This is a genomic window from Microlunatus sp. M237 (genome assembly GCF_056896895.1).
The window spans coordinates 169,117-225,629 of sequence record NZ_JBXHBL010000001.1; the positions used below are offsets into that span (position 1 = coordinate 169,117).

Consider the following 56,513-nt stretch of genomic DNA (forward strand, 5'->3'; position numbering starts at 1 on the left):
GCGTCAGCCTCGTCGGCCTGGTCGTCGCCGACCGGGTTCGCGACGGCGGCCGAACGGGCTTCTTCGATGACCGGCACCGAGAACGGGTCGGCCCACAGCCGGCGGGTACGCAGCGTGAGCTCGTCCTCCTCCTCGTCCTCGTCCTCGTCCTCGTCGATATCGGCGGCGGCGGCCGCAGCAGTGTCGACGGGCTGGTCTACGGCGCGGGTGTCGTCGGCGGCGGAGGTGTGCTCCGCGACGGCGGGCTGCTCGGGCTCCAACGCCTCGGGGGCGATCTGGGACAGCGGGTCGTCGTTCGGCTCGACCGCCACCGGCTCGGGAGCGGCAGTCTTCTTCGCCGCTCGCTTGCGCGGAGCGCGGGTACGAGTGGCCGGTGCGGCCGCTTCCGCCGTGGCCTCCGAAGCCGGCGCAACGGCCTCAGCCGGGGAGGTCACGGGTGCCTCGACCTCGACCGGGGCCGTGCTGGGCGTGATGTCGTCGGCTGCGGCCGGGGTCGCGGCGGCGCTCTTAGCGGTGCGCTTCGCGGGTGCCTTCTTGGCTGCGGTCTTGCGGGCGCTCACCTTGCGGGGCGCCCCGTCATTCCCGGCGCTCGCGGTGCCGGGCGCCCCGTCATTCTCGGCGCTCGCGGTGCCGGGGGCGGCGTCGTCCCCGGCGCTCGCGATGCTGCGGGCGGCGTTTCGAGCTGCGGTCGCCTTGCGCGGGCTGGACTTCCGGGCCGGCTTTGTGGTGTCGGCTGCCTGCTCTGCGGCGGGTGCGGCCGGCTCGACCACCGGGGCGACGGCAGGCTCGGTCACGGTGATGGGCGGCGCGGTCGAGGCCGAGGCCGGCGGACCGGCGGGACGGCTGGCAGCGCGGCGGCGGCGAGGCGCCGGGGTGGTGGGTTCTGTTGCGGTCGTGTCGGGCTCGTTGTCGAGCATCCAGACTCCTTTTCGGCGCACTGCGTGCGCCCTTTCTCGTTCGCGGCTCCAGGCGTACCTGGGCTGCGGAAGCTTCCGGTGGTCGACGGGCGACAGAAACGCTCCCGCGGTCATGGTCCTGACTCACACCATCAGGGCCTGATCGTCGCGGTGGAGAACTTCAGCTGTCACGATCCGCCGCGAACTGTCACTCCGCAGCGGACTCCGTCGAGTCGGAGCGCTGGCAGCGCCCCTGACCTCGCCAGTATCCCACACATCGCCAGCCCGGCCGCCATTCGGCTCCGGTGCGGCGCGGGCCGTTCCCGGAATCGACGTCGATCGACGAGGGGTCCGTCAGGCGGCGAACGGGTCGGCGATCGCGCCGGTCTCCCGGTCGAGGATCCCTTGGCTCAGCCGCGTCAGCACCGGGGCCTGGGACGGCACGAACGTCGGCGTCACCGCGGTCAGACCCTGCAGCACGTCATCGGGACGGACCAGCGGGGTCTGGTGCACGGTCACCAGGTCCAGTCCTGACTCGGTCGGTATGAGCTGTACGACGGCCTGCCGCGCGTCGAAGCCGCGGACGCCCCCCTTGGTCAGCCGCTCGACCAGCACCGACTCGGAGGCCAGAAACGCAGCGACCGCCTGCTCGAGCACAGCCGGCGCCACCCCGACGACATCGATCTGCCAGCGGGACCCGGTCAGCAGGTCGGCCAGCGCCCCGGCGGTCGCGGGCGCGACCTCGAGCACGTCCAGTCCCGGCGGGAGCGCGGCGTCGAGGGCGGCCCGCAGCCGCTCGGGGTCGCAGGTCGTGGTCAGCGCCACCTCCAGGTATTCCGCCTCACTGGCCGCCCCGGTCGGCGAGGCGTTCGCGTACGAGATCCGCGGGTGCGGCGAGTAGCCGGATGAGTAGGCCATCGGCACTGCCGCCCGCCGCAGGGCCCGCTCGAAGGCCCGACCGAAGTCACGGTGACTGGTGAAGCGGGCACGACCACGCTTGGCATAGCGGATCCGGAGCCGCTGGACGGGCGGCGCCTGCTGGGCCGGTTGGGCACGGTTGGACACGTCGAAAGATTACCGGCTGCCACCCCGACCCCCGCCGCCGCCGACCGATCAGGGCTCGCCGTAGATCTTCCGCGCGTACTGCTCGCCGTAGTACGCCTCCAGCGCCTCCAGTGACGCATCCGGCTGCTCCAGCGTCTTGGCGATCACCGGTCGCGGCGGCACGGCGGAAGCCCCGTCCCAGGTCTCCCGGTGCCACATCCTGGAGCGCAAGAAGGCCTTGGCGCAGTGGTGGAAGATCTCCTCGATCTCCACCACCAGGGCCAGGACCGGGCGGTGGCCCTTGACCACCATGTCGGCGAAGAAGTCGGCGTCGCGGACCAGCCGGCCGCGGCCGTTGATCCGTAACGTGTCGTCGCGGCCGGGGATCAGAAAGAGCAGTCCGACGTGCGGGTTGTGGAGCACGTTCTTGTAGCCATCGACCCGGCGGTTGCCGGGCCGCTCGGCGATGGCGATGGTGGTGTCGTCCAGAACATGCACGAGCTGCCCGGGGGGATCGCCCTTGGGCGAGGCGTCGCAGCTGCCGTCGGCGCCGGAGGTGGCGATCACGCAGAACGGCGAGGCGGCCAGCCAGTCGCGATCGAACTGGTGCAGCGCTGGGCGTGCCTTGTCGGCCACCCGCGGCAGCGGTGCGCCGACCAGATCGACGAGCTCATCGACGGTGGTGATCTCGACTGCGGTCATGGTTACATCCCTAGCGGGGGTCGACGGCGACGCCGGACGTGACGCCGGCGATCGGCAACAGGCTACGACCGGTGGGCCCGACCTGGATAGCAGTTTCCAGCTGTGGGCAGACCCCGCAGTCGAAGCAGGGCGTCCAGCGGCAGTCATCGACCTCGATCTCGTCCAGGGCGTCCTGCCAGTCCTCCCACAGCCACTCGCGGTCGAGGCCGGAGTCGAGGTGGTCCCAGGGCAGCACCTCGGCGTAGTCGCGCTCGCGGACCGTGTACCAGTCGACGTCCACCCCGGTGCCGGCCAGCCCGGTGACTGCTGCCTGCATCCAGCGCTGGTAGGAGAAGTGCTCGCTCCAGCCGTCGAACCGGCCGCCGTCGCGCCACGCCGCCTCGATCACCCGGCCCACCCGGCGATCCCCGCGGCTGAGCAGACCTTCGACCACGCCCGGCTTGCCGTCGTGGTAGCGGAAGCCGATCGACTTGCCGTAGCGACGATCGGAACGGATCGCGTCACGCAGCTTGGCCAGCCGGGCGTCGATCGTCGCGTGGTCGAGCTGGGCGGCCCACTGGAACGGGGTGTGCGGCTTGGGGATGAAGCCGCCGATGCTCACCGTGCACCGGATGTCGCGACGACCGCTCGCCTCGCGCCCGGTCGCGATCACCCGCTTGGCGAGGTCGGCGATGGCCAGCACGTCTTCGTCGGTCTCGGTCGGGAGGCCGCACATGAAATACAGCTTCACCTGGCGCCAGCCACTGCTGTACGCCGCAGCCACCGTCCGGATCAGGTCATCCTCGTCGACCATCTTGTTGATCACCTTGCGCATCCGGTCGGACCCGCCCTCGGGCGCGAAGGTCAGTCCCGAGCGGCGGCCGTTGCGGGACAGCTCGTTGGCGAGGTCGATGTTGAACGCGTCCACACGGGTGCTGGGCAGCGAGAGGGAGACATTGCTGCCCTCGTAGCGGTCGGCGAGCTGCTTGGTCACGTCGGCGATCTCGGAGTGGTCGGCGCTGGACAGGCTGAGCAGACCGACCTCCTCCAGCCCGGTCGCGTCGATGCCGCTTTGCACCATGGCCCCGATCGTGTCGATGCTCCGCTCGCGGACCGGCCGGGTGATCATGCCCGCCTGGCAGAAGCGGCAGCCGCGGGTGCAGCCGCGGAAGATCTCCACCGAATATCGCTCGTGCACCGTCTCGGCCAGCGGCACCAACGGCTTCTTCGGGTACGGCCAGGCGTCGAGATCCATCAGGGTGTGCTTGGCGATCCGGAACGGCACCCCACTGCGGTTGGGGGCCACCCGCTGGATCCGCCCGTCCGGGAGGTAGTCCACGTCGTAGAACTTCGGCACGTAGACGCCGCCACCTGCGGCCAGCCGCAGCAGCAGGCCGTCCCGACCGCCCGGCCGTCCCTCGCTCTTCCACTCCCGGATGACCTCGGAGATCTTCAGCGCGATCTCCTCCCCGTCGCCCAGCACCGCGGCGTCGATGAAGTCCGCGATCGGCTCGGGGTTGAAGGCCGCGTGACCGCCCGCCAGCACGATCGGGTCGTCCTCGCCCCGGTCGATCGCGTGCAGCGGCAGACCGGCCAGATCAAGCGCGTTCAGCATGTTGGTGTAGCCCAGCTCAGTGGCGAAGCTGAGCCCGAAGACGTCGAACGCCCCCACCGGCCGATGGCTGTCCAAGGTGAACTGTGAGACGGAGTGCTCGCGCATCAGCGCCTCCAGATCCGCCCACACCGCGTAGGTGCGTTCGGCGAGGATCCAGTCCCGCTCGTTGAGGACCTCATACAAGATGGCGACGCCCTGGTTCGGCAGCCCGATCTCGTAGGCGTCGGGATACATCAGGCACCACCGGACGTCGGTGCTGGACCATTCCTTGCTGACGCTGTTGAGCTCGCCGCCGACGTACTGGATGGGCTTGCCGACGCGCGCCAGCAGTGGTTCGAGCCGCGGGAACACCGACTCGGGGTCGCTGGGTCGTGTCTGGAGAATCGTCATAACATGCTCAGCGTATCCGTTGCGGCGACGACCGCTCAGGGCTGACGAGGCGGCTGGTCCTGCACCGGGGTTCCATCGTCGAGGTCGCCATCGTCGGTGGGAGCGTCGGGTCCGCCGTCGCCGACATCGGGCTCGACCGGTCCGTCGACCAACCGGAAACCTGCCTTCGCCAAGTCGTCGGCGAGCTCGTCCGCGACCAGGGTGTCGGTCTCCAGCTGGTGGGTCCGGTAAGCCGTGCGCCCGACCATGTGGGCCGAGACCGGAGCCGTCAGCAGCTGCAGGATCGCCACCAGCAGCAACAGTCCCAGCACCCGCACGTCACGCAAGGACAACGCCACCCCGCCCACCGCACACAGCAGCCCCAGCGTCTGCGGCTTGGTCGCGGCATGCATCCGGGTCAGGACGTCGGGGAACCGGACCAGCCCGGTGGCGGCGGCCAGGCACAAGAAGGCCCCGACCAGCAACAGCACAGCGCCGGCGAGGTCGGCGGCACCGGAGAGGGTCATGGCTTCTTCCGTCCGTGAAGGCGATGCGCGGCGACGTCCCACTTGCGGGCCTTGTCCCGGTCCGCCACGAACCGCGCCACACTGAGCGAGCCGGCGAAGCCGAGCAGCGACAGCACCAGCATGATCGGCATGGTGGTGGCGTGGGAGTTGAAGGCGGCCTCGATGGCGAGCCCTGAGATGACGATGGCGATCAGCACATCGGCGGCCACCACCCGATCCAAGGTGCTCGGGCCACGCGACATCCGGATCAGGGTGAGCACCGCGGCCGCCGCCAGCATGGCGACCGCGACCATCAGCAACGTCGACGTGATCACGATTCACCTTCCGCTACGGTGCCGGTGGGCATCGGCGTGCCCAGCCGGAGCGCCTCGACCTCCTCGGCCGACCCGAAGGCTCGGATCACCCGGGCCTCGGCGTCCAGCACGTTTTGTCGAGCCTGCTCGATGTCGTCGGGGCCGCGGACGTCCATCACATGCAGATACAGGGTCTGCTGGGCCCGGCGCGTCTCGAGCACGATGGAGCCGGGCACCAGCGACACGAGCTCCGCGGTCAGGGTGAGATAGAGGTCCGAACGGGTCCGCAGTCGTACCCGCACCACAGCATTCTTCGGGGTGAACCCGAACCGGAAGGCTTGGGCCGCGACGACGAAGCTGGACCGCACCAGGTCCAGCAGCAGCCGGAGCACCAGCAGCAGGTGCGCCCACGGTCGGAACCGGCCGTGGAACTCGATCGGCGGCAGCGGGAAGACGAGCCCGACCAGCAGGCCCAACAGACCACCGGCCAGCACGTTGGCCACCGACAGATCGCCCCACAGCAGCACCCACACGGCGGCCGCAAGCAGCACCATCTTGGGCTTGAACCAGCCGCGCGCGGACCGCGTCATCGATCCCCCTCCCCCAGTACGGCCACCTGATACGGCCGGCCCTGCAGCAGATCCGTGGCGGAGCGCTCGCTGTAGGCGTACAGCGGACCGGCGACCACGGTCAGGGCGATCCCGGCGACGACCAGCGCGCCGGCGGTGACCACCATCCCCCGGGGCAGGCTCCGGTCGAAGCTGTCGGCCGCCGTGGTGTCATCGGCGCCCTCCGGATCGGCCTCTCGGGTGCCCGACTCCGGCACGGGCTCCCCCGTGCCCGAGTCCGGCACCGAGCGCCAGAACGCCCGGTTCCACACCTTCGCCATGGCGTACAGGGTGAGCAGGCTGGTCAGCACGGCACCGATCACCAGCAGGTAGGACAGCCGGGTGCCGTAGGCCACACCGGCCTCGAGCAGACCGATCTTGCCGATGAACCCGGACAGCGGCGGGATGCCGGCCAGGTTCATCGCCGGCACGAAGAACAGCACCCCGAGCAGCGGTGACACGGCCGCCAGTCCGCCGAGCCGGTTCAGCGACGTGCTGCCGCCGCGGCGTTCGACCAGCCCGGTGACCAGGAACAAGGTGGTCTGGATGGTGATGTGGTGCGCGGTGTAGAAGATCGCGCCGGCGTAGCCAGCCACGCTGGCCAGCGCCACACCGAAGATCATGTAGCCGATATGGCTGACCAGGGTGAAGGACAGCATCCGCTTGATCTCCGACTGGGCGATCGCGCCGAGGATCCCGACGATCATGGTGGCCAGTGCCGCCCACATCAGCAGCCCGGACAACGGGCTGTCGGGGAACAGCACGGTCTGGGTCCGGATGATCGCGTACACGCCGACCTTGGTCAGCAGCCCGGCGAACACCGCGGTGACCGGAGCGGGGGCGGTCGGATAGGAATCCGGCAGCCAGGCGGACAACGGGAAGACGGCGGCCTTGATCGAGAACACGGTGAGCAGCAGCAGATGCAGCACCAGCTGTACGTCCGGCGGCAGCTCGCGCAGCCGGACCGACAGCTGCGCCAGGTTGACGGTTCCGGTGGCGGCGTAGACCGACGCCAGCGCAACCAGGAAGAGCATCGACGACAGCAGGCTCACCACGACGTAGGTGGTTCCGGCGCGGATCCGCTCCCCCGTCCCACCGAGGGTGAGCAATACATACGAGGCGAACAGCAAGATCTCGAAGCCGACGAAGAGGTTGAACAGGTCCCCCGCCAGGAACGCGTTGGAAACGCCGGCCGACAGCACCAAGAAGGTGGGGTGGAAGATCGACACCGGGGTCTCGCGCTTGCGCTCCTCCAGGTCCTGGCCCATCGAGAAGAAGAGCACCGTGACGGTGACCACGACCGAGACCAGCAGCATCAGCGCCGACAGCCGGTCGGCGACCAGCGCCACCCCCAGCGGCGCCGGCCAGGAGCCGACCCAGAGCACGATCGGACCGTGTTGGTCGGTGAGGTAGACCAGTGCGGCGGCGACCGCGGCCACCGCGAGCAGCACCGAGCCGGAGACGATCCGCTGGGCGCGGGGGTGGCGGCTCAGTGCGAGCGCGAGCCCGGCGCCGATCAGCGGCAGCAGCACGGGCAGTGGCAGCAGGTTGTTCACCGGCTCGCTCCAGTCGGGTCGGTGTCGCTGTCGCCGGCGATCTCGTCGTCGGCGCGCGGGTCGTCGTCCGTTGCCTCGTCGCCCTCGGGGCCGGGGTCATTCCCGTCCTCCGACGGCCGGGTACGGTCCGCCTCGTCGTAGGACTGCGAGGCGAGGTCGTCCTCGGCCAGCTGGCGGATCCGGCTGTCCTCCACGTCGTCGGCCACCTCGTCGTGCCCGTTCAGCTGGAAGCTGCGATAGGCCATGGTCAGCAGGAAGGCGGTCAGACCGAGCGTGATGACGATGGCCGTCAGCACCATCGCCTGCGGCAGCGGGTCGCTCATCTCATCCGCCTCGTTGACACCGATGATCGGGGCGCCGAGGGCGGGACCGGAGGCGACGAGGAACAACAAGTTGATGCCGTTGCTGGCCAGCAGCACGCCGACCAGGATTCGGGTCAGTGAGCGTTCGAGCAGCAGATACACACCGCACGCGATCAGCGCGCCTGCCACGACGACCAGGGTCAGGTTCGGGGTCATCGCGCACCCAGCCCCATCGCGTCCGCCTCGGCCCGCGGACCGGCGGGTCGGGGTGAGGGCACGCGGTCCTCCTCCTCGTGCAGGTCGATCCCGGCGCCGAGGCTGCGGGCCAGGTCGAGCATCACGCCGATCACCACCAGATAGACACCGATGTCGAAGAACAGTGACGTGACCAGATGGATCTCGCCGAGCAGTGGCAGCACCCCCCATGGGGTGGTCACGTCGACCAGGTACGGGATGTGAATATCGATGGCGTAGCTCTGCAGGATCCGCCCACCGAAGACCACCGGGGCCAGTGCACTGGTCGCGGACACCAACAGTCCGACGCCGAGGACCCGGCCGGCGTCCACCGGCGCGGCCTCGTCCAGCTCGTGCCGGCCGCCGGCGAGATAGCGGATGGTCAGGGCGAGGCCGGCGATCAGCCCGCCGGCGAACCCGCCACCCGGAGCGTTGTGCCCGGTGATGAGATAGAACACCGACGTCACGATCATCACCGGGAACAGCAGCCTGGTGATGACCTCGAAGATGATGGAGCGACGCAGGGGCGACAGGGTCTGACCGCCGCGCAGCCACACCATCCGGCCCGGCTCGTCATTCGAGTCGCGCGCGTCGGCGTCTGCGTCGGCGGCGGCGCGGCGGCGTACCCGGCTGGTCGGCGGCGCGATGGCTGTGTAGCGGCTCCGCAGGAAGATCAGGCTGGCGACGCCGGTGGCGGCCACCACCAGCACGGACAGCTCACCCATGGTGTCCCAGGCCCGGATGTCGACCAGCGTCACGTTGACGATGTTCTTGCCGTAGCCGAAGCCGTACGCCGCCTCGTAGTAGGCCCGCGACACCGGTTCGGCCGTCCGGGCGCCGGCCGCGACCAGGGTGATTCCGGAGACCACCAAGCCGACGGCGACCGCGATCACCAGTCGCCACCACCGGCTGGCATGCAACGGCCGGTTGGTGAAGTACTTGGGAAGCTTGCGCAGCACCAGGACGAAGACGACCAGGGTGACGGTCTCGACCAGGACCTGGGTCAGGGCCAGGTCGGGGGCGCCGTGCAGCAGGAACAACAGCGCCGCACCGTAACCGGTGACCCCGACCAGGATGACCGCCCGGAGACGCCCGCGCGACGTGGCCGCGACCAGGGCTGCGGCCACCATCAGCACCCCGACCAGGGCCTGGGCCGGGCTGTCCCACAGCCGGACCGACGTCGGCCAGCTGTGCACGACGAGCAGCACGCCGCCCGGCACGGTGATCAGCACCATCAGGATCGAGCCGAGGTAGATCGGCAGCGAGCCGCGCTGGGTGACGGCCGTGACCTCGACCGCGAGTCGGTCCAGCCCGCGCATCAGCCGCTCGTACAGCACCTCGGAGTCGGTCGTCTTCGGGAAGGTGCTCTGCACCCGGGCGATCCCGCTGCGGCCCCAGAAGAGCAGGCCGCCGGCGGCGACGGCAAGGGCGGACATCGCCAACGGTGCGGTGAAGCCGTGCCACAGCGCGATCCCGTGACTCTCCTCGCCCACCATCACCTGGTCCACCAGTGGATCCAGCAGCCGGGTCAGCGGTGCTCCGACGAAGCCGCCGACCACGGACGCCGCAGCCAGCAGGACCGGCACCGCGGCGAATCCCGCGGGCACCCGGTGGACGGCGGTGGCATCGTGGTCGCCCTTGACCGCGAAGGCGCCCCACAGGAACCGCAGCGTGTACGCCACCGTGAGTGCGGAGCCAGCGACCAGCGCCGCCCCCAGCAACACCGCCGGCAACGCGGGGATCGAGGTGCCGTCACCGGCGGAGACGAGGTAGGCCAGCGACTCGAAGCCGGCCTCCTTGGCGGTGAAGCCGATCAGCGGCGGCAACCCGGCCATCGACGCACCGGCCAGCGCAGCGGCCGTCGCGACCACCGGCATCTGCCGTCCCACACCGGACAGCCTGCGGATGTCACGGGTGCCGGTCGAGTGGTCGACGATGCCGACGACCAGGAACAGGGTCGCCTTGAACAGGGCGTGCGAGATGATCATCGCCACGCCGGCCAGCTCGGCCGACCGCGTGCCCAGGCCGCACAGGACCACCATGAACCCGAGCTGACTGACAGTGCCGTAGGCCAGCAGCAGCTTGATGTCGTGCTGACGTAGCGCCCGCCAGGCGCCGACCACCATGGTCGCGGCGCCCAGGGTGAGCACGATCGGGCGCCAGCCGGGCAGGCCGGCGAAGGTCGGCGACAGCAGCGCGATGACGTACACCCCAGCCTTGACCATGGCGGCGGCGTGCAGGTACGCACTGACCGGCGTCGGGGCAGCCATCGCGCCGGGCAGCCAGAAGTGGAAGGGCACCTGCGCGGACTTGGACAGCGCGCCCACCAGCACCAGCACCACCGCGGCCACGACCATCCCGCCACCGGCCCGCACCTCGGGGTTGGCCAGGACGCCGGACAGGCTGTAGGTGCCGGCCGTGACCCCGAGCATCACGATGCCGGTCAACATGGCCAGGCCACCGAAGGTGGTGACCATCAGCGCCGTCATGGCCGCCCGCCGGTTGGCGCTGCGGGTGGGGTTGTGACCCACCAGCAGGTAGGAGAAGACGGTGGTCAGCTCCCAGAAGATGTAGAGCAGGATCAGGTCGTCGGCGCTGACCAGGCCGAGCATGGCGCCGGCGAACGCGGTGAGGATGGCGGCTGTGCGGACCGGCGGCTGGGCATTGTCGAAATACCAGCGGCAGTAGAGCAGGACCAACGCACCGATCCCGGAGACCACGAGCGCCAGCACCCATTGCAGGGTGGCCACCCGGAAGGACAGATCGATTCCCAAGGTGGGGATCCAGGGTGCGGTTTCCGCATACGCCCCACCGCCGGCCACGGTCGGGGCCAGCGTCAGCAGCCAGGCGAAGGCCGCGGCCGGCGCTGCGGCCAGCACGAAGAAGGCGCGCGACCCGAACCACCGGCACAGCAACGGCGCGAGGACGGCAACGCCGAAGTGCACGGCGATGAGGAGCGTCACGGGGGCCTCTCGTCGTTTGCGTCATGGGCTGTCCCGCAGCCGAAGCCCACCCACGCGTTGACGAGGCGGCCCATTGGCGCCGGGACGGAAACTTTACCCGATGGGCTCAACGTCGCGACCGACTCGCCCCCGCGGGACGCGGCAGCTGCTGCCCCGCCACAACGGGTGGCACCGAGCTGTCCGCGCCAAGACGACACGAAGCCCCCGTCCCGACGGGACGAGGGCTTCGTGGAGGTCGGTCAGGCCGAGACGGCCTTCTTCAGCGCGCTGCCCGCGCTGAGCTTGACGCCGTAACCGGCGGCGATCTGCAGCTCCTCGCCGGTCCGCGGGTTGCGGCCGGTCCGGGCGGCGCGCTCGGTGCGCTCGGCGTTGAAGAAGCCGGGGATCTTCACGGCCTCGCCCTTGCCGAGCGCGTCGACCAGGACCGACTGCAGGGCGGCCAGGGCCGCATCGGCGTCGGACTTGGACAGGGACGCCTGAGCGGCGATCGCGTCGACGACATCTGAACGGTTGAGTGACACGGAGCTTGCCTTTCGGTTGACGAGGGCGCATGCGTCGGCGTGCACCCGCTGAGACATTACGGCGCTCCGCTGACCGCAGAGGAGCAGGGCGCGCCGATCTCAACCGCAGACGATAGTGGTTCTGGGTCGGGCATGCACGACGCGTACGGTCAACCGGCCGGACGGACCAGCCCCGTCTCGTAGGCCAGCACCACCAGCGCGACGCGGTCGCGCAGTCCGGTCTTGGCCAGAATCCGACCGACGTGGGTCTTCACCGTGGCCTCCGACAGCACGAACTTGGTTGCGATCTCGGTGTTGCTCAGCCCTCGGGCGATCTCGAGCAGCACCTCCCGCTCACGCTCGGTCAGGGCGGCCACCCGGGCCGGGCGCGGCGCGTCGTCGTCGGGGACAGCCTGAACGAACTTCTCGATCAGCCGGCGGGTGGTGGTGGGCGCCACCACGGCGTCGCCGGAGTGGACCGTCCGGATCGCGGCGAGCAGGTCCGCCGGCGGGGTGTCCTTGAGCAGGAAGCCGGACGCGCCGGCGCGCAGCGCCGAGAAGGCGTACTCGTCGAGGTCGAAGGTGGTCAGCACGATGACCTTGGGGGCTGGGCGCTCGACGGTGGCCCGTTCGTGCAGCAGCGCCGTGGCCCGCACCCCGTCCAGCCGCGGCATCCGGACATCCATCACCACCACGTCGCAGCCGGTCACCGCGAGCTTCTCCAGCGCCTCGCCGCCGTCGCCTGCCTCACCGACCACCTCGAGGTCCGGCTGGGACCCGATCAGCATCGCGAACCCGGCACGGACCAGCTCCTGGTCGTCGACCAGGAAGACACGGATGACGCTCATGACGCTGGGGTCCTCTCGCCGGCACGGTACCGGGCAGCGGCAGGTCTGGTAGTCATCCTGCCAACGGCGGGTCTGGTAATCATCGTGCCAGCCGCCGGCGCTTCTCGTCATCGGACCGCGGCGCGGTCTGGTCCGGTAGCCAGGCGTCCACCTCGAACCCGCCCCGGACCGGGCCCACGCTCAGCCGGCCGCCGACGGCTTGCACCCGCTCACGCATCCCGGTCACGCCGTGGCCGCTGGCCTGGGTCAGCCGTCCGGTCCCCCGCGGCCCGCCACGGTCGCGGATTCGGATCCGGATGCCGTCGCCGCGATAGTCCAGCTGGACCGTCACCTGCTGCCCACCGTGCTTGCGGGCATTTGTCAGGGCCTCCTGGACGATCCGATAGGCGGTCAGCGAGACCATGGCCGGCAGCGGACGGACGGCACCGCTTCGCTCCATCTCGACCACGGCACCGCTGTCCCGGGCGGCGCTCAGCAGCTCGGCCAGATCGTCCAGGTCCGGTGCGGGCGCGGCGGGTTCGGTTCCACCGCCGCCGTCGGTGCGCAGCAGCCCGAGCAGGTCCCGCATCTGGGCAAGGGACTCGCGGCCGGTACGCGAGATCTGCTCCAACGCCTTCTTCGCGGTCTCCGGGGAGTCGTCGACGACGTACGCCGCCCCGTCAGCCTGCACGATGACCACCGACAGGGCATGGGCGATCACGTCGTGCATCTCCCGGGCGATCCGGCTCCGCTCCGCCGCCGCGGCGAGCATCGCCTGCTGCTCCCGCTCGCGCTCCAGCTGCGCGGCCCGCTGGGTCAGCGCCAGCACTCCGTAGCGCGCCGACCGCAACCGCTCCCCCATGGCCCAGGCCGCCACCACCAGCGCGGCTGCCCCGAGGGCGGAGAGGAGCTGCAGCAGCGGAGTCGGGCTGCCGAGCTGCCGGTCGACGTAGCTCCACCATCCGGTTCCCGACCCGACGCCCACTGCGACGCCACCGATGGCCAGGCTCAGCAGTCCGAAGGCCCGGTTGGTGTAGCCGACGGCCGAGTAGATCGCGAACAGCAGGCCGGCGTCGTAGAGACCGATGGGGATGTCCAGCAGCATCTGGGCCAGACCGACCGCGAACGCGAGAACCAGCATGACCCGGGGCCACCGGCGGCGGATGGCCAGCGGCGCGTTGACCAGGATGACGAAACAGAAGTCGTCCAGGTCGGCCCGGGGTGAGAAGACCCGCAGCAGCACCGCGCCCAGCCCGATGAACAACAGCGCGACCAGCACGTCGAACGCCAGGCTGCGCGGCGGCAGCAGGCGACCGACATCGGATCCTGGGCTCGCCTCGAGCAGCTGATCGAGCCGGCTCCCCACGACGGGGTGCGGCGGCAGGTCGGACACGCTGCGAACCCTAGCGTGGACGGTTGGGTCGCAACGGTGCTCCGCTCAGCTGAGGCCGGGGAACCAGAGGGCGATCTCCCGCGCGGCGGACTCGGGCGAGTCGGAGCCGTGCACCAGGTTCTCGCGGTTCGACAGCGACAGGTCGCCGCGGATGGTGCCCGGAGCCGCCTTGCGGCCGTCGGTGGCGCCGTTCAGGGTGCGCACCACCTCGATGGCCTCGTCGCCTTCGAGGACCACAGCGATCGCCGGGCCGGAGGTGATGAAGGCGCGCAGTGGCGGGTAGAAGTCGCGCTCGACGTGCTCGGCGTAGTGGGCGTCGGCCAGTTCGCCATCCACCTGTCGCAGCTGCAGCGCGACGATCCGGAGGCCCTTGGCCTCGAACCTGCTGAGCACGGCACCGGCCAGCCCTCGACGAACGGCGTCGGGTTTGATCAGGACGAACGAACGCGAGGAGGCGGGCACAGGGATGCTGGCGTCGGAGCTCATGCCCTAAACCCTATCCGCCCGCCCCCTATCCGCCTGCCCCCTATCCGCGTGCCCCTATCCGCCCGCACAGGATCCGCCCGCACAGGATCCGGCCGCGCCGGTCCTCATTTGCGACCGGTTGGCGCTCCATCGGTCTCCCGCAGCGCGGCAGCGGCGTCTAGCCGCTTGCCGAGGATGAAGGTGACCAGCCACAGAACGGCGAACAACCCGCCGACCGCGAACATCGAGGGGGTCCAGAACCCGAGCGCGATGCCGACGAGCTGGGTCAGCCAGCCGAGGAGGTAGCCGATCGGGCGTCGCAACAGTCCCGCCGATGTCAGGGCCGCCAGCGCGGCCACAGCCCCGGCCGCCGTGGCGACGCCACCACTGCGGTCGGACACGTACATCATCACCGGGATGGCCAACAACGCCAGGATCGCCTCGAAGATCAGCACCGACAACAGGACCACCCGCATCGGGTTGGCCGGCGACAAGGTGATCACCAGTCGTCCTTGCGGTCTGCCTCGGGAACGCTCTCCTCGTCGGTTCCACGATCACCCAGCAGGAAGTCCCCGAGCTTGACCTCCTCGGTGTCGAAGTCCTCGCCGTAGTCCAGTGCACGTCCGAACTCGTCGCTGTCCTCGTCCTCGTCGTCGTCGTCGTCGTAGACGTAGTCCGCGTCGGGATCGCTCGCCGCCGCCTCGTCGGCATCGTCGTCGGACTCGGTCACCAGCAGCGTGCGGGCTTCGCCGACCGCCACCACGGACCCGGTGACCAGCACCCCGGGGGCGCCGACGCCCTCGCTATCGGCCATCCCGATCGCCACCTCGATGGCATCGTCGAGACGGGGCACGACCCGGACCCGGTCCGCGCCGAAGATGCCCTCGGCGATCTCGCCGAGATCCTCGGCCGGGAGCGCGCGGCCGGTGGAGGCCACCTGGGTGATCACCACCGAGTTCATCACGCCCTCGTAGACCCGCAGCAACCCTTCGGCGTCCTTGTCGCCCATCACCGCGACCACGCCGATCAGCGGCGAGAAGGCGAACGCCTCGGTGATCGCCTCGGCGGTGGCCCGGGCTCCGTGCGGGTTGTGGGCGACGTCCAGCACCACCGACGGTGACCGGCGGACGAGCTCGAGCCGGCCGGGGAACTTGACGGCGGCGAACCCGTCCCGCACCAGGTCGGGGTTCAGCGCCTTGAGGCCGAGGAACGCCTCCACCGCGGCGAGGGCCTGGGCGGCGTTGTGCGCCTGGTGGGCGCCGTGCAACGGCAGATAGACCTCGTCGACCGGACCCTCGGCACCGTTCAGCCGCAGCAGCTGGCCGCCGACGGCCACGGCGCGGTCGAGCAGACCGAAGTCGATGCCCTCCCGCTGCGGCAGGGCTCCCACCTCGGCACAACGGGCCAGCAGCACCTGCGCGGCCTCCAGGCTCTGGCCGGCGAGGATCGCATGGCCCCCCGGCTTGATGATGCCGGCCTTCTCCGCCGCGATGGCGGCGACGGTGTCGCCCAGCAGATGCGTGTGATCCAGGTCGATCGGGGTGATGACAGCGACGTCGGCCTCCGCCACGTTGGTGGCGTCCCAGCGACCGCCGAGACCGACCTCCACCACAGCCACATCGACCGGGGCGTCGGCGAACGCGGCGAAAGCCATCGCGGTGAGGATCTCGAAGAAGGTCATCGAGACGCCGTCGATCTGCTGCTCGTCCACCATGGCGACGTACGGCTCGATGTCGCGCCAGACCTCGTCGAAGCGTTCGTCGCTGATCGGCCGACCATCGATGGTGATGCGCTCGTTGACGGAGGTGACGTGCGGGCTGGTGAAACGGCCGGTCCGCAGCCCGCTGGCGCGCAGCAGCGACTCGATCATCGCCGTGGTGCTGCCCTTGCCGTTGGTACCGGCCACGTGGATCACCGGGTACGCCCGCTGCGGGTCACCCAGCAGCTCGGTCAGGGCGGCGATCCGGCCCAGGGAGGGGGCGACGCGGTGCTCGGGCCAGCGAGCCGTCAGGGCAGCGGTGATCTCATCGTGCGTGGGGGTGGCAGACATGGTGACTGCAGTCTAGGGCGTGGCGCAGCACGAGCCGGAGTCGTCATCCAGCCGGCAGCCTGCCCGAATGACCGGCGCGCGGTCACTCCTGCGGCAGACTGTTGGCATGCCGATCTTCGGGCCGCTGAGGCGGGCACAGGTCCGGCTGGTGGCGCGCTCGGTGACCGCAGCGCTCTGCCTGGCGACACTGGTCGCGGTGCCGGCGTGCAGTGGGGCGGATGCGTCGTCGATGCCGACGACCGCCCAGACCCTGACCGGCTGGTCGCGGGTGATCCTGCCCGCCGATCTGACCGTGGCCGCCCTGGGGGCGGACAGCGACCGGCTGCTGGTCGCCGGGCGCTACACCACCGGCAGGGCCACCACGCCGGCGCTGCTGCGGGTCGACCGGCGCGGGGCCACTACCCCACTCACGCTGGAACCGCGCAGTCCGTACGCGGCGGTGGCGGAGCTGAAGTCGGTGGACTCCGACGGCTCCCGGGTGGTGGCCGTCGGCGGGGCCCACGGCGGCGCCCACGCCAACCTTCGCTGGACCAGCTGGCGCGGCACCCTGGACACGGTCACCGACGTGCCGCAGACCTTCGAGACGTTCGGGGGCCAACAGGCCGGCGCCCTGGTCGACGTGGTGCAGACCAGCAGCGGAGCGGTGCTGGTGGGCAGCTGGGCCTCCCCGGTCGCCGGCACCGACCTCTCGGTCTGGCTGCCCCGCGGGGACGCCTGGCTCCGGTCGGACCCGGCCGGCACGCCGCTGGCCAGCACCGCGGAGCAGCAGCTGTCCGCCCGCAGCGCCGGCCGGGACGGCGACGCGGTCGTGGTGAGCGGCTCCACCCTGACGGTGACCGGCGGGATCCGTCAGCGCGCCACCCTGTGGCACTGGCCGCAGCGCTCGGCCGGCTGGTCCCGGACCGAGCTGGCGGAGGCCGGGACCCGCAGCGAGGCGCTGTCCAGCCGCTGCCGACAGCGCAGCTGCTGGACCGCGGGCTACGTGGATGAGCGGCTCGCCGTCTGGCAGACCACCCAGCCGCCCGCCCCGGCGAAGCCGTCGCCGTCGCCGTCGCCTTCTGTCGCCGGATCACCACCGGCGGCGGCCGCACCGCCGGCCACCAGCCGGCGGATCCCGGTGCCCGACGTCGGCGTCGCCACGGACGGTCCCGCGCCGCGGCTGGTGGACATCGCCGGCCAGCCGGTGGTTGCGGTCACCGATGGCGACCACGTCGTGCTGACCACGCCGGCGGGATCGGTGTGGTCGCTGTGGACCGGCCCGGACGGCACCCTGGTCGACGCCGAGGCGGTGGGGTCGGTGATCAGTCTGGCGGTCCGCGCGGCCGGCGGTTCGGTCCAGCTGTGGCAGCGCGACCTGTCCGACCTGGTCGGTCGCTGACTTCGGGGGCGACGCGCCCCGGTCCCGCCGGGGGAACGGATGTGCGCCCGGGTAGTCGCGTTGCCTAGGATTCACGGTATGACCACCACGCCACAGACCCCCCAGCCCGACGCGCCTCCCAGCGGTGCCCGGGTCGTACCGGACAAGCCGGTGCTCGAGGGGCTCGAGTCGAAGTGGCTGCAGCGCTGGCGGGACGAGAAGACATACCGGTTCACCCGACCCGAGCGCCGCGAGCAGGTCTTCAGCATCGACACCCCGCCGCCGACCGTGTCCGGCTCACTGCACGTGGGTCACGTGTTCTCCTACACCCACACCGACCTGATCGCCCGCTACCAGCGGATGACCGGCAAGCACGTCTTCTATCCGATCGGCTGGGACGACAACGGCCTGCCGACCGAGCGCCGGGTGCAGAACTACTACGGCGTGCGCTGCGACCCATCCATCCCCTACGACCCCGACTTCACCCCGCCGACCAAGCCGGACCCCAAGCGGCAGCTGCCGATCAGCCGGCGCAACTTCATCGAGCTGTGCCACGAGCTAACCCACGTGGACGAGAAGGCGTTCGAGGATCTCTGGCGCCAGGTGGGTCTCAGCGTTGACTGGTCGACGCTCTACACCACCATCTCCGACGACTCGCAATCGGTCGCGCAGCGGGCATTCCTGCGCAACGTGGCCCGCGGCGAGGCCTATCTGTCCGAGGCCCCGACGCTGTGGGACGTGACGTTCCAGACCGCCGTCGCCCAGGCCGAGGTGGAGGCCAGAGACTATCCGGGCGCCTACCACAAGGTCGCCTTCCAGGCCGCCACCGGCCCGGTGTTCATCGAGACCACCCGCCCCGAGCTGATCGCCGCGTGCGTGGCGCTGATCGCGCACCCGGACGACGAGCGGTATGCGGGGCTCTTCGGCACCACGGTGCGAAGCCCTGTGTTCGGGGTCGAGCTGCCGGTCCTGGCCCACGAGGCGGCCGAGCCGGACAAGGGCTCCGGGCTGGTCATGTGCTGCACCTTCGGCGACCTCACCGACGTGACCTGGTGGCGTGAGCTGCAGCTGCCCGCCCGGGTGATCATCGGCCGCGACGGCCGGATCCTGCGGGACCTGCCCGACTGGCTGTCCGACACCGCCGCCGAGGCGTACCAGCAGCTGGCCGGCAAGACCACCTTCAGCGCCCGCGAGGCCATGGTGGCTCTGCTCCGCGCGTCCGGGGACCTGGACGGCGAGCCGAAGCCCACGCAGCGGATGGCGAACTTCTTCGAGAAGGGCGACAAGCCGCTCGAGATCGTCTCGACCCGGCAGTGGTACATCCGCAACGGCGGTCGCGACGCGGAGCTCAAGCAGGTGATGCTGGAACGCGGCGAGGAGCTCGCCTGGGTGCCGCCGCACATGAAGCACCGCTACGACAACTGGGTATCCGGCCTGAACGGCGACTGGCTGATCTCTCGGCAGCGGTTCTTCGGGGTGCCGTTCCCGGTCTGGTATCCGGTCGGCACCGACGGAGAGCCGAACTACTCCCACCCGCTGTTGCCTGAGGAGAGCAGGCTCCCGGTGGACCCGACGTCGGACTGCCCGGCCGGCTATCAGGAGTCGCAGCGCGGCATCCCGGGCGGTTTCGTGGCCGACCCCGATGTGATGGACACCTGGGCGATCTCCTCGCTCACCCCGCAGATCGTCTGCGGCTGGGAGCGTGACCCCGAGCTGTTCCAGCTGACCTTCCCGATGGACCTGAACACCGAGGCCCACGACATCATCCGGACCTGGTTGTTCTCCCGGGTGGTTAGGGCGCACTTCGAGAACGGTTCGCTGCCGTGGACCCGCTCGATGATCAGCGGGTTCGTGATGGATCCCGACCGCAAGAAGATGAGCAAGTCCAAGGGCAACGTCGTGGTCCCCACCGAGATCCTGGACGCGTACGGCTCCGATGCGGTCCGCTGGCGGGCCGCCATGGCCCGCCCCGGGCTGGACTCGCCCTTCGACGAGAAGCAGATGAAGGTCGGGCGCCGGCTGGCGATGAAGATTTTGAACGCCAGCCGGTTCGTCCTCGGCTACGACGTGGCCGGGGACCTGACTGCGGTCACCGAGCCTGCCGACCGCGCCCTGCTGGCCGAGCTGGGCTCGGTGATCACCGCCGCGACGACGGCGTTCGACGCCTACGACTACACCGGGGCGCTGGAGGCGGCGGAGAAGTTCTTCTGGTCCTTCTGCGACGACTACCTCGAGCTGGTCAAGGAGCGGGCGTACGGCTCCCTCGGTGAGGCGCCGGCCAAATCCGCCCGCGCCACCTTGGCACTGGCCCTGGACGCGTCGCTCCGTCTGTTCGCACCGATCATGCCGTTCGTGACCGAGGAGGTGTGGTCCTGGTGGAAGGAGGGCTCGATCCACCACGCCGGCTGGCCCACCGCCGACGAGGTGGCCACTGACGGCGACCCGGCGTTGCTGGCCGACGTGGCCGCGGCCCTGATCGCGCTGCGGGGAGCCAAGTCCCAGGCCAAGGTGTCGATGAAGACCGAGGTGTCGCTGGCCAAGTTCTCCGGGCGCCAGACGTCGCTGGACCGGTTGCAGGCCGTCGAAGCCGACCTGCGCGCCGTCGGCCGCATCACCGGTGAGCTGACCTGGACCCGAACCGACTCCCCGGTCGAGGTCGACGTCACCCTCGCCGCGGGGTGACCACCGCCGTCGCGGGGCGACGGGGGCATCGTGGACCCGCTCTAACACGAGCGGCTGGGTGGGCCGTCACGGGGGTACCTCGCCAGTGACGGCATTTACGTCGTAAACTCCTCAGGTCGGCGCAGCGTCGACACTCGGCGGGGACGCCGGGCGTACCCGACAAGGAACGAACGCATGAGTGCATCGACCGAAACCCGTGCTCCGGGTGACAAGGCCAAGCGCCCCACCGAGATCCCGGCCAAGGGCTGGAAGCAGATCCTCAAGCGCGGCATGGCCGAGGCGAAGGTGGACCAGGTCCCGTTGCTAGCCGCCGGCGTCGCCTTCTTCGGCTTCTTGTCGCTGTTTCCGGCCATGGTCGCACTGGTGGGCATCTACGGCCTGGTGGCCGACCCAGCCACTGTCACCGAGCAGGTCAAAGGCCTGACCAAGAACATGCCGGCGGAGGCCCGCGACCTGATCACCAGCCAGCTGGAGTCACTGACCACCACGTCCCCCAGCTCGCTGGGAGTCGGCGTCGTCATCTCGCTGCTGCTGGCGCTGTGGAGCGCCTCCGGTGGCGTCGGCCAGCTGATCACTGCGGTGAACGCCTGCTACGACGAGGGCGAGAGCCGCGGCTTCGTCAAGCGCAAGGCGCTGGCCCTCGGGCTCACCCTGGCCGCCATCGTCTTCATGACCGTCGTCATCGTGCTGGTCGCGGTCGCTCCGGCCGCCCTGAACGCGGTCGTCGGCCCGGGGCCGGTGCGCTGGATCGCCGAGGCCATCCGCTGGATCCTGCTCGTGGGCCTGGTGATGGCCGCGCTGGCCGTGCTCTATCGGGTGGCACCGGACCGGGACGCGCCGCAGATGCGCTGGGTCTCCGTCGGCGCCATCACCGCCACGGTCATCTGGGTGATCGCCTCGATCGGCTTCACCGTCTATGTCAGCAGCTTCGGCAGCTATGCCAAGACCTACGGCGCCCTCGCCGGCGTGGTGGTGCTGCTGCTGTGGCTATGGATCACCTGCTACGCCATCCTGCTCGGCGCCGAGATCAACGCCGAGTCCGAGGAACAGACCGGCGCCGACACCACGGTCGGGCCCGAGCAGCCGAAGGGCCAGCGCGGCGCGGTGAAGGCCGACTCCGACCCGCCCTCGGTGGAGGAGAGCGAGTCCCGCAAGAAGGCCGCCAAGGCCAGCGCGAGCTGACCACACCAGATCGAGGTACATCATGACCGACGAGTCTCCCGCCACCACCCCCAGCGATACCTCCATCGCCGGCCTGATCAGGTCGGTGTCGGAGGAGTCTTCCCGGCTCATCCGCGACGAGATCCGGCTGGCCCAGGTCGAGATGAGCGAGAAGGCCAAACAGGCCGGTACCAGTGCCGGCATGCTCGGCGCGGCCGGGGTGATCGCGCTGTTCGGCGTCGGAGCCCTGCTGGCCACCATCATCATGGCGCTCGCCCTGGTGATGCCCGCGTGGCTCGCCGGTCTGATCGTCACCGTGGTGCTGTTCGCGATAGCCGGCGTGGCCGCCCTGCTGGGCCGCCGGCAACTCAAGCAGATGGGCTCACCGAAGCCCGAACGTAGCGTGTCGAGCGTTCAGCGCGACATCCGAGAGATCAAGGACGCAGCCCAGTCATGACCCAGCCGATGAATCCCGACCCCAGCGCGGAGCCGACCACGGCCGCGGAGTATGAAGCCGACATCGAGGCCACCCGCGAGCGCCTCGTCGGGTCGATCGAGGCCTTGGAGGCCAAGCTCGACGTCAAGAAGCAGGCGAAGGAGAAGGTCGAGGACGTGCGCGCCCAGGCCGGTGCCAAGGCCGAGGAGGTGGTGAGCGGCCTGCGCAACGACCCCCGTCCGCTGATCGCCGGCGCCGCAGCCGCGGCCCTCACCGCAGTCCTGCTCGTGGTCCGGGCTCGGCGAAGCTGATCCGGTCGTTCGCGGTCCCGACTGCGGACGACGTCAGACCGCGGTAGCAGCCGGGACGTCATACCTGGCGGCGCTCACGCGCGTGGGCCACGGCACCCCGCGACGCCGGCCGCTGCGGATCGGCGTGCTGTTGACGCTGAGTGCGGCACCGGCCGTCGCCGCACTCCCCTAGTGCACGAGTCAGCTAGTGCAGGAGGCGACCAGTGCCGTCGTCGATGCGTCAGGCTGACTTGTCCCGGCGCTCCCGCTTGGCCAGCTTCTCCCGCGGCACCAGGGTCGGCAGCGCGGCGTCCTTGACGACCTCCGCCGTGATGATCACCTGAGCCACGTCGTCGTTGCTGGGTACGTCGTACATCACGTTGAGCAGCACCTCTTCGAGGATGGCGCGGAGCCCGCGGGCACCCGTGCCCCGCAGCAGAGCCAGGTCGGCGATCGCCTCGATCGCGTCCTCGGCGAACTCCAGCTCGACACCGTCCAGCTCGAACAACTTCTTGAACTGCTTGATCAAGGCGTTGCGGGGTTCGACCAGGATCCGGATCAGCGCATCGCGGTCCAACGGGCTGACCGAGGAGATCATCGGCAGTCTGCCGATGAACTCCGGAATCAGGCCGAACTTGACCAGGTCTTCGGGCCGCACGTCGGCGAACGGATCCTCGGACTCGGGCTTGCGCGACTCAGTGTCGTTGTTGAAGCCGAGCGGCCGCTTGCCGACGCGGGAGGAGACGATGTGGTCCAGGCCGGCGAACGCGCCACCGACGATGAACAGCACGTTGGTGGTGTCGATCTGGATGAAGTCCTGATGCGGGTGCTTGCGCCCACCCTGCGGCGGCACCGAGGCCGTCGTCCCCTCGAGGATCTTCAGCAGGGCCTGCTGGACGCCCTCGCCGGAGACGTCGCGGGTGATCGAAGGGTTCTCGCTCTTGCGGGCGATCTTGTCGACCTCGTCGATGTAGATGATCCCGGTCTCGGCCTTCTTGACGTCGAAGTCGGCCGCCTGGATGAGCTTGAGGAGGATGTTCTCCACGTCCTCGCCGACGTAGCCGGCCTCGGTCAGCGCGGTGGCGTCCGCGATGGCGAACGGCACGTTCAACATCTTGGCCAGGGTCTGTGCGAGATAGGTCTTGCCGCAGCCGGTCGGGCCGATCAGCAAGATGTTGGACTTGCCCAGCTCGACGCCGTCGTCCTCAGTCCGCCGGGCCGGGTTGGCCGCCTGGGACTGCACCCGCTTGTAGTGGTTGTAGACCGCAACGGCGAGCGCCTTCTTGGCGTTGTTCTGCCCGATCACATAGCCGTCGAGGAACTGGCGGATCTGGTGAGGCTTCGGGAGCTCTTCCAGCAACCCGACGTCGGATGCCTCAGAGAACTCTTCCTCGATGATCTCGTTGCAGAGGTCGATGCACTCGTCGCAGATGTAGACACCCGGACCCGCGATCAGCTTCTTGACCTGCTTCTGGCTCTTGCCGCAGAACGAGCACTTCAACAGGTCGCCGCTCTCGCCGATTCTTGCCACGTCGCCTCCTTCCTCTGGTCCGACCGTTCGCGCGATGCCTCACACTAACCCGGCGGCTCCTCCCGAAGGAGGACATTTGCCGCCGGGTCAGTCGGGCGTCGGCTCAGGCCGGGATTGCCTTCAGCGAGGTCAGGACCCCGTCGATGATGCCGTACTCCACTGCCTGCTCGGCGGTGAGGTACTTGTCGCGCTCGATGTCCTTGCTGACTTCCTCGGCGGTCTTGCCGGTGTCGGAGGACAACATGCTCTCCATCAGCGAACGGATCCGCAGGATCTCGCGAGCCTGGATCTCGATGTCGGACGACTGTCCGTAGCCGCCCTCGGTGGCCGGCTGGTGGATCAGGATCCGGCTGTTCGGCAGGGCGAGTCGCTTGCCCTTGGTGCCGGCGGCCAGGATGACCGCAGCCGCCGAGGCTGCCTGACCGAGGCAGACGGTGCGGACGTCGGGCTTGATGTAGCGCATCGTGTCGTAGATCGCGGTCAGCGCGGTGAACGAGCCACCGGGTGAGTTGATGTAGATCTCGATGTCGCGGTCGGCGTCCATCTGCTGCAGGCAGAGCAGCTGCGCCATCACGGCGTTGGCGATCTCGTCGGAGATCGGTGTGCCGAGGAAGATGATCCGGTCCTCGAACAGCTTGGTGTACGGATCGATCCGGCGCATGCCGTACGAGGTGCGCTCTTCCCACTGGGGAATGTAGTAGTCCATGGTCGGCGCGAATGGCTGACCCTCAGCGCGGGGCGCGCTGAACTGTGCGTTGTTCATGGCACGCTCCTTCACGAGGTGGGTGATTCGGTGGGGATCTGGGCGGCTTTGGTGAACACGTGGTCGATGAACCCGTATTCGAGGGCCTGCTCAGCGGTGAACCAGCGGTCGCGGTCGGAGTCGGCCTCGATCTGGGCCAGGGTCTGACCGGTGTGCTGGGCGATCAGGTTCTGCATGACGCTCTTGATGTGCAGCGACTGCTCGGCCTGGATTCGGATGTCGGAGGCGGTGCCACCGAGACCGCCGGACGGCTGGTGCATCATGATCCGGCTGTGCGGCAGCGCGTAGCGCTTGCCGTGGGTGCCGGCGCAGAGCAGGAACTGCCCCATCGAGGCAGCCAGGCCCATGGACACGGTGGCCACGTCGTTGGAGATCCACTGCATGGTGTCGTAGATCGCCATGCCGGAGTCTACCGAGCCACCGGGTGAGTTGATGTAGAGCCAGATGTCGCGGTTGGGGTCCTCGGCGTTCAGCAGCAGCATCTGCGCGCAGATGGCGTTGGAGTTTTCGTCCTTGACCTCGGAGCCGAGGAAGATGATGCGGTTCTGCAGCAGCGACTGATAGACGTTGTCGTCCAGGCCGATGCCGCCGCCGCGGACAGCGGAGCGGACCTCGCGGGTCACGTCGCCCAGGCTGGGGCTTCCTTGATTTGCATTCACGGGCACGAACCTACCCTTCGGCACTGACGAAACGCAGGCAAAGCCTGCCGTGTTCGCTGTGGGCGCACGGCAGCCGCGCCCGAGGCGCCGAGCCGCCCGCCGCCGCCGGCACCCAGGGCTCCCCTACCCTGGGGACGTGCCTACACTCTCCGACTTCACCGCGACGGCCATCAACGGGACCGACACCACGCTGGCCGACTACGCCGGCAAGGTGGTGCTCGTGGTCAACACGGCCTCCCAGTGCGGCTTCACTCCTCAGTACGACGGACTGGAGGCGCTGTTCAAGGAGTACTCCAACCAGGGCTTCGTCGTGCTCGGCTTCCCCTGCGACCAGTTCGGCAACCAGGAGCCGGGCGACGACGCGGAGATCGACAGCTTCTGCCAGCTCAACTTCGGCGTCACCTTCCCGATGTTCTCCAAGATCGAGGTGAACGGGGACGCGGCCCACCCGCTCTATCGATGGCTGCGGACCGAGAAGTCGGGCCTGCTCGGCGACGCCATCAAGTGGAACTTCACCAAGTTCCTGATCGGGCGCGACGGCGCCGTGATCAAGCGGTACGCCCCGGCCACCGCGCCGGAGAAGATCGCCGACGACATCGAGAAGGCGCTCGCCGGCTGATCGGCGACTCAGCCGTGGGCTGAACCCCGGGTGACGGCGGCGTACATCGCGTAGTCCTCGCGGCCGTCGCCGGCCGGACCATACTGGGCCAGGATTCCCTCGAACGAGAAGCCGCAGTGCTCCAGCACCCGGCGCATCGCGACGTTGGTCACCGCGGTCGACGCCTGCACCCGGGACCAGCCGGAGCTGAGCAGATGCTCGGTGACCACGGTGATCGTCTCCCGGCCGACGCCCCGGCCTCGCGAGCCGGCGAACAGGTCGATGCCCAGCTCGCAGACGCCGGGCGGGAAGGCGAACCGCGGCGCACGGGTCTGCACGTCGCCGACGACCTGGCCGGCCACCTCCACCACCAGGGGCCAGTATCCGTCCTGCTCCAGGGTCGGTTGCTTCTCGACGGTGGACCGCAGCCCGGCCTCGCGTCGGGCGGGATCCGTGCCCGGGTCCGCGAAGGTGTCCGCGTCGCCCGAGTCCAGCAGGATCGGCACGTCGCTCAGCCGGAGATTACGCAGCACGACCGAGGGACCAGTCAACCGAGTTTCCACCGGCACAGCGTGCCAGGTCAGACGACGAACCCCCGCACCAGGGCCTGGTACGGGGGTTCGTCGGCGGTGCTGTGCAGCGATCAGGCCTTCGCCTCGTCGGTCTCCTCGGCGGTGCCCTCAAGCACGTCACCCTCAACCGTTTCGGGCTCGCCCTCGAGCGAGTCGTCCGCAGCAGCGGCGTCGTTCTCGTCGGCCAGCGTGCCGTCCGGCAGCAGCCGCGCCAGCTCGACGGTCGCACCGTTGGAGTCGGTCACCGTGGCCGCCTCGACGATGGAGGCCAGGGCCTTCCCGCGGCGGATCTCGGTCATGTACTCCTGGATGTGGTGCGGGTGCTCCTGCATGTGCTCGGCGATCTGCTGGGGGCTGGTGCCCTCCTGCTGCGCGCGGCGCATGATGTGCTGGCTCAGGTCGTTCTGGTCGACCCCGATCTCGGCGTCGTCGGCGACCTTGTCCAAGATGATCTGTGCCTTGAGCGCGTCGGCGGAGCGCTTCTCCACGTCGGCCCAGAAGGCGTCGACGTCCTCGGCCTCCTCGGTGTCGACGAGGTACTGCTCAAGCGTCAGACCCGCCTGGGCGAGCTGGGAGCTGATCTGCTGCTTGCGAGCGTCGATCTCGCCCTCGAGCACGCTCTGCGGCACGTCCAGGTCGAGCTGCTCCAGCAGCGCCTCGAGGACCGCGTCCCGTGCCTTGGCGGCCTGCTCGAGTCGACCGACCTGCACCAGCCGGCTGCCGAGGTCCTCGCGCATCTCCTCGACGGTGTCGAACTCGGAGGCGAGCTGGGCGAACTCGTCATCGACCTCGGGCAGGTTCTCCTGCTGGACCTTGGTCACCGTCACGCTCACCTCGACCTCTTCGCCCTTGAGCGGGCCCCCCACCAGGGTGGAGGTGAAGGTGGCGGACTCGCCGGCCGACAGGCCGATGACGGCCTCGTCCAGGCCGTCGAGCATCTGACCGGAGCCGACCTTGTAGTCCATGCCCTCGGCGGTCGCGTCCTCGAGGTCCTCGCCGTCCTTACGGGCCGTCAGGTCGAGGGTGACGACGTCCCCGTCACCGGCAGCACGCTCGACCGTCTCGCGCGAGCCGAAGCGGTTGCGGAGGATCTCGACCTGCTCGTCGATCTCGGTGTCCGGCGTCTCCAGCGCGTCGACAGTCACCGACAGGCTGTCGAAGGCCGGCAGGTCGAACTCGGGCCGGACGTCCACCTCTGCGGTGAACTCGATCAGGTCACCGTCCTCGAGCTTGGTGACCTCGACGTCGGGCTGGGCCAGCGGGTTGAGCTGGTTCTCGGTGATGGCCTGGCCGTAGAACTGCGGCAGCGCCTCGTTGAGGGCTTCCTGGATCACCACGCCGCGGCCGAACCGCTGGTCGATCACCATCGGAGGGACCTTGCCGGCACGGAACCCCGGGATGTTCACCGTCTTGGCGATCTCGCGGTAGGCCTTGTCCATGCTGGGCTGCAGGTCTGCGAACGGAACCTCGACGGTGATCTTGACCCGCGTAGGGCTCAACTGCTCGACAGTGCTTGGCACGCTGTAACTCCTGGGTGGTGGTGGTGGCGCAGGTCTTGCGGTTCCCGCGCATGCGAAGAACGACTCGCATGAGAGCCCCACCGATTCTAGTGTCGCCACCAGTGCCAGCCAAAATCGAAGCGTACGCCCGCCTGCTCTGACCCGACTCCCAGCCGCACCGACACCGGTGACAACTCGATTGGCCTTGCGTCGGGGCTACCCCTAGACTCGACCCGCACGAGCCATCAGTCGTACGGCTGCTGGGATCGGCGCGGGGCGTAGCGTAGTGGCTAGCGCGTCTGCTTTGGGAGCAGAAGACCGCAGGTTCGAGTCCTGTCGCCCCGACTCGCGAGCATGGCTATGATCGTCACGCTCCGAACACCCCGCGGGTGTAGCTCAATGGTAGAGCCCCAGTCTTCCAAACTGGCTACGCGAGTTCGATTCTCGTCACCCGCTCCACGCATCATCCCTAGTCAGATGTCAGTTTGGGCCGGGAGCTGGGTATCTGGCAGTCGGATACTGCCCAAGAAATCCGAAGGAAATCGAACAGTATCGGATGCTCATGGTGCCCCCGATGCGCCTTTTCTGACCGGATGCGCCCCTGAATGCGCCCCTCACGAACGTTCCTGCCGGAGCTTCCCGCTGCCCTGACGCGGTCGACCCGGCACCGGAGGCAGAACCAACGAGATCCGCAGAACCCTGGCGGCCGGCGGCCTGGAGTTGCCGCAGCACTTCGCTGCCGGGGGTGCCGGTTGCTCCGGTGACAAGAACCATGTGCTCACTCTGCTCGGAGGGAGCAGCTGCGGCTTGGAGAAATCGGCGCTGCCAGCCGGAGAGCCTCCTCCGCGAGGAGGTCCAGTGCCCGCCGACCTGGGCTTGAGGGAGCAGCGGAGCGGGCGGGTGGTCGTGGCGCTGGCGCTGCTCTACGGCGTCCTCCGCCCGCTGCTTCCCTGCATTCGCAGACCCAAGCGTGCGACGGCGCAAGATTCACTGTCTGGTCATGATTGCTCAGTCAGCCCAGCAAACAGGCGCGCGCCAGCAAGGAGCGGCTCTACGCCTACTTCGAGGACAAGGTCACGCTCTTCGAAGCGGCCCGCCCTCTACGCCGACGACCTGCGCCACGACGAACGCCGACGCGCGGCGACCGAGGCGGCGCGGCGGCTGGTCGCCGTCGCCCCGGAGCCGTCTCGGCCCTGAGCCTCAGCTCCAGGGCACCGCGACGCCGAACTCCGCCGCGACGCTCTCCAGCTTCTCCTGGTGCAACTCGCCGACCGGGATTCCCTCGGCCGCGTGGGCCCGGGCGCGCGAAGCCTCGACCCCGCCCGGCAGGAAGGTCTGCTGGCCGGCGGCGAACGGCTCCAACGTCGCCACCGTGCGGACGTAGGCGTCCATCTCCCGCTTGAACTGCTCAGCCTCGGCGAACAGGTCGATCCGGAAGGCCATCACCAGCGAGCCCTGGTTGGCGCCCGGCCACACCCGCTGGGCGCGGTCGCCGTCGAGCGGCACCCCGGCCAGGAACCCGCCCCAGGACTGGCACACCATTCCGAGCCCGATGGCGCGGTAGACGAGGCCCGGCGTTGCGGCAGCGATCTGGTCGCGGTGCGGCGAGCCCGGGTAGAGGTCGTGCATCGCACCGAAGTCCAACAGCAGCGGGTCCTCCTCCAGCGTCGGAGCGCTGAACGCCATCGGCGAGCCCCCGGCCGCACTGTAGAGCGGGTCGCCGGCCTTGAGCTCGAGCTGATGGCCCGAGGTCACGAAGCAGAGCAGGTCGTGCTCGAGGGTCCGACGCGCGTAGAGGCCGGCGGCGCCGAAGTGACCGTGGTTGCGGGTCGCCACCACCGCGACGCCGGCGGTGCTGGCCTTCTCGATCAGCAGCTCGGTGGCCTGCCAGGCCGGGAAATACCCCAGCCCGCCGTCCCCGTCGACCAGGGCGCTGGTCGGCGTCTCCCGAACCACCTCGAGCTGCGGAGTCGGGTTGAGACGGCCGTCGCGCAGCAGGCGGGCGTAGGTGGCCAGCTGCTCGGTGCCATGGCTCCACACCCCGCGCAGGTCATTGCCGGTCAGCAGCTCCGCCAGCAGCGCAGCGCGCTCTGACGGCAGCCCGGCGGCCTCCCCCAGCTCGGTGGTGAAGCGGCGCATCTCGTCCGCAGGGACGCGGACGAACGAGCTCGGTGGGATGTTCACGGGGTTTCTCCAGACGACATCGTGGCGGACCGACCAACCTAGCCCGTGAGCTCCGCCTCGCCGCCGCGGGTTCGCTTCTCCAGCATCACCGTGTCGTACCACCGTCCGTCTCGGCGCGCCACCCGCTCGCGCAGCCCGACGGTCCGGTAACCCGAAGCGTGGTGCAGCGCGAGACTGGGCCGGTTGACGGCGAAGATCGCCGTCTGCAGCGTCCACAGTCCGGCAGCCTCCGTGGCCTCGTTCAGCCAGCGAACCAAGGCGCCACCGACGCCGCGCCCGGCGGCTTCGGGGTGGACGTAGACGGACGTCTCCACCACGCCCGCATAGCAGGCCCGGGCCGAGGTCGGGGTGGCCGCGGTCCAGCCCACCACGGCCCCGTCCAGTTCCGCCACCCAGCGCTGGTCCGGCAGCCACTTCGCGGCCAAGACCTCCGCCGGCGGCACCTCGGTCTCGAAGGAGGCGATCCCGGTGGCCAGTCCCGCGGCGTAGATGGACCGAACCGCCGGCCAGTCCGCCGGCTCCAGCGCCCGGATCGCCACCCCCGGGCGGGTGGCGGCCGGCGATCGGCGTCGGGTCGATCCGGACAGGCCCAGGACCGCGTCCAGTGTCGCCGGCAACCCGGCCAGGTCCGCCGACCGGCAGACCGCTCCGTCGGGGCGCACCGTCAGCAGCGACGCGGCCGCCAGCCGGTCGACGCAGGCCTGCACGGCCCCCGGGTCGCGTTCCAGCGAGGCGGCCAGCGCCGAAACGGTCAGCGCCTCTTCGGTCGCCTCGGCGACGGCGCGGAGCAGCAGCAGCGCGGTGGGGTCGGCCAGGGCGGCGAATCGGGCGGCCACCGCCGCCGTCTCGGCCGAGGTGAGCGTCGAAGCAGCGGAGTCGAGAGCCATGTCGTGACCATAACGACCGAGATGAGCCTTGCGGAAACCGATTCCTACGCCCAAGACTGTGCCCGTGACCGCCGCGAAGATCTCCATCGTGCTGACTGAGCCGATCGCCACCATCTCCCCCGACCTGCATGGGCAGTTCGCCGAGCATCTCGGTGAGCTGGTGTATCCGGGAATCTGGGTCGATCCGGACGGTCCGGTGCCCAATTCCGACGGGCTGCGCGACGACGTCGTGGCCGCACTGCGACCGCTGGACATCTCCGTGCTGCGCTGGCCGGGCGGCTGCTTCGCCGACGACTACCACTGGCGTGACGGCATCGGCCCACGCGAGCACCGGCCGCAGCGGCTGAACACCCACTGGTCGATGGCGCCGGAGACGAACGCGTTCGGCACCCATGAGTTCATGCGGTTCGCCGCCCAGCTCGGCGCCACCCCGTACGTCGCCGGCAACCTCGGCTCCGGGACGGTGGCCGAGCTGCGGGACTGGATCGAGTACTGCAACCACCCCTCGGGCACCACGTTGTCGGATGAGCGGCGGGCCAACGGCGCCGAGGAGCCGTTCGGCATCACCTGGTGGGGCATCGGCAACGAGAACTGGGGCTGCGGCGGCAGCATGAGCCCGGAGCACTACGCCGAGGAGTACTGCCGCTACCGGACCTACGCCTTCGACTTCGGCGCGACGCCGATCTCCGGCGTCGCGTGCGGGCCGAACGGCAACGACTGGGACTGGACCCGGCGATTCTTCGACCAGCTCGGCCGCGGCAGCCTGGGCAACCGGGTCAACCGGGTGCAGAACGTCGGCACCCACTACTACTGTGGCACGGCCGGGACCGCGACCGACTACAGCACCAGCCAGTGGCTGGAGCTGCTCACCAAGGCGGTCGCCGTCGAGGGCATCATCACCGGCCACCGCCAGATCATGGACCACTACGACCCCCAGCGGCGGATCGGCCTGATCCTGGACGAGTGGGGCACCTGGCACCCGGTGGAGGCCGGCAAGCCGCCGGGCGGGCTCTACCAGCAGAACACCATCCGCGACGCCTGCGTCGCCGCGCTCAGCCTGGACATCTTCCACAACCACGCCGACAAGCTGGTGATGGCCAACATCGCGCAGCTGATCAACGTGCTCCAGTCGCTGCTGCTGGTGGACGAGACCCGGGTCATCACCACGCCGACGTACCACGTCTTCGCGCTGTACGCCGAGCACAAGGGCGGGCAGGCGGTCCGGCTGACGACCACGTCGGAGGTGATCAGCCACGGCGAGGACTCCGAGGAGCAGGTTCGCCGCGCCTACCTCGACGGGCAGCGCGGCGAGCTGCGGGCGGTGTCGGGATCGGCGTCGGTCAAGGACGGCAGACTCTGCCTGACGCTGGTCAACGCGCACCCCGACGAGGCGGCCGAAGTGGAGATCGACCTGTGGGGCGGGACCGCGGGCGACGCCAGCGCCGTCACCCTGGCCACCGATGACATCCACGACCACAACACCTTCGATGCCCCCGACGTGGTCCGCCCCACTGAGGCATACCCGGTGGAGCTGAACGGCACCTCCGGGCGGATCAGCCTGCCGGCGGGCAGCGTCACCCGGATCCTCGCCCGGCTCTGACGGCTCGCCCTAGAAGCCAGCAGGCCCTCCCCCGCACAGCGGAGAAGGGCCTGCTGGTCCGACCTCAGATCGCGCGACCGTCCTTGGCCGAGTTGCGCGCCAGGCCGGGTGCGGCCCGACTCGCCCGGGTGGCGGAGGCGATCTTCTCCTCCTCCGGCACGACCGACGTACGCAGCACCACGACCGAGTGGCTCTGCACCGGGTGGGTGGAGCCGGCCTTCCACGAGTCGTCGCTCCCGCCGAGGACGCCGCTGGCGGTGTCCAGCTCGACCGACCACTCAGTGCCGTACGTCTCCGGCGGCAGGGTGAAGTCGATCGGCTCGCTGTGGGCGTTGAACATCAGCAGGAAGTGGTCGTCACTGATCCGACGGCCCATCGCGTCGGGCTCGGGGATGGCGTCGCCGTTGAGGAACACCATCACGCTGCGGGCATAGCCCGCAGTCCAGTCGCCGTCGTCCATCAGCGACGCCTCCGGGGTGAACCACTCGATGTCACCGAGTTCGCTCGCCCCGCCGTGCGCCGCGTCACCGGCGAAGAACCGCCGGCGACGGAACACCGGGTGGCTCTTGCGCAGGTCGATCAGCCCGGCGACGAAGCGGAGCAGGTCACGCTGGTCCTCGGTGAGGTCCCAGTTGATCCAGGACAGCTCACTGTCCTGGGCGTACACGTTGTTGTTGCCGTGCTGGGTACGTCCCAGCTCGTCGCCGTGGGCGAGCATCGGCACGCCCTGGCTCAGCAGCAGCGTGGTCAAGAAGTTGCGCTGCTGGCGCAGCCGCAGCTCGTTGATCTGCGGGTCGTCGGTCTCGCCCTCCACGCCGCAGTTCCAGGAGCGGTTGTGACTCTCACCGTCGTTGCCGCCCTCGCCGTTGGCGTCGTTGTGCTTCTCGTTGTAGGACACGAGATCGCGCAGGGTGAAGCCATCGTGGGCGATGACGAAGTTGATCGACGCGGTGGGTCGGCGATCGGAGTGGTTGTAGAGGTCGCTCGAGCCGGTCAGCCGCGAGGCGAACTCCGCCAGCGTCGCCGGCTGGCCCCGCCAGTAGTCGCGGACGGTGTCGCGGTATTTGCCGTTCCACTCCGTCCACAGCGGCGGGAAGTTGCCGACCTGGTAGCCGCCGTCGCCGAGGTCCCAGGGCTCGGCGATCAGCTTCACCTGGGAGATCACCGGGTCCTGCTGGATGATGTCGAAGAACGCCGACAGCTTGTCAACCTCGTGGAACTGACGGGCCAAGGTGGCGGCCAGGTCGAAGCGGAAGCCGTCGACGTGCATCTCCTGCACCCAGTAACGCAGCGAGTCCATGATCAGCTGGAGCACGTGCGGGCTGCGCATCAGCAGGCTGTTGCCGGTGCCCGTGGTGTCGTAGTAGTGGCTCTTGTCGTCGTCGACCAGGCGGTAGTACGCCGCATTGTCGATACCGCGGAACGCGATGGTGGGGCCCATCTCGTTGCCCTCGGCCGTGTGGTTGTAGACCACGTCGAGGATCACCTCGATGTTCGCCTCGTGCAGCGACTTGACCATGGACTTGAACTCCGTGGTCTGCTGGCCACGGGTGCCCGTGCTGGCGTAGCCGTTGTGCGGGGCGAAGAAGCCGATGGTGTTGTAACCCCAGTAGTTCGACAGTCCCTTGTCCACCAGATGGGTGTCGTTGACGAACTGGTGCACCGGCATCAGCTCCACGGCGGTGACGCCGAGCGAGGTGAGGTGGTCGATGACGACTGGGTGGCCGAGCGCGGCGTAGGTGCCACGGACGTCGTCGGGTACGTCGGGGTGCGTCATGGTCAGGCCCTTGACGTGGGCCTCGTAGATGATGCTCTCGTGGTATTGGTGCAGCGGCGGTCGGTCGTGGCCCCAGTCGAAGAACGGGTTGGTGACGACCGACATCATCGTGTGACCCAGCGAGTCGGCGTCGTTGAACGTCTCCGGCGAGCCGAACTTGTAGGAGAAGAGCGACTCGTCGCCGTCCACCTGTCCGTCGATGGCCTTGGCGTAGGGGTCGAGGAGCAGCTTCGCCGGGTTGCATCGGTGGCCGTTGGCCGGGTCGTACGGTCCGTGCACGCGATAGCCGTACCGCTGGCCGGGCTGCAGATTCGCGACGTAGGCGTGCCAGACCGAACCGTCGACCTCGGTGATCTGATGGCGGGTCTCCACGCCGGCCTCGTCGACGAGACAGAGCTCAACCTTGTCGGCGATCTCGGAGAAGAGGGCGAAGTTGACCCCGCTGCCGTCGAAGGTGGCGCCCAAGGGGTAGGGCCTACCGGGCCAGATGTCCATGTGTTCCTTTGTGGATCGGGTGATGCGAGCCCATATTGTCTCCCGAGTCACGCGAGTGACCAAGGCGGGCCTTCGCGGGGCGCGACGGCGCCGACCTGTTACCCCCAGCGGTACAACCGGAACCAGAACCGGCACCGGGCCGGTGCGGGCCGGTCAGCTGTTCAGGTCGTTGGCCGCGCGGAGCCGGTCGATGTGCTGCGACGCCTCCGCCTTGTTGAGGTCGGCGGGCAGCTCCTCGCCGGCCTGCTTGGCCAGCGTGTCGAGATAGCTCCGCTGCGCCTCGGTCATCGGGTCGTCGCCGCTGACCCAGTCGCTGGGATCCTTCTCGAGGGTGTTGTCGGCGTCCCCGGTCGCGCCGATGGTGCCGGCGTTCGGGGTCGGGTCGGAGTCGGAGGATTGGGGCTGGTTGGTCGCATCGGTCATGGTCCCAACCCTAGGCGGGACCCCTGACACCCGTCTGGCGGTACCGACCGGAGCCGCCGACCGTCGCCGGCAGCAGGCAAGATGGTCGGGTGCGCTCCACCTCGTCAGTCCTCCATCTGGACCTGGACGCCTTCTTCGCCTCCGTGGAGCAACGAGACAAGCCGTCCCTGCGGGGACGGCCCGTGGTGGTCGGCGGGGTCGGAGCGCGTGGCGTGGTCGCCACCGCGTCGTACGAGGCCCGCGTCTTCGGGGTGCACTCCGCGATGCCAGGACATGAGGCGAAGCGCCGGTGCCCGCACGCGGCCTTCCTCTCCGGTCGGTTCCCGGCCTACCGCGAAGCCAGCCGGCAGGTGATGGGGGTGCTCCGGGACCTCTCCCCGCTGGTGGAGCCGTTGTCCCTGGATGAGGCCTTCGTCGACCTGGCCGCCTCGCCGACCCCCCTCGATCTCAGCCCCGACGGCGTCCGCGCCACGGTGGTCGCGTTGAAGGAGCGGGTCTCGGCCGTCACCGGCGGGCTGACCGCCTCGGTCGGGGTCGGCACCTCCAAGTTCATGGCCAAGGTGGCCAGCGAGATCAACAAGCCGGACGGGATGTTCCTGGTCGAGCCCGGGACCGAGGTGGCACTGCTGGCGCCGATGTCGGTGAAGGTCATCCCCGGGGTCGGGCCGGTGACCGTGGACAAGCTGCGCCGGATCGGGATCACTACGGTGCACGACCTCCAGCGGATCGGGTTGGAGGAGCTGGTGCAGGTGGTCGGCCGTGCCCACGGCCAGGGCCTGGTCGAGCTGGCGCACGCCCGCGACGACCGCCGGATCGAGCCGGAACGCGAGGCGAAGTCCATCTCGGTCGAGGACACCTTCGAGACCGACCTGGTCGAGCTCCGGATGCTGACCGAGATCCTCGACCGGCACGCCGCCCAGGTGGCCCGTCGGCTGCAGAACGCCGGGCTGTTCGCCCGGACGGTCACGATCAAGGTCCGCTCGCACGACTTCACCACCCACACCCGGTCGCGCACCCTGCTGGGTGCGACTGACCGGACGGAGCTGATCAGCCAGGTGGCCCGGACCCTGCTGGCCGGGGTGGACACCACCGGCGGCGTACGGCTGCTGGGCGTCGGGGTGGCCGGCCTGACCGAGCTGCTGCAGGAGGAGCTGTTCGAGCCGGAGCAGCCGCCCGAGGACGACCGGGTGGAGGTGGCGGCCGCTCCGGGGCCGGTGCCCGACCGGCCGGTGAGCCGGCACTTCTCCCCCGGCCAGGACGTGGTCCACGCCGAGCACGGTCAGGGCTGGGTGTGGGGCTCCGGGCTGGGTCGGGTGACTGTGCGGTTCGAGACCCGGGAGACCCCGCCGGGTCCGGTTCGGACCTTCGCGGTCGACGACCCTGCGCTGCAGCCGCTGGAGTGGCCGGTACAAGACGACTGACCGGCTACCCGCCGGCCGCCGCCACCAGGCCACGGAACAGGCCCCGGTCGGCCCGGGTCTCGGGGTGCCACTGGACCCCGAGCCAGAACCGTCGAGTGGGCCGCTCGAGCGCCTCCACGGTGCCGTCGACGGCCCGCGCCGCCACTGCGTAGCTCCCGTGGCTGCTGACCGACTGGTGGTGGTGGCACCGGACCTCGCTCCGGTCGCCGATCAGCTGGGCCAGTCGGGTGCCGGGCACCACCTCGACGGTGGTGTCGCCGTAGTCCGCGCCGCCCGGGGAGTGATGGTCGTGACCGACCACCTCGGGGGTGTGCTGGTCCAGCGTCCCGCCGGCGTGCACAGCCATCAGCTGCAGTCCGCGGCAGATGCCCAGACAGGGCCGGTCGAGCGACTCGGCAGCGTCCAGCAGGGCCAGCTCCCAGGCGTCTCGCGCCGGCCGGGTCGGGCCGGTGCGCGGATGCCGGACGGCGGCATAGCGGGCCGGGTCGATGTCCGCGCCGCCGGAGATGATCAGCGCGTCGAGCCGCTCCAGCACCGCGCGCGCCGCCGACGTGTCGACCACCGGCGGCAGCAGCACCGGAACCCCGCCGGCGGTCTCGACGGCCCGGGCGTACGTCGACGGCGCCAGGTCGACCTCCTCGTCCCACACCCCCCACCGCGCCTGCTCCCGATAGAGGCTGATCCCGATCAGCGGTCCCGGGCCGGTGCGGAGGTCGCGGGTGCTCATGTCCGGCTCACAGCGGGGTGACGTACGCGCCGGAGATGCCGCCGTCGACCAGGAAGGTGTTGGCGGTGATGAAGCTCGACTCGTCGCTGGCCAGGAACAGCACAGCGTTGGCGATCTCCTCCGGCTCGGCGAACCGGCCCATCGGCACGTGGACCAGCCGCCGCGCCGCTCGCTCGGGGTCGGAGGCGAACAGCTCTCGCAGCAGCGGGGTGTTGACCGGCCCCGGGCACAGCGCGTTGACCCGGATCCCGGAGCGGGCGAACTGCACCCCTAGCTCGCGGCTCATCGACAGCACACCGCCCTTGGAGGCGGAGTAGGAGATCTGCGAGGTGGCCGCGCCCATCACGGCCACGAACGAGGCGGTGTTGATGATGGACCCCCGGCCCTGCTCGAGCATGTACGGCAGTGCCGCCTTGCAGCACAGGTAGACACTGGTCAGGTTGACCTCCTGGACCCGCCGCCAGGCGTCCAGGTCGGTGTCGAGGATGGAGTCATCCTCGGGCGGGGAGATGCCGGCGTTGTTGAAGGCGATGTCGACCGCGCCGTAGGTGTCGTGGGCTGCGGCGAAGAGCGCGTCGACCTGCTCCTTGCTGGTCACGTCGGTGCGGACATAGGTCCCGGCCACCTCGGCGGCCACCTGCGGTCCGCGGGCGTCGTCCACATCGCCGACCACCACGTGCGCCCCCTCCGCCGCCAGCCGGCGCACTGACGCCAGTCCGATGCCCGAGCATCCTCCGGTGACCACGGCCACCCGGCCGTCGATCCTGCCTGTCATGTTTCCTCGATTTCTGCTGGATGAGCGAGCGGACGACGTCAGTCCGAGGCCAGGAAAACGTTCTTCTCCTCGGTGAACGCGTTCGGTGCGTCCGGGCCGAGCTCTCGACCCAGGCCCGACTGCTTGAAGCCGCCGAACGGGGTCCAGTAGCGCACCGACGCGTGGGAGTTCACGCTGAGGTTGCCGGCCTGGACCGCGCGCGACATCCGCAGGGCGCGGCCGAGGTCACGGGTGAAGATCGACCCGGACAGCCCGTAGTCAGTGGCATTCGCCATCGCCACCGCCTCCTCCTCATCGTCGAACGGCAGCACCGCCGCGACCGGGCCGAAGATCTCTCGCTGCCAGACCGGCTCCGCCGTCGAGCCCGGCAGCACCACCGTCGGGGCCATCCAGAATCCATCGCCGGCAGGGGCCGAGCCGGTGAAGGCGACGGTGGAGCCGGCCAGCAGGTCGCTCACCCGGCGGTGCTGCTCGGCAGACACCAGCGGACCCATCTCGGCGTCCTCGCGGGTCGGGGCGACGACCCGCAGCGCCTTCACCGCGGACTCGAACCGGCCCAGGAACTCCTCGTACGCGCTGCGCTGAACCAGGATCCGCGACCGGGCGCAGCAGTCCTGACCCGCATTGTCGAAGACCGCATACGGAGCGCTGGCCGCCGCCGCGGCCAGGTCGGCGTCGGCGAAGATCACGTTGGCGCTCTTGCCACCCAGCTCCAGGGTGCACCGCTTCACCTGCTCCGCACAGCCGGCCATGATCTTCTTGCCGACCGCCGTGGAGCCGGTGAAGCAGACCTTGCGGACGGCCGGGTGGGTGACGAAGCGCTCGCCGACCACGGGTCCGCGGCCGGGCAGGACGGTGAACACGCCGGCCGGCAGGCCCGCCTCGCGACCGAGCTCGGCCAGCCGGACCGCGGTCAGCGGGGTCAGCTCGGCCGGCTTGAGCACCACCGTGTTGCCCGCGGCCAGGGCCGGGGCGAACCCCCAGGCGGCGATCGGCATCGGGAAGTTCCAGGGCACGATCACACCGACCACGCCGAGCGGTTCGAAGAAGGTGAGATCCACCCCGCCGGCCACCGGGATCTGCCGACCGGTCAGTCGCTCCGGAGCACCCGCGTAGTAGTTCAGCACGTCGCGGACGTTGCCGGCCTCCCAGCGGGCGTTGCCGATCGGATGGCCGGCATTGCGGACCTCGAGCTGGGCCAGCTCCTCCAGGTGGTCCTCCACCAGCGCGGCGAACCGGCGCAGCAGCCGGGCCCGCTCGCCCGGCGCGATATCCCGCCAGCCGGGGAACGCCGCGGCCGCCGCCTCGATGGCCTCGTCGGTCTCGGCCAGGTCCGCCATCGCCAGCTGGTGGAACGCAGCGCCGGTGGCGGGGTCGACCAGGGTCAGCGTGCTCATCGGCTGCTCACATCCTCTCGAAGCCGCGCCGCAGCTCCCAGTCGGTGACGGCCGCGTCGAAGGCGTCGAGCTCGACGTCGGCCATGGTGGTGTAGTGCTCGACGACCTCCTCCCCGAGCGCCGCGCGGGCGATCGGCGAGTTCGCGAAGGCGGTGCGGGCCTGGAGCAGCGTACGGGGCAGGGCCGCTCGGTCGGCGGTGTAGGCGTTGCCCACCGTCTCCGGTTCCAGCGCCAGCTCCGCCTCGACCCCGTGGAGTCCGCCGGCGATCATCGCCGCCAGTGCCAGGTACGGGTTGACGTCCCCGCCCGGCACCCGGTTCTCCATCCGGGCCCCGGCACCGCGGCCCACCAGCCTGACCGCGCAGCTGCGGTTGTCCTGGCCCCAGCCGATCGTGGTCGGCGCGAACGAGCCTGCGGCGAAGCGCTTGTAGGAGTTGATGTTGGGCGCGTACAGCAGGGTGAAGTCAGCCATGGTGGCCAGGACGCCCGCCACGAACGAGTCGTAGAGCGGCGTCCGGTGGCCGTCGTCGTCGACGAACACGAGTGACCCGTCAGCGCCGCGCAGCGACAGGTGGATGTGGCAGGAGTTGCCTTCCCTGGCGTCGTACTTGGCCATAAAGGTCAGCGACGTGCCGTGCTGGGCGGCGACCTCCTTGGCCACCGTCTTGTAGACGCTGTGGTTGTCCGCGGTGATGAGCGCGTCGGCGTAGTGGAAACCGATCTCGTGCTGACCCCGGTTGCACTCCCCCTTGGCCGACTCCACCTCCATTCCCGCGGCGTACATGGTGTTGCGGAGGTCGCGCAGCAACGGCTCGACCCGGCTGGTGCCGAGCACCGAATAGTCGACGTTGTACTGGTTGACCGGGGTCAGGCCGCGGTAGTCGGCGTTCCAGGCCTGCTCATAGGTGTCGGCGAAGACCAGGAACTCCAGCTCGGTGCCGGCCAGCGCCGCGTAGCCGAGGTCGTGGACCCGCTCGAGCTGGCGGCTGAGCACCGTCCGCGGGGACGGCAGCACCGGATCCCCGGCGAGGGTGACCAGGTCGCACTGCACCATCGCGGTCGCCGGCAGGTGCGGCAGCAGCCGGAGCGTTGACAGGTCCGGGGCGAACTCCAGGTCGCCGTAGCCGGTCTCCCACGAGGCGATGGCGTAGCCCGCCACCGTGTTCATGTCCACGTCGACAGCGAGCAGATAGCCGCAGCCCTCGGTGCCAGAACCCAGCACGTGCTCGACGAAGTACGCCGCATGGACCCGCTTGCCCTGGAGCCGACCCTGCATGTCGGTGAACGCGACGACGACGGTGTCGATCTCCCCCTCGCTGATCCGCCGCTTCAGGTCGTGCTCGCTGAGGTGCCGGTCGTTGCGCAGGCTGGTGGTCATGGTGTCTCTTCCTCACCCCGGCGTCCCCATCGTGGGGCCGCTGGTCGGCCGACCCGATGGTCACCGCCCGGGCCGGCCTCGACCCTCGCCATCGCGACCGCCAGTCTGACCAGCGGGCGTAGCGAAGTCAATGGTCGGGTCGGGACCGTGTGCGGGCTCCTAGACTGCGCAGGATGTGGACCGGGACCGTGGAGTTCGACCTGTTGCTCGGCGACGTGCGCTCGCTGAAGGAGAAGCGCTCGCGAGTGCGCCCCGTCGTCGCCGAGCTGCGCCGCGCGCTCGCGGTCAGTGCCGCCGAGGTGGACCACCTCGAGCTGCACCGGCGCAGCGGCATCGGCGTGGCCGTGGTCGCCGCCGACCGCGGGCACGTGGTCGAGATCCTCGACGCAGCCGAGCGGCTGGTCGCTGGCCGGGTCGAGCTGCAGCTGCTGTCGGCGCACCGCACGCTGCGCCATGGTGACGACGACTGAGGAGCTGCCTGGTCCGCAGCGAGCGGCAGCCCGTGCTCAGACCGGCGAAGGCCCCGCCGGTGCGGAACCTGGCCGGTCCCGCTCCCCGGCCGCATGCAACTCGCCCAGGTCCACGTCGAGCACCATCCGGGCCGGGGCCACCAGCGCGTCCTCGTGCTGGCAGACATAGCGCTCGTCCCCGCGCAGGCCGGAGATGGTGTGCCCGTCGTCGATCACGTCGCCGGAGGTGAAGAGATAGACGGCGGTGTTGAACAGCATCGTCGCCACCTCGCCGGGCGAGACGTCTTTGAAGTGGCACTGGACGTCGGGCAGCTCGAAGACGTGCAGCCCGAGGGTGTCCATCACCATCGCCCCCGGGTCCTTGGCCACCGTGAACAACCGAACGTTGACCACGCCGTCCAGGCCGTCCGGGCTGAACGCCGCCGGGTCACTGACCTTCTGGCTGTTGGGCCAGCTCAGAGCCGCCGGCCCGGTGGCGGCGATGAGCGCCGCGAGCACCGCGTGGAACGCGGCCACCCGCTCCTGCGGGCTGAACAGGCTGGCCAGCATCTCGCTCACCAGAATGCTGCCGGTGCAGCCGGCGAGTGCCTGCTCGGCCCCTTCCCAGTCCCAGGTCTGGGACACGTCGGGCAGGGTCTTCTCGCCGCCGAGCGGTGACCCGGCGAACACGGTGGTGAGCAACGGCAGCGGGCCCTCCTCCAGCTCGACCTGCACGTCGGGGTGCGGCACCACCAGGGAATCCGCCTGCAGCTCCGCCTCGGCCGAGACCGTCCGCACGGCGTCCAGTAACGCCGGGTCGGCCAGGTCGGGCACCGAGGTGTACCAGAGCTCGGCCATCAGCAGCGCACCCGCCAGCGGCGCGGCGGTCGGCTCAAAGGTGCGGGTCATCACGTGCTCCTGCTCCAGAGCGACCGGATCGCGTCGGCGACGAGATCGGGCCGGTCCATCATGATCAGATGGCGGGAGTCTTCCACGACCACCTGCCAACCACCCAGCAGCGCGGCGAGTCGTCGCTGTCGGTGGACCCAGCTCCCGTCCCCGTCGCCGACCGCGGTCAGCACGACCACCGGCAGGGGCGGCAGGGGCAGGCGATCCCGGAGCCGGGCGAGATCCGCCAGCTGACGCGCGTACGCGGCCTGCTCGGCGACCACCGCGGCGCTCGCCTCCGGGTCACGGAAGACAGTGCGCGTCACCTCCGACCTGGGGTGCCACCACTGCCGTCGCTCGCTCTGGGCGGCCACCAGAAGCCGGTCGACGAGCGATGCGGCAGGGCGCAGCAGCGGTCGCCGCATGGCGGCGTACACCGCCTGGGCGACGGCCAGCCAGGCGGCCTCCTGGGCCGGCGACGCGACCGGCGCGTCCTCCACCGAGGCGTCGACCAGCAGCAGCCCGGCGACCAGCTCGGGGTGCCGGCGGGCGAGGGCCTCGGCGTGCGGCCCGGCCATCGAGTGCGCCACCAGCAGGACCGGTGACGCGAGCCGTCGGGCCAGCGCGGCCAGGGTGTCCACCTCCGCATCCAGCCGAGGGAGCACCCCCGGCCAGACCGTCCCGGCGAGCCCTGGTCGGTCGAGTCGCACGACAGCCAGGTCGGGCAGCAGCTGGACCACCCGCTCCCAGGCGTAGTACGGCACTCCACACCCGCCCAGCAGCACCACCGGCGGCGAGGCGCCGTCCTGCTCCACCACGTGCACCAACCGCCCGCCGAGCTCGACCACGCTGCCCGGGACCGACCCATCAGCTGTCATCGCCCGCTCCCTCCAACAATCCGAAGCCGACAACGGCGAACCACAGTGACGCCACCACGACCATCACCGCCTGCGGATAGCCGAGTCCCGGCAGCCCGGCGGCGAGCATGATCAGCATGGTGGTCAAGGCTGTCACCTCGACGACGCAGCCGAACAGCAGCCACCAGCGGATCCGCCCGCCAGAGCCCGACCTGACCAGGGCCACGTAGCCGGCGACCATGGAGCCCACGATGCCGAGCTGCGCACCGACGCTGGTGAACGTGTGGGCGTAATGCACACCGGAGAGCGTGCCGGCCTCCTCCGCCCGCCGGCAGGCCGCGCTCAGCGTCGGCGAGCAGTCCATCGCGAAGAACGCGTCGAAGAAGGTGGACAGCCCGAACAAGATCAGCGCCGCGGCGGTCACGATCCACCATCGGGGACGCTGCGCGTGTCGGCGCGGCCACCGGCGCAGCGCGCGGACGCCCAGCGCCGAGATGATCACCGCAGTGATCAGGTCCCCGGCACGGAAGAAGAGGCTGTAGGGCTGGTCGGAGGCGGACAGCTCGGACAGATAGCCGTTGAAGATCAGGTCGTTGCCGTTCATCGGCTGCTGCAGCAACCAGGTGTTGTAGGTCAGCAGCACCACCACGCTGAGCACCGCCCAGATCCGACCCGTCCGCGGCCGCGACCGGGTGGCCGGCCGCGGCGTGGTCACCGCCGGCCCCGCGGGCGCACCAGCGGGAAGGCGATCGTCTCGCGGATCGAGGTGTTGGTCAGCATCATCACCAGCCGGTCCATCCCCATTCCCAGCCCGCCGGTGGGAGGCATGGCGTGTTCCAGGGCGACCAGGAAGTCCTCGTCCAGCTCCATCGCCTCCGGGTCGCCGCCCGCCGCCTGCAGCGACTGCGCCGTCAGTCGGGCTCGCTGCACCACCGGGTCGACCAGCTCGGAGTACGCGGTCCCGATCTCCGCCCCGAAGGCGACCAGGTCCCAGCGCTCGGCGAGCCGTTCGTCGACACGGTGGGCCCGGGTCAGCGGCGACACCTCAGCCGGGAAGTCGGTGTAGAAGGTCGGACGTACGGTGACGTGCTCCACCAGGTGCTCGTAGAGCTCCAGCAGCACCGCGCCGCGGCCCCAGGTGCCGTCGACCGGCACCCGGACGCGGCCGGCCAGCGCGACCAGCTCGTCCCGGCTGGTGTCGGCGGTGACCGGCTCCCCCACCGCCGCGCTGATGGCGTCGTTGACCGTGATCACCGGCCACCGCTCGCCGAGATCCACGTCGTGCCAGCTGCCGGACGTGTCGGTGCCACGGACCAGCGTCGTCCCGGTGGCGGCACGGCAGGCCGACAGGATGAGGTCGTGGGCGACGCCGCGCATGGTGGTGTAGTCGCCGTACGCCTGGTAGGCCTCCAGCATGGTGAACTCGGGATTGTGGGTCGCGTCGGCGCCCTCGTTGCGGAAGTTGCGGCCGATCTCGAACACGCGGTCCACCCCGCCGACCATCAGCCGCTTGAGGAACAGCTCGGGGGCGATCCGCAGATAGAGCGGCAGATCGTAGGCGTTGATGTGGGTACGGAACGGGCGGGCGTTGGCACCGCCGTGCACGGTCTGCAGGATCGGTGTCTCGACCTCGAGGAAGCCGCGGGCTTCCAGCTCGGTGCGGACCGCCCGGATGATGGCCGAGCGGGTGGCGAGCTGGCGCCGAGCCGCCGGGTTGACAGCCAGGTCGAGGTATCGCTGCCGAACCCGGGTCTCGGGGTCGGTGATGCCCCGGTGCTTGTCGGGCAGCGGGCGCAGCGACTTGGCCGTCATCACCCACCGGGTGAGCTCCAGCGACAGCTCGCCGCGCCTAGACAGCACCATGGTGCCGGTTGCGCCGATGTGGTCGCCCAGGTCGACCAGCCTGCGGAAGGAGTCCATCGCCGCGGCACCGATCCTCGAGCGGGTCAGCATCAGCTGGACCCGTCCGCTCCAGTCGCCGATCTGGACGAAGATCACCCCGCCGTGGTCACGGATGGCCAGCACCCGGCCGGCGACCGTGGCCGCCATCCCGAGGCGCAGCTCGCTGCACCGGCGGGTGGGGCTGAACGACGCCGGGTACGGTTCGTCCCCGGCGTCCAGCATCGACTGGCGGATCGCCAGCCGCTGACTGATCTGCTCCGGCACCCGATGCTGTCGCCGTGGGGCCATGGGTTCCGCCGCCGGCAGCGCCGGCACGGCGGAGGTGCCGGCGGGGCCGGTGCTGACGGGCTGGGCGGCGGCGTCGCGGGTCCGCGGCCGCAAGAACCCGGGCAGGTCGATGAGGCCTTCGGCGATCCCGGACGCGGCGCCGACCAGGGCGATGTCGCGGGTCTCCTCGAAACAGAGGAAGCGCGGCTTCCAGTCAGGCCGGTATTTCACGTTGGAGCGGAACAGCGACTCCATCTGCCACCAACGCGACGCCACCAGCAGCAACCGCCGCCACAGCCGCAGCACCGGCCCGGCACCGATCCGGGCACCCTCCTCGAAGGCGGACCGGAACACGGCGAAGTTGAGCGAGACCCGGCGGATGCCGATCTCACGACCGGACGCCATCAGACCCGTGACCATCAGCTCGGTGACGCCGTTCTCGGCGCGAGGGTGGCGCCGCATCACGTCCAGGGAGAACCCGTCGTGACCCCACGGCACGAACGACAAGATCCCGGCCACCGCGCCGGCGGCGTCGGCGGAGTCGGCGGCGTCGGCGTGGCCGAGCGGGAAGATCGCCTCCACCATCAGACAGTCACCGTCGGCCGGGTCGCCAAGCCGTCCGAGCGCCATCGAGAACCCGCGCTCGGTCTCGGTGTCGCGCCAGTCATCGATTCGCTTGACCAGGGCAGCCATCTCCTCGGCACCGATGTCGCGGTGGCGGCGGACCCGGGTCCGATAGCCCATCCTCTCCAGCCGCTGCACCGCCTGCCTGACCGGCCGCATCTCCCGGCCGGTCAGCTGGAAGTCGCGGGTCTCGAGGATGGCCTCGTCGCCCAGCCGGATGACATGCATCCCAGCCCGGGCGTACGCCGTCGCACCCTCCTCGCTGGCGCCGAGCACCGCCGCGGTCCAGCCGTACGTCGCGACCACGTCCTGCCAGGCGGCGATGGCACCTGGCCAGTGGTCGGGTTCGCCGATCGGGTCGCTGCTGGCCAGGCAGACGCCGAGCTCCACCCGGTAGGTGATGGCGGACTGCCCGTTGGCGGCGAACACCACCGACTTGTCGCGCCGGGTGGCGAAGTAGGCGAGCGAGTCCTCCTCCGAGCGGGCGACCAACGCCCGGACCCGTGGCTCGTCCTCGGGGCTCATCAGCGCGGCGCGCCGTGACGATCGCATCACCGCCACCAGGGCGGCGACCAGGGTCAGCCCGGCCAGCACGCCGATGAAGGTGCTCACCCAGCTCGGCGGCGTGTCGGTCGACAGGCCGGCCACGAACTCCTGACCGGCCATCCGACGCAGCACCCAGACGACCCGCCCCCGCGGCCCGCCGAACGCCCCGGGCACCAGGGTCAGCAGCAGCGTGCCGATGGCGGTGGTGATCGCCCCACCCACCAGCAGGATCACCAGCGCCTTGCGCAACGAGCCGGGCTGGCGCAGCGCGGTGAACTCGGCGCGGTAGTGGATCAGACAGGCCAACACCGATCCGAGGCTGGCCAGGTTGATCGCGAACCGGGCGACGGTCGCGGCGAGCGCGAGGTCGACATTGCCATCGCGGACGACAGTGATCAGCAGCGCCCCGACCAGCAGCAGGTCCACCACCACGGAGATGCTCAGGATCACCACGGTCACCGCCCAGCCGACCCGTTTGCGGCGGGCCAGGGCGCCGCCGAGGATGGCCGCGAACACCGCGAAGGCGACGGTGCTGCTGTCGATCGGGATGAAGAGCGTGGAGTAGGCATCGATCAGCCAGCCGACGAGCGCCACGGAGGGGAACAGGGCCTGCAGCACCAGCAGCGCGGCAGCGGCGAAGAACAGCCGCGACACCAGGCTGGGCAGCTTGGGCCACCGTGGCCGGCTGCCGCGGTCCGGCGCCGTGGTTGATGAGCGCCCCGCGGGCTCGTCGATCACTGCGATACTCATCCGTCCACAATGGCAGATGACCTCGACTCGGGCCTATCAGCGCGGTTGCAGACCTGCCATCAGCCAGACGTGCCCGACCCCGGTCGGCTCGGGGTCCAGTCGGGCGACCACCTCCGGCACCGAGCGGGCGGCCAGGGCCTGCGCCGAGCAGCCCCAGCTGGGCGCCAACGCGCTCCCGGCCGCGTCCGGGACCAGGCGGAGCACGGTGGTCAGCCGGGCGGCCGTCGCCACCGGCAATGGGAAGACAGCCCCGCCCCGCAGCCCGGCACCGAGGTGACGACCGAGCAGCTCGACCCGATCCAGCAAGACCGCCCGGCTGCCCAGATGCGAGCCGCTGACCGCGAGCAGCTCCAACTCGTTGAGCTGGTCCTCCACCGCCGCTGGCGGCTGCTCGGCGAGGGCGGTGGTCAGGCCGACCAGCCGCTCGAGCACCGCGTCGGTGGGGCGACCGGCCAGCATCAGGGCCAGGCAGACCTGGGCCGCGGCCAGCCCGAGGCCGGCCACCGGTGTGCGAGCTGTGAGCACCACATCGGCCGCGGCGTCCAGCAGATCGGGGTCGCCGGTGCGGTTCGCCTCCCCGGCCAGGAAGATCGCGTGCAGCGGTGACAGGACCTGCGGGTGGTCGTCAGACAGCAGGGTGGAGCTGAACAGCTCGACTGCGTCGGCGGTGTCCTCGGGGTCGGCTGCACCCGACTGCACCAGCGCATGCTGCACCAGCAGCGCCTCGGCCACCCCGGTCAGCCGCACCACCCCGGCCGGGGTGCGCCGGTGCTGCAGCGCCTGCGCCGCCCGCCGCGCGAGAAGCTCCTCGACCGGCGAGACCCAGCTGAGGTCGACCTGCACGGTGCCGCGCGCGGAGCGCCGCTCGAGGAGGTAGCGGCCGGGCCGGGCGCTGGTGAGCTCCAGCTGGCCGGCGGTCTGGGTCACCTCGACCGCGCTCGGCACCACCACAGCGGCATCGTCGTCGCGTCGGATCTCGGCCACCTCACCGACGGCGAGGAACAGCGTCTCGGGCAGCGCCAGGTGCCTGGTCCGGCTGAACTCGTACGGGGTGGCGTACCAGTCCCAGTGCCACTGCAGCACGTACCGGCCCGAGCCGGGCAGCTCCACCGGGGCGAGCTCGAGCCCGGCTCCCGACACCGACGTCACCGCTCCCAACTGCAGCGACCCCGCCAGCATCGGCGCATGCCCGGTCGCCGGGTGCAGGGCGTACGCCGCCTCGGCGCCGGCGGCGAGCGACCAGGCCACGGTGTCCGGTCCCGGCCGGACGCAGATCTGAAGACTGTCCAGGCGGATCGGCTCGTCCGTCAGGTTGGACACCGCCAGACGCATCCCCCAGCCCGCCGCGAAGGTGTGCCGCAGGGTCAGCGACAGCCGCGATCCGACGGTGTGGACGACCTCGACCTCGTCCTCGTCGACGACCAGCCGCGCGGCGCTCAGGTCGACCGCGGTGCCGCCGATCACCACCCGGCCCAGACCCACGTCGGTCAGCCGGTTGGCCGTGGGCCGCGCCCGGTGGCTGACGGCGACGACCCGCCCCGCCGCGTCGAGCTCGACGGTGCCCGGACCGGCACCGAAGCTCAGCCCCGGCGTTGGCATTTTCCACACCAGAACAGGTTGCGCCCGGCCAGCACCTCGGTCCGGATCCGGGAGCCGCACACCAGGCAGGCCTGGCCGTGGCGGCGGTAGACGTACACCTCTCCCCCGTGGTCGTCGACCCGAGGGGGGCGGCCCATCGCCTCCGGGGTGTGCTCCGGACGGACCGTGTCGATGCGGTTGTCCAGCACCCCCTGTGGCATCAGCGCGATCAGGTCGGCCCAGATGGCGTCCCAGCTGCGCCGCTGCAGCCGGTTGCCGGAGCGGTGCGGGTCGATCCGGTTCCGGAAGAGCACCTCGGCGCGGTAGACGTTGCCGACGCCGCTGAGCACCGTCTGGTCCATCAGCAGCGCGCCGATCGGGCGCCCGGAGCGACGGATCCGCAACCAGCCGAGCTCGGGGTCGGCGTCGGCCCGCAACGGGTCGGGGCCGAGCTTGGCCAGCTGTGCGGCGACCTCGTCGGCGGTACGGATCACGCACAGCTGCGGGCCGCGGAGATCCGCCGCGACCGGTGGGGCGCCGGCCGGGTCCGCGATCCGCAACCGGACCTCGCCCCGGGTTGGTTCCAGCGGCCCGAGGCTGAACTTGCCGATCAACCCGAGATGGATGTGCAGCCAGCGGTCGTCGGCGAAGGTGAGGAACAGGTGCTTGCCGTGCGCGCTGGTGGCGAGCAGCCCGGTGCCGTCGAGCGAGGCCGCGGACTCGGCGAACCGTCCCTGTGGACTGCTCACCCGCACCGTGCGTCCGGCGAAGGCCTGGCCCAGGTCGAGGGCCAGTCGGTGGAGGGTGTGTCCCTCAGGCATGGCAGCAGCGGTCGTTCGGCATAGGCTGTCCACTATGACAGGTGCAGCACCCGAGTCACGCGACCTCTGGCCTCGTGACTTCGGTCGCGATGGCGTCTCCGGGCTGGTGACCCACGACCGGGCGCTCCGGGCCCGCGACGTGTCCAGGCCTGGGCCCCGGGAGGAAGCCCTGGCCGAGAGCGTCTTGGCGTCATTGCTCGCGCGCGTCGACGGCCGGCGCCCCGGGCGCTGACCATCACAGAGCCCTACGAGGTGGCGCGCCCCGACTCGTAGTCGGCCAGCAGCGCGATCCTGCGCGCGTGCCGCGGCTCGCCACTGAACGGGGTGCTCAGGAACAGCCGGATCAGGGCCATCGCTTCGTCGTCGGTGTGCATCCGCGCCCCGATCGAGATCACATTGGCGTCGTTGTGCTGCCGGGCCAAGGTGGCGGTGCTGTCGTCATAGGCGAGCGCGGCCCGCACCCCGACGACCTTGTTCGCCGCGATCTGCTCGCCGTTGCCGGAGCCACCGATGACGATGCCGAGCGATCCGGGGTCGGCGACGACAGCCTCGGCCGCCGGGATGCAGAACACCGGATAGTCGTCCTCGGCGTCGAACAGCTCGGGGCCGTGGTCGACGACCTCGTGGCCATCGGCGCCCAGGGCACCGACGATGTGGTTCTTCAGCTCGAAGCCGGCGTGGTCGCTCCCGATGTGTACGCGCATAGCAGCACTATCCCAGCCGCCGCCCGGGAACGCGACCTGCCGGTCCCCGGGGGCGGCGATCGGCGTCGCGGTTGGCCGCCGCGGCTAGCCTGATCGCCATGCCGGACCCGAGCCCCACGCACGACCGGCGGTTCAGCCGGCGGCTGCTGCTCGGCGGGGCCGGTGCGCTCGCCCTCGGGCTCGCCGGCTGCACCGGTGGCGCCGACGACCCGGCTCCGGTGCGGCGGGCGTACTGCGTGGCCCGGAACACCCTGGAGCGTCACGCCGACCTGGCCGGCCGCCCGCTGGTCTATGAGGTGAGCCGGCGACGGAACCGGTTCTTCTTCGAGCCCGGCTTCCGCGGGCAGCTGGAGCGCTGGCTGGTCGACTACAGCGCCGAGACCGCCGCCGAGGTGGACGAGCTGTGGACGTACGGGAGCTGGATCGACGGCGGCTCGCGCTGCGACTCCTGGCACCACGCCGGGCGGGCCTTCGACCTGGCCCGGCTTCGACTGGCCGACGGGAGCTTCGTCTCCTGCCGCTTCGACCAGTGGCCGAGCGGTGGCGTCGCGCTACGGCAGGCGCAACGCAGCTACTGGGCCCTGGCCGCGAGCCTGCACCGGCACTTCGCCTACGTGCTGACCTATCTCTACGACGCCGACCACGCCAACCACCTCCACGTGGACAACGGTCGCTCCGGGGCCGAGCTGTCCACCTTCAGCCCCCGGTCGGCGGTGCAGGTCCAGGCGGTCCAGGCCATCTGTACGCATCTGTGGGACGTGGCGGTGCCGACCAGCGGCGACTGGGACGCCCCGACCCGCCGGGCGGTCTCGGCTGTGCTCGAGCGGGCCGGCACGTCCGGAGCCCTGACCGACGGCGTCGAGCCGTGGCAGGAGTTCCTCACCGCCAGCGTTCGACGGGTCCGCCCGGTCTGAGCAGGTTCGGGAGGTCTCAGCCGGGGAGGCCGTCCATCAGCGGGCCGACGGTCCGGGTCCGCTTGAGCTCGAAGAACCCGGGATAGGACGCCAGCGCCACCATCCCGTCGAACACCCGCCCGGCCTCCTCGCCGCTGGGCCGGGGGGACATCACCGGACCGAAGAACGCGATCCCGCCGACGTGCAGGACCGGGGTGCCGACGTCCATCCCGACCGGATCCATGCCGGCATGGTGTGAGGCGTGCAGCTCCTCGTCGTGGTCGGCGACGTCACCGGCCTCAGCCAGCTCGGCGGGCAGCCCGACATCGGCCAAGGCACCTTCCAGCAGCTCGCGGGACAGCTCTTCCTTGCGTACGTGCAGTCGGGTGCCGATGGCGGTGTAGAACGCAGCCAGCTGCTCGGAGCCGTAGTCCCGCTCCACTGACAGGGCCACCCGGACGGGAGCCCAGCCACGCTCGATCCGGCGCTGGTGCTCCGCACCGCTGCCGCGGTCGGCGTTCAGCACCGACAGGCTCATCACGTGGAAGACGGTCCGGACCGGGCGGACCTTCTCCACTTCGAGCATCCACCGCGACGTCAGCCAGGCCCACGGGCAGAGCGGGTCGAACCAGAAGTCCACCACCGTCGGCTCGGGCGCAGCCGGCGACGCCGTCGCCTTCTTCTCCTTCTTCAGCCGCTTTGACTTCTTCGGGCTCAACTTCGCCTGGTCGGACCTCTTGCCGCTCTTGCCGGCCGATTTCGCCATGCTCCCCAGCGTACGAGAGCCAGACCGTGCGGCGGGGTCCGGGCGTGGAAAGATCGACCTCATGTTCCCCGACAACCTCCGCCGCGACGAGGCCCAGGCCCGCTCCCGTCTGATTCGCACCGACACCTACCGGGTGCTGGTCGACCTCTCCGGTGCCGATCTGGACGACCCGACCACCACCTTCCGCTCGACCTCGACCGTGACGTTCGACGCCGCGGCCGATGGCAGCCTGCACCTGGACCTGATCGCGGACGCGGTCGAGTCGGCGTCGCTGGACGGTACGGCCCTGGACCCCGCCTCGTTCGCCGACTCCCGGCTGCCGCTGGAGGTCAGTGCCGGCCGGCACGAGCTCACCGTCACCGGACGCTTCCGCTACAGCCGCAGCGGGGCCGGTCTGCACCGCTTCGTCGACCCGGCCGACGACCGGACGTACCTCTACACCCAGTTCGAGGCCTCCGACGCCCGCCGGGTGTACGCCTGCTTCGAGCAGCCGGACCTGAAGGCACGGTTCACCATCTCGGTGATCGCGCCGGCGCAGTGGACCGTCGTCTCCAACGGCGCCACGGCGCAGACCTCCGGCGCCGGCGACGGGCTCGGGCGGTGGGACTTCTCCGAGACGCTGCCGATCTCGACCTACCTCACCGGCCTGGTGGCCGGCGACTACGTCACCGTCCGCACCGAGGACTACGCCGGGGTCAACGGCGCCGTGCCGATGTCGATCCTGTGCCGGGCCTCGCTGCGCGAGCACCTGGACGCCGACCGGATCTTCGCCACCACCAAGGGCGGCTTCGACGTCTTCGAGGAGCACTTCGGCTACGGCTACCCGTTCGGGAAGTACGACCAGGCGTTCGTGCCGGAATACAACATGGGCGCGATGGAGAACATCGGCCTGGTGACCTTGCGCGACGAGTACATCTTCCGCAGCCGCGTCACCGCCTCCAGCTACGACAGCCGGGACAACACGATCCTGCACGAGCTGGCGCACATGTGGTTCGGCGATCTGGTGACGATGAAGTGGTGGGACGACCTGTGGCTGAAGGAGTCGTTCGCCGAATGGTCGTCACACTTCGCCCAGAGCCAGCTGGACGAAGACCCGGCTCACGCCTGGGCGACCTTCTGCAACGCCCGCAAGACCTGGGCCTACCGGCAGGACCAGCTGCCCAGTACCCACCCGATCGCCGCCGACATGGTCGACCTGGAGGCGGTGGAGCTCAACTTCGACGGCATCACCTACGCCAAGGGCGCCTCGGTGCTGCGGCAGCTGGTGGCCTACGTCGGCCGCGACGCCTTCCTGGCCGGGGCCCGCAGCTATTTCGCCGACCACGCCTTCGCCAACACCACGCTCGCTGACCTGCTGGCCGCCCTGGAGCAGTCGTCCGGTCGGGACCTGTCCGGCTGGTCCGCGCAGTGGCTGGAGAAGGCCGGCGTGAACACCCTCAAGGCGGTGTTCGAGACCGACGCGGACAACACCTTCACCTCCTTCGCCGTGGAGCAGACCGCACCCGAGCAGTGGCCGACACTGCGCAGCCACCGACTGGCGGTCGGCCTGTACGCGCTCACCGACGGCACCCTCCAGCGGGTCCATCGGGTCGAGATCGACGTGGCCGGCGAGTCCACCGCCGTGCCGGACCTGGTCGGCGTGGCACAGCCCGACCTGATCCTGGTCAACGACGATGACCTGACCTACGCCAAGGTCCGGCTGGACCCCCGCTCGCTGGCAACCGTCGTCGCCCACATCAACGCGATCGACAACCCGCTGGCCAGGGCGGTCTGCTGGGGTGCGGCCTGGGACATGGTCCGCGACGCCGAGAGCCCGGCGCCCGGATACGTCGACCTGGCCCTGCGCGGCGTCGCCATCGAGTCCGATCTGACCGCCGTCGGCGCGGTGCTGCGGCAGGGCCTGACCGCCGCCACCAGCTACACCCACCCCGAGCGCCGGGACGAGGTGCTGCTGCGCTGGGAGCAGGGTCTGGAGCGGCTGCTGGTCGCGGCCGAGCCCGGCTCGGACCACCAGGTGGCGTTCGCCAAGGCGTACCCGCTGGCCGTGACCAGCGACGCCGGCATCCGGCGGCTGCAGGGGTGGTTGGACGGCAGCGCCGTACCGGACGGACTGGTGGTTGACACCGACCTGCGCTGGCTGGTGCTCTCGGCGTTGGCGGCCCTGGGCGCTGTCGACGAGGCGACGATCGCGACGGAGCAGCAGCGTGACCAGACCATCGCCGGCGCGGAGCATGCGGCGGCCGCCCGGGCCGCCCGGCCGGACCCGGCGGCCAAAGAGACCGCCTGGCGGCAAGCGGTGACCGAGAACGACATCCCGAACGGCACCCAGCGGCAGATCTGCGGCGCGTTCTGGCAGCACGGCCAAGACGAGCTGTTGCGCGACTACGTCAGCCGGTATCTGGCAGCGGCCGAGGACATCTCGGCAGCCCGCGGTGTGTGGGCCACGAAGGGCACCGCGCTGCGGGACAACGTGCTGGTGATGATGTTCCCGCAGCTGGCCGATGCTCAAGCCGTGCTGGACGCGGTCGACCCGTGGCTGGCCACGGCCTCGCTGACCGAGGGCGTACGTCGCCTGGTGGGCGAGCGGCGCGACGACGCGGCTCGGGCACTGCGCTGCCAGCAGGCCAGCCGGGCGAGCACGGCATGAGCCTGCGGCTCGCCCAGGTCGCGGCGATCCTCGACGATCTCTACCCGCCGGCCACAGCGGAGTCGTGGGACCGGGTGGGCCTGGTGGTCGGCAGTCGGGCGGACCGGGTGAGCAAGATCCTCTACGCGGTCGACTGCACCGCGGCCGTGGTCGAGCAGGCCAGCCAGGTCGGCGCCGATCTGATCGTCACCCATCACCCGCTGCTCCTGCGCGGGGTGCACGCCGTGGACGCCGACTCGCCGAAGGGCCGGGTGCTGACCGAGCTGATCCGGAACCGGATCGGTCTCGTCGTGGCCCACACCAACGCCGACATCCCGCCCGGTGGAGTGGTCGATGCGTTGGCTCGGGCGATCGGTCTGACCACCTCCCGGCCGCTTCGCCCGGGGGTCGCGCCGGAGCTGGACAAGCTCGTCACCTTCGTCCCGGCCGAGCACCTGCCCGCGCTGATGGACGCCCTCGCTGAGGCCGGGGCCGGCGCTGTCGGCGACTACGACCGGTGCTCCTTCACCAGCTCCGGCACCGGCACCTTCCGGCCCCTGCCGGGTGCCCGCCCGTTCCTCGGCGACGTCGGGGAGATCGCGGAGGTGGCGGAGAGCCGGCTGGAGATGGTCCTCCCCCGGTCCCGGCGCGCGGCGGTGCTGGCGGCGCTGCGGCAGGCGCACCCGTACGAGACCCCGGCCTGGGACCTGTTCGAGCAGGCGCCCACGGCGAGCACGGACACCGGACTCGGGCGGGTGGGCCGACTGGCCGAGCCGATCAGTCTGCGCGAGTTCGCCCACCGGGTCGCGGCCGCGCTGCCGGCCACGGCGGCGGGGGTCCGGGTGGCCGGCGACCCGGAGCGGGTGGTGACGACAGTGGCGGTGCAGGCCGGCGCCGGCGACGACCTGCTCGACCTGGCGCGCGACAGCGGTGCCGATGTGTACGTCACCTCGGACCTGCGGCACCACCCGGCCAGCGAGGCACGCGAAGCCGACGCCGCCCCGGCGCTGGTCGACGTGGCCCACTGGGCCGCGGAATGGCGCTGGCTGCCGGTGGTCCAGCGACTGGTGGACGACCGGTTGGCCGCAGCCGGCGTGGTGGTGGAGTCACTGGTCAGCGAGCTCAACACCGACCCGTGGAGCTTCACCGCCGGCTGAGCCGGTCGATCAGGTCGGCGACCACCGGATAGCTGGCGGCCACGGCTTCGGCCCGGCCGAGCCGGTGGTGTTCCAGCCGGATGCCGCCCATCAGCGCGACCCGATAGAGCAGCGCCCGCGCCCGGGCCGGCTCCGAGTCGTCGGGCCGGGTGCCGTAGCCGGACCAGAATGCGGCCAGCTCGGTCGGCGGCAGCCGGTCGAGGACGAACATGGTCCAGTCCGCCTGCGGGTCGCCCCAGGCTGTCCGGTCACAGTCGAAGAGGCCGACCACGGTGCCGGCGGCGTCGACCATGGCGTTCACCGGGCTGAGGTCGCCGTGCAGCAGCCGTGCTTCGGTGATCGCGTCCAGCTCGGGTCGCAGCTGCCCGGCCAAGCGGACTCCGGCCTCGAGGTCGGCGGCGGCCAGGCCCGCGCGGTTGAGATCGGCAGCGGTACTGGTCAGTAGCTTCACCACCCATCCGGCCCAGGAGTCCACCGTCGGACCGGCGACCCGGCCGAACACCGAGCGCCGGACGGCGTGGATCCGCGCCAGCAGCTCACCGATCTGGTGCCAGAAGTAGGGCCGCAGGTCGGGGTGGGCCTTCAGGAACGGGGCCGCCTGCACCCCGGGCAGATGCGACTGCACCAGATAGTCACGGCCGACGATCCGATGGGTGAAGTCGGCGGCCAGCACCCGCGGCAGCAGCTCGGCCACCGGAGCCAGGAACGGCAGGCTGGCGTACTCGTTGCGCATCAGCTCGCGTTCGGAGC

Annotated in this window: 51 protein-coding genes and 2 tRNA genes (2 of these 53 only partly in view); 15 read left to right on the forward strand and 38 right to left on the reverse strand. The window is 70.4% G+C overall.

The features are described 5' to 3' along the window. The 16 genes from AC1XX3_RS00790 to AC1XX3_RS00865 form a co-directional block, all read right to left on the reverse strand. Positions 1-473, reverse strand: the 5' end (the start) of a protein-coding gene (locus AC1XX3_RS00790) for an Rne/Rng family ribonuclease (RefSeq protein ID WP_483320189.1). The gene continues 2,617 nt to the left of window position 1, outside the view; only the first 473 of its 3,090 coding nucleotides appear in the window; it begins with the start codon at positions 471-473; its stop codon lies off the left edge, out of view. Positions 474-1,250: 777 nt separating this feature from the next. Then, entirely contained in the window at positions 1,251-1,961 is a 711-nt protein-coding gene (locus AC1XX3_RS00795) for a TIGR03936 family radical SAM-associated protein (protein ID WP_483319172.1), read from the reverse strand. 48 nt (positions 1,962-2,009) lie between these two features. Continuing rightward, entirely contained in the window at positions 2,010-2,642 is a 633-nt protein-coding gene (locus AC1XX3_RS00800) for a pyridoxamine 5'-phosphate oxidase family protein (protein ID WP_483319173.1), read from the reverse strand. 10 nt (positions 2,643-2,652) lie between these two features. Next, positions 2,653-4,626: a TIGR03960 family B12-binding radical SAM protein gene (locus AC1XX3_RS00805; RefSeq protein WP_483319174.1), complete on the reverse strand. Its 1,974-nt coding sequence runs from the start codon at positions 4,624-4,626 to the stop codon at positions 2,653-2,655. Between the two features lie 35 nt (positions 4,627-4,661). Further along, a complete protein-coding gene (gene mnhG / locus AC1XX3_RS00810; protein ID WP_483319175.1) occupies positions 4,662-5,132 on the reverse strand; it encodes a monovalent cation/H(+) antiporter subunit G in 471 nt (156 codons plus the stop codon). Next, positions 5,129-5,446, reverse strand: coding sequence for an MrpF/PhaF family protein (locus AC1XX3_RS00815; RefSeq protein WP_483319176.1), 318 nt, complete (start codon positions 5,444-5,446; stop codon positions 5,129-5,131). Before AC1XX3_RS00815 ends, mnhG begins: the two co-directional genes overlap by 4 nt. Continuing rightward, positions 5,443-6,015 (reverse strand): Na+/H+ antiporter subunit E, encoded by a 573-nt coding sequence (locus tag AC1XX3_RS00820; protein WP_483319177.1) that lies wholly within the window; start codon positions 6,013-6,015, stop codon positions 5,443-5,445. The genes AC1XX3_RS00815 and AC1XX3_RS00820 overlap by 4 nt, the downstream gene beginning before the upstream one ends. Continuing rightward, a complete protein-coding gene (locus tag AC1XX3_RS00825) occupies positions 6,012-7,589 on the reverse strand; it encodes a Na+/H+ antiporter subunit D (protein ID WP_483319178.1) in 1,578 nt (525 codons plus the stop codon). The genes AC1XX3_RS00820 and AC1XX3_RS00825 overlap by 4 nt, the downstream gene beginning before the upstream one ends. Then, on the reverse strand, positions 7,586-8,107 hold the full coding sequence (locus AC1XX3_RS00830; RefSeq protein WP_483319179.1) for a Na(+)/H(+) antiporter subunit C: 522 nt from the start codon (positions 8,105-8,107) through the stop codon (positions 7,586-7,588). The genes AC1XX3_RS00825 and AC1XX3_RS00830 overlap by 4 nt, the downstream gene beginning before the upstream one ends. Then, entirely contained in the window at positions 8,104-11,088 is a 2,985-nt protein-coding gene (locus tag AC1XX3_RS00835) for a Na+/H+ antiporter subunit A (protein ID WP_483319180.1), read from the reverse strand. Before AC1XX3_RS00835 ends, AC1XX3_RS00830 begins: the two co-directional genes overlap by 4 nt. A gap of 239 nt (positions 11,089-11,327) precedes the next feature. Continuing rightward, positions 11,328-11,609, reverse strand: a complete 282-nt coding sequence (locus AC1XX3_RS00840) for an HU family DNA-binding protein (protein ID WP_483319181.1) — start codon at positions 11,607-11,609, stop codon at positions 11,328-11,330. Positions 11,610-11,758: 149 nt separating this feature from the next. Beyond that, complete coding sequence (locus AC1XX3_RS00845; RefSeq protein WP_483319182.1) at positions 11,759-12,436, reverse strand: response regulator; 678 nt, start codon at positions 12,434-12,436, stop codon at positions 11,759-11,761. Positions 12,437-12,515: 79 nt separating this feature from the next. Continuing rightward, the gene (locus AC1XX3_RS00850) at positions 12,516-13,808 is read right to left on the reverse strand and encodes a sensor histidine kinase (protein ID WP_483319183.1); all 1,293 of its coding nucleotides are present in this window, start codon (positions 13,806-13,808) and stop codon (positions 12,516-12,518) included. 45 nt (positions 13,809-13,853) lie between these two features. Then, positions 13,854-14,294: a nucleoside-diphosphate kinase gene (gene ndk / locus AC1XX3_RS00855; protein ID WP_483319184.1), complete on the reverse strand. Its 441-nt coding sequence runs from the start codon at positions 14,292-14,294 to the stop codon at positions 13,854-13,856. Positions 14,295-14,398: 104 nt separating this feature from the next. Further along, positions 14,399-14,776 carry a DUF4233 domain-containing protein gene (locus AC1XX3_RS00860; RefSeq protein ID WP_483319185.1) on the reverse strand — a complete coding sequence of 126 codons (378 nt, stop codon included), beginning with the start codon at positions 14,774-14,776 and terminating at the stop codon, positions 14,399-14,401. Beyond that, positions 14,773-16,323 (reverse strand): bifunctional folylpolyglutamate synthase/dihydrofolate synthase, encoded by a 1,551-nt coding sequence (locus AC1XX3_RS00865; RefSeq protein ID WP_483319186.1) that lies wholly within the window; start codon positions 16,321-16,323, stop codon positions 14,773-14,775. Before AC1XX3_RS00865 ends, AC1XX3_RS00860 begins: the two co-directional genes overlap by 4 nt. A gap of 106 nt (positions 16,324-16,429) precedes the next feature. Between AC1XX3_RS00865 and AC1XX3_RS00870 the strand changes: the two genes are divergently transcribed. The 5 genes from AC1XX3_RS00870 (at position 16,430) to AC1XX3_RS00890 (ending at position 22,270) form a co-directional block, all read left to right on the forward strand. Continuing rightward, positions 16,430-17,701: a hypothetical protein gene (locus AC1XX3_RS00870; RefSeq protein ID WP_483319187.1), complete on the forward strand. Its 1,272-nt coding sequence runs from the start codon at positions 16,430-16,432 to the stop codon at positions 17,699-17,701. A gap of 78 nt (positions 17,702-17,779) precedes the next feature. After that, positions 17,780-20,362, forward strand: a complete 2,583-nt coding sequence (valS, locus tag AC1XX3_RS00875) for a valine--tRNA ligase (protein ID WP_483319188.1) — start codon at positions 17,780-17,782, stop codon at positions 20,360-20,362. 174 nt (positions 20,363-20,536) lie between these two features. Further along, positions 20,537-21,544: a YihY/virulence factor BrkB family protein gene (locus AC1XX3_RS00880; RefSeq protein WP_483319189.1), complete on the forward strand. Its 1,008-nt coding sequence runs from the start codon at positions 20,537-20,539 to the stop codon at positions 21,542-21,544. 22 nt (positions 21,545-21,566) lie between these two features. Further along, complete coding sequence (locus AC1XX3_RS00885) at positions 21,567-21,980, forward strand: phage holin family protein (protein WP_483319190.1); 414 nt, start codon at positions 21,567-21,569, stop codon at positions 21,978-21,980. Continuing rightward, a complete protein-coding gene (locus tag AC1XX3_RS00890) occupies positions 21,977-22,270 on the forward strand; it encodes a DUF3618 domain-containing protein (RefSeq protein ID WP_483319191.1) in 294 nt (97 codons plus the stop codon). The genes AC1XX3_RS00885 and AC1XX3_RS00890 overlap by 4 nt, the downstream gene beginning before the upstream one ends. Positions 22,271-22,490: 220 nt before the next feature. On the opposite strand, the gene clpX is transcribed toward AC1XX3_RS00890, so the two are convergent. The 3 genes from clpX to AC1XX3_RS00905 all read right to left on the reverse strand — a co-directional run bounded on the left by clpX (position 22,491) and on the right by AC1XX3_RS00905 (position 25,175). Next, positions 22,491-23,780, reverse strand: a complete 1,290-nt coding sequence (gene clpX, locus AC1XX3_RS00895; protein ID WP_483319192.1) for an ATP-dependent Clp protease ATP-binding subunit ClpX — start codon at positions 23,778-23,780, stop codon at positions 22,491-22,493. 103 nt (positions 23,781-23,883) lie between these two features. Continuing rightward, a complete protein-coding gene (locus AC1XX3_RS00900; protein WP_483319193.1) occupies positions 23,884-24,543 on the reverse strand; it encodes an ATP-dependent Clp protease proteolytic subunit in 660 nt (219 codons plus the stop codon). An 11-nt stretch (positions 24,544-24,554) separates the two neighbouring features. Then, positions 24,555-25,175, reverse strand: coding sequence for an ATP-dependent Clp protease proteolytic subunit (locus AC1XX3_RS00905; RefSeq protein WP_483320190.1), 621 nt, complete (start codon positions 25,173-25,175; stop codon positions 24,555-24,557). A 163-nt stretch (positions 25,176-25,338) separates the two neighbouring features. Here AC1XX3_RS00905 and AC1XX3_RS00910 point away from each other — a divergent pair, with 163 nt between their 5' ends. Continuing rightward, positions 25,339-25,821 (forward strand): glutathione peroxidase, encoded by a 483-nt coding sequence (locus AC1XX3_RS00910; RefSeq protein WP_483319194.1) that lies wholly within the window; start codon positions 25,339-25,341, stop codon positions 25,819-25,821. 8 nt (positions 25,822-25,829) lie between these two features. Here AC1XX3_RS00910 and AC1XX3_RS00915 read toward each other — a convergent pair whose 3' ends face one another. Next, positions 25,830-26,363, reverse strand: coding sequence for a GNAT family N-acetyltransferase (locus AC1XX3_RS00915; RefSeq protein ID WP_483319195.1), 534 nt, complete (start codon positions 26,361-26,363; stop codon positions 25,830-25,832). A gap of 80 nt (positions 26,364-26,443) precedes the next feature. Beyond that, positions 26,444-27,892 carry a trigger factor gene (tig, locus tag AC1XX3_RS00920; protein WP_483319196.1) on the reverse strand — a complete coding sequence of 483 codons (1,449 nt, stop codon included), beginning with the start codon at positions 27,890-27,892 and terminating at the stop codon, positions 26,444-26,446. 251 nt (positions 27,893-28,143) lie between these two features. On the opposite strand from tig, the gene AC1XX3_RS00925 reads away from it, so the two are divergent. Then, a tRNA-Pro gene (locus AC1XX3_RS00925) sits at positions 28,144-28,216 on the forward strand. 40 nt (positions 28,217-28,256) lie between these two features. Continuing rightward, a tRNA-Gly gene (locus tag AC1XX3_RS00930) sits at positions 28,257-28,330 on the forward strand. A gap of 741 nt (positions 28,331-29,071) precedes the next feature. Here AC1XX3_RS00930 and AC1XX3_RS00935 read toward each other — a convergent pair. Both AC1XX3_RS00935 and AC1XX3_RS00940 read right to left on the reverse strand, forming a co-directional pair. Beyond that, entirely contained in the window at positions 29,072-30,055 is a 984-nt protein-coding gene (locus AC1XX3_RS00935; RefSeq protein ID WP_483319197.1) for an Ldh family oxidoreductase, read from the reverse strand. A gap of 38 nt (positions 30,056-30,093) precedes the next feature. Next, a complete protein-coding gene (locus tag AC1XX3_RS00940; protein WP_483319198.1) occupies positions 30,094-30,942 on the reverse strand; it encodes a GNAT family N-acetyltransferase in 849 nt (282 codons plus the stop codon). Positions 30,943-31,006: 64 nt separating this feature from the next. Between AC1XX3_RS00940 and AC1XX3_RS00945 the strand changes: the two genes are divergently transcribed. Further along, positions 31,007-32,542 (forward strand): alpha-N-arabinofuranosidase, encoded by a 1,536-nt coding sequence (locus AC1XX3_RS00945; RefSeq protein WP_483319199.1) that lies wholly within the window; start codon positions 31,007-31,009, stop codon positions 32,540-32,542. Positions 32,543-32,606: 64 nt separating this feature from the next. Here AC1XX3_RS00945 and glgX read toward each other — a convergent pair whose 3' ends face one another. Together glgX and AC1XX3_RS00955 are read right to left on the reverse strand one after the other, a co-directional pair. Then, positions 32,607-34,814: a glycogen debranching protein GlgX gene (gene glgX / locus AC1XX3_RS00950; RefSeq protein WP_483319200.1), complete on the reverse strand. Its 2,208-nt coding sequence runs from the start codon at positions 34,812-34,814 to the stop codon at positions 32,607-32,609. A gap of 153 nt (positions 34,815-34,967) precedes the next feature. Continuing rightward, the gene (locus AC1XX3_RS00955) at positions 34,968-35,237 is read right to left on the reverse strand and encodes a DUF3072 domain-containing protein (protein WP_483319201.1); all 270 of its coding nucleotides are present in this window, start codon (positions 35,235-35,237) and stop codon (positions 34,968-34,970) included. Positions 35,238-35,326: 89 nt separating this feature from the next. On the opposite strand from AC1XX3_RS00955, the gene AC1XX3_RS00960 reads away from it, so the two are divergent. After that, on the forward strand, positions 35,327-36,658 hold the full coding sequence (locus AC1XX3_RS00960) for a DNA polymerase IV (protein WP_483319202.1): 1,332 nt from the start codon (positions 35,327-35,329) through the stop codon (positions 36,656-36,658). A 4-nt stretch (positions 36,659-36,662) separates the two neighbouring features. Here the strand turns inward: AC1XX3_RS00960 and AC1XX3_RS00965 are convergent, their stop codons facing one another. From AC1XX3_RS00965 to AC1XX3_RS00980, 4 genes are read right to left on the reverse strand one after another with little or no spacing between them, the layout of a single operon-like run. Further along, positions 36,663-37,385, reverse strand: a complete 723-nt coding sequence (locus AC1XX3_RS00965) for a gamma-glutamyl-gamma-aminobutyrate hydrolase family protein (protein ID WP_483319203.1) — start codon at positions 37,383-37,385, stop codon at positions 36,663-36,665. A 7-nt stretch (positions 37,386-37,392) separates the two neighbouring features. Further along, entirely contained in the window at positions 37,393-38,160 is a 768-nt protein-coding gene (locus AC1XX3_RS00970; RefSeq protein WP_483319204.1) for a 3-oxoacyl-ACP reductase, read from the reverse strand. 38 nt (positions 38,161-38,198) lie between these two features. Further along, positions 38,199-39,557: an aldehyde dehydrogenase family protein gene (locus tag AC1XX3_RS00975; RefSeq protein ID WP_483319205.1), complete on the reverse strand. Its 1,359-nt coding sequence runs from the start codon at positions 39,555-39,557 to the stop codon at positions 38,199-38,201. A gap of 7 nt (positions 39,558-39,564) precedes the next feature. Continuing rightward, positions 39,565-40,935, reverse strand: a complete 1,371-nt coding sequence (locus AC1XX3_RS00980; RefSeq protein WP_483319206.1) for a glutamine synthetase family protein — start codon at positions 40,933-40,935, stop codon at positions 39,565-39,567. A 173-nt stretch (positions 40,936-41,108) separates the two neighbouring features. Between AC1XX3_RS00980 and AC1XX3_RS00985 the strand changes: the two genes are divergently transcribed. Further along, a complete protein-coding gene (locus tag AC1XX3_RS00985) occupies positions 41,109-41,405 on the forward strand; it encodes a DUF503 domain-containing protein (RefSeq protein WP_483319207.1) in 297 nt (98 codons plus the stop codon). Positions 41,406-41,441: 36 nt separating this feature from the next. Here the strand turns inward: AC1XX3_RS00985 and AC1XX3_RS00990 are convergent, their stop codons facing one another. Genes AC1XX3_RS00990 through AC1XX3_RS01015 form a run of 6 tightly spaced genes read right to left on the reverse strand, consistent with a single transcriptional unit; the run spans position 41,442 to position 49,617 of the window. Continuing rightward, complete coding sequence (locus AC1XX3_RS00990) at positions 41,442-42,293, reverse strand: DUF4261 domain-containing protein (protein ID WP_483319208.1); 852 nt, start codon at positions 42,291-42,293, stop codon at positions 41,442-41,444. Then, positions 42,293-43,150, reverse strand: a complete 858-nt coding sequence (locus AC1XX3_RS00995) for an alpha/beta fold hydrolase (protein ID WP_483319209.1) — start codon at positions 43,148-43,150, stop codon at positions 42,293-42,295. The genes AC1XX3_RS00990 and AC1XX3_RS00995 overlap by 1 nt, the downstream gene beginning before the upstream one ends. Beyond that, positions 43,140-43,844 (reverse strand): DUF998 domain-containing protein, encoded by a 705-nt coding sequence (locus AC1XX3_RS01000; RefSeq protein ID WP_483319210.1) that lies wholly within the window; start codon positions 43,842-43,844, stop codon positions 43,140-43,142. The genes AC1XX3_RS00995 and AC1XX3_RS01000 overlap by 11 nt, the downstream gene beginning before the upstream one ends. After that, on the reverse strand, positions 43,841-47,218 hold the full coding sequence (lysX, locus tag AC1XX3_RS01005; protein WP_483319211.1) for a bifunctional lysylphosphatidylglycerol synthetase/lysine--tRNA ligase LysX: 3,378 nt from the start codon (positions 47,216-47,218) through the stop codon (positions 43,841-43,843). The genes AC1XX3_RS01000 and lysX overlap by 4 nt, the downstream gene beginning before the upstream one ends. A gap of 36 nt (positions 47,219-47,254) precedes the next feature. Further along, positions 47,255-48,817, reverse strand: coding sequence for a hypothetical protein (locus tag AC1XX3_RS01010; protein WP_483319212.1), 1,563 nt, complete (start codon positions 48,815-48,817; stop codon positions 47,255-47,257). Continuing rightward, on the reverse strand, positions 48,799-49,617 hold the full coding sequence (locus tag AC1XX3_RS01015; RefSeq protein ID WP_483319213.1) for an Fpg/Nei family DNA glycosylase: 819 nt from the start codon (positions 49,615-49,617) through the stop codon (positions 48,799-48,801). Before AC1XX3_RS01015 ends, AC1XX3_RS01010 begins: the two co-directional genes overlap by 19 nt. Positions 49,618-49,651: 34 nt before the next feature. Between AC1XX3_RS01015 and AC1XX3_RS01020 the strand changes: the two genes are divergently transcribed. Further along, positions 49,652-49,849: a hypothetical protein gene (locus tag AC1XX3_RS01020; protein WP_483319214.1), complete on the forward strand. Its 198-nt coding sequence runs from the start codon at positions 49,652-49,654 to the stop codon at positions 49,847-49,849. Between the two features lie 13 nt (positions 49,850-49,862). On the opposite strand, the gene AC1XX3_RS01025 is transcribed toward AC1XX3_RS01020, so the two are convergent. Beyond that, complete coding sequence (locus AC1XX3_RS01025; RefSeq protein ID WP_483319215.1) at positions 49,863-50,321, reverse strand: ribose-5-phosphate isomerase; 459 nt, start codon at positions 50,319-50,321, stop codon at positions 49,863-49,865. Between the two features lie 98 nt (positions 50,322-50,419). Here AC1XX3_RS01025 and AC1XX3_RS01030 point away from each other — a divergent pair, with 98 nt between their 5' ends. After that, positions 50,420-51,235 carry an extensin family protein gene (locus AC1XX3_RS01030; RefSeq protein ID WP_483319216.1) on the forward strand — a complete coding sequence of 272 codons (816 nt, stop codon included), beginning with the start codon at positions 50,420-50,422 and terminating at the stop codon, positions 51,233-51,235. A 16-nt stretch (positions 51,236-51,251) separates the two neighbouring features. Here the strand turns inward: AC1XX3_RS01030 and AC1XX3_RS01035 are convergent, their stop codons facing one another. Further along, complete coding sequence (locus AC1XX3_RS01035) at positions 51,252-51,980, reverse strand: mycothiol-dependent nitroreductase Rv2466c family protein (RefSeq protein WP_483319217.1); 729 nt, start codon at positions 51,978-51,980, stop codon at positions 51,252-51,254. A 61-nt stretch (positions 51,981-52,041) separates the two neighbouring features. Between AC1XX3_RS01035 and pepN the strand changes: the two genes are divergently transcribed. Beyond that, a complete protein-coding gene (gene pepN / locus AC1XX3_RS01040; protein ID WP_483319218.1) occupies positions 52,042-54,627 on the forward strand; it encodes an aminopeptidase N in 2,586 nt (861 codons plus the stop codon). Beyond that, entirely contained in the window at positions 54,624-55,763 is a 1,140-nt protein-coding gene (locus AC1XX3_RS01045; RefSeq protein WP_483319219.1) for a Nif3-like dinuclear metal center hexameric protein, read from the forward strand. Before pepN ends, AC1XX3_RS01045 begins: the two co-directional genes overlap by 4 nt. Here AC1XX3_RS01045 and AC1XX3_RS01050 read toward each other — a convergent pair. After that, positions 55,750-56,513, reverse strand: the 3' portion of a protein-coding gene (locus AC1XX3_RS01050) for a phosphotransferase family protein (RefSeq protein ID WP_483319220.1). The gene runs 220 nt beyond the window's last position; 764 of the gene's 984 nt are visible here — the last part of the coding sequence; its start codon lies off the right edge, out of view; it ends in the stop codon at positions 55,750-55,752. The two genes, AC1XX3_RS01045 and AC1XX3_RS01050, sit on opposite strands and share 14 nt — an antisense overlap.

Coding starts and splice junctions, on each gene's coding strand:
- AC1XX3_RS00820 (WP_483319177.1), bottom strand. CDS start 6,015: ATGACGCGGTCCGCGCGCGGCTGGTTCAAGCCCAAGATGGTGCTGCTT.
- AC1XX3_RS01020 (WP_483319214.1), top strand. CDS start 49,652: ATGACAGGTGCAGCACCCGAGTCACGCGACCTCTGGCCTCGTGACTTC.
- AC1XX3_RS01030 (WP_483319216.1), top strand. CDS start 50,420: ATGCCGGACCCGAGCCCCACGCACGACCGGCGGTTCAGCCGGCGGCTG.
- AC1XX3_RS00865 (WP_483319186.1), bottom strand. CDS start 16,323: ATGTCTGCCACCCCCACGCACGATGAGATCACCGCTGCCCTGACGGCT.
- ndk (WP_483319184.1), bottom strand. CDS start 14,294: ATGAGCTCCGACGCCAGCATCCCTGTGCCCGCCTCCTCGCGTTCGTTC.
- AC1XX3_RS00800 (WP_483319173.1), bottom strand. CDS start 2,642: ATGACCGCAGTCGAGATCACCACCGTCGATGAGCTCGTCGATCTGGTC.
- AC1XX3_RS01025 (WP_483319215.1), bottom strand. CDS start 50,321: ATGCGCGTACACATCGGGAGCGACCACGCCGGCTTCGAGCTGAAGAAC.
- AC1XX3_RS00995 (WP_483319209.1), bottom strand. CDS start 43,150: ATGACAGCTGATGGGTCGGTCCCGGGCAGCGTGGTCGAGCTCGGCGGG.
- pepN (WP_483319218.1), top strand. CDS start 52,042: ATGTTCCCCGACAACCTCCGCCGCGACGAGGCCCAGGCCCGCTCCCGT.
- AC1XX3_RS01035 (WP_483319217.1), bottom strand. CDS start 51,980: ATGGCGAAATCGGCCGGCAAGAGCGGCAAGAGGTCCGACCAGGCGAAG.
- AC1XX3_RS00980 (WP_483319206.1), bottom strand. CDS start 40,935: ATGACCACCAGCCTGCGCAACGACCGGCACCTCAGCGAGCACGACCTG.
- mnhG (WP_483319175.1), bottom strand. CDS start 5,132: ATGACCCTCTCCGGTGCCGCCGACCTCGCCGGCGCTGTGCTGTTGCTG.
- AC1XX3_RS00830 (WP_483319179.1), bottom strand. CDS start 8,107: ATGACCCCGAACCTGACCCTGGTCGTCGTGGCAGGCGCGCTGATCGCG.
- AC1XX3_RS01010 (WP_483319212.1), bottom strand. CDS start 48,817: ATGCCAACGCCGGGGCTGAGCTTCGGTGCCGGTCCGGGCACCGTCGAG.
- AC1XX3_RS00900 (WP_483319193.1), bottom strand. CDS start 24,543: ATGAACAACGCACAGTTCAGCGCGCCCCGCGCTGAGGGTCAGCCATTC.
- AC1XX3_RS01045 (WP_483319219.1), top strand. CDS start 54,624: ATGAGCCTGCGGCTCGCCCAGGTCGCGGCGATCCTCGACGATCTCTAC.
- AC1XX3_RS00985 (WP_483319207.1), top strand. CDS start 41,109: ATGTGGACCGGGACCGTGGAGTTCGACCTGTTGCTCGGCGACGTGCGC.
- AC1XX3_RS00845 (WP_483319182.1), bottom strand. CDS start 12,436: ATGAGCGTCATCCGTGTCTTCCTGGTCGACGACCAGGAGCTGGTCCGT.
- AC1XX3_RS00940 (WP_483319198.1), bottom strand. CDS start 30,942: ATGGCTCTCGACTCCGCTGCTTCGACGCTCACCTCGGCCGAGACGGCG.
- AC1XX3_RS00990 (WP_483319208.1), bottom strand. CDS start 42,293: ATGACCCGCACCTTTGAGCCGACCGCCGCGCCGCTGGCGGGTGCGCTG.
- AC1XX3_RS00890 (WP_483319191.1), top strand. CDS start 21,977: ATGACCCAGCCGATGAATCCCGACCCCAGCGCGGAGCCGACCACGGCC.
- AC1XX3_RS01015 (WP_483319213.1), bottom strand. CDS start 49,617: ATGCCTGAGGGACACACCCTCCACCGACTGGCCCTCGACCTGGGCCAG.
- AC1XX3_RS00805 (WP_483319174.1), bottom strand. CDS start 4,626: ATGACGATTCTCCAGACACGACCCAGCGACCCCGAGTCGGTGTTCCCG.
- AC1XX3_RS00870 (WP_483319187.1), top strand. CDS start 16,430: ATGCCGATCTTCGGGCCGCTGAGGCGGGCACAGGTCCGGCTGGTGGCG.
- AC1XX3_RS00885 (WP_483319190.1), top strand. CDS start 21,567: ATGACCGACGAGTCTCCCGCCACCACCCCCAGCGATACCTCCATCGCC.
- AC1XX3_RS00965 (WP_483319203.1), bottom strand. CDS start 37,385: ATGAGCACCCGCGACCTCCGCACCGGCCCGGGACCGCTGATCGGGATC.
- lysX (WP_483319211.1), bottom strand. CDS start 47,218: ATGAGTATCGCAGTGATCGACGAGCCCGCGGGGCGCTCATCAACCACG.
- glgX (WP_483319200.1), bottom strand. CDS start 34,814: ATGGACATCTGGCCCGGTAGGCCCTACCCCTTGGGCGCCACCTTCGAC.
- AC1XX3_RS00975 (WP_483319205.1), bottom strand. CDS start 39,557: ATGAGCACGCTGACCCTGGTCGACCCCGCCACCGGCGCTGCGTTCCAC.
- AC1XX3_RS00955 (WP_483319201.1), bottom strand. CDS start 35,237: ATGACCGATGCGACCAACCAGCCCCAATCCTCCGACTCCGACCCGACC.
- valS (WP_483319188.1), top strand. CDS start 17,780: ATGACCACCACGCCACAGACCCCCCAGCCCGACGCGCCTCCCAGCGGT.
- AC1XX3_RS00880 (WP_483319189.1), top strand. CDS start 20,537: ATGAGTGCATCGACCGAAACCCGTGCTCCGGGTGACAAGGCCAAGCGC.
- AC1XX3_RS00970 (WP_483319204.1), bottom strand. CDS start 38,160: ATGACAGGCAGGATCGACGGCCGGGTGGCCGTGGTCACCGGAGGATGC.